Origin of the sequence: Bacteroides timonensis (assembly GCF_000513195.1) — a bacterium.
Classification (GTDB): Bacteria; Bacteroidota; Bacteroidia; order Bacteroidales; family Bacteroidaceae; genus Bacteroides; species Bacteroides timonensis.
On record NZ_CBVI010000015.1, the window covers coordinates 1 to 57,671 of the forward strand.

The 57,671-nt window shown below is 42.6% G+C and carries 45 protein-coding genes and 1 pseudogene; 35 read left to right on the top strand and 11 right to left on the bottom strand.

The window, feature by feature from the left end; genetic code table 11:
- Positions 1–258: 258 nt before the first annotated feature.
- A complete protein-coding gene (locus tag BN161_RS04605; protein ID WP_044263454.1) occupies positions 259–810 on the bottom strand; it encodes a LemA family protein in 552 nt (183 codons plus the stop codon).
- A 203-nt stretch (positions 811–1,013) separates the two neighbouring features.
- Between BN161_RS04605 and tsaB the strand changes: the two genes are divergently transcribed.
- The 7 genes from tsaB (at position 1,014) to rseP (ending at position 7,769) form a co-directional block, all read left to right on the top strand.
- Positions 1,014–1,706: a tRNA (adenosine(37)-N6)-threonylcarbamoyltransferase complex dimerization subunit type 1 TsaB gene (gene tsaB / locus BN161_RS04610; protein WP_044263455.1), complete on the top strand. Its 693-nt coding sequence runs from the start codon at positions 1,014–1,016 to the stop codon at positions 1,704–1,706.
- A gap of 3 nt (positions 1,707–1,709) precedes the next feature.
- Positions 1,710–2,330 carry a DUF4290 domain-containing protein gene (locus BN161_RS04615; protein WP_044263456.1) on the top strand — a complete coding sequence of 207 codons (621 nt, stop codon included), beginning with the start codon at positions 1,710–1,712 and terminating at the stop codon, positions 2,328–2,330.
- 89 nt (positions 2,331–2,419) lie between these two features.
- Positions 2,420–3,724, top strand: a complete 1,305-nt coding sequence (gene murA / locus BN161_RS04620; protein ID WP_044263457.1) for a UDP-N-acetylglucosamine 1-carboxyvinyltransferase — start codon at positions 2,420–2,422, stop codon at positions 3,722–3,724.
- Between the two features lie 42 nt (positions 3,725–3,766).
- Entirely contained in the window at positions 3,767–4,303 is a 537-nt protein-coding gene (gene rimM / locus BN161_RS04625; protein WP_007217312.1) for a ribosome maturation factor RimM, read from the top strand.
- Positions 4,304–4,342: 39 nt separating this feature from the next.
- Positions 4,343–5,203, top strand: coding sequence for a M23 family metallopeptidase (locus tag BN161_RS04630; RefSeq protein WP_007667822.1), 861 nt, complete (start codon positions 4,343–4,345; stop codon positions 5,201–5,203).
- 11 nt (positions 5,204–5,214) lie between these two features.
- Positions 5,215–6,366, top strand: coding sequence for a 1-deoxy-D-xylulose-5-phosphate reductoisomerase (locus BN161_RS04635; RefSeq protein WP_044263458.1), 1,152 nt, complete (start codon positions 5,215–5,217; stop codon positions 6,364–6,366).
- Between the two features lie 68 nt (positions 6,367–6,434).
- Positions 6,435–7,769, top strand: coding sequence for an RIP metalloprotease RseP (rseP, locus tag BN161_RS04640; protein ID WP_044263459.1), 1,335 nt, complete (start codon positions 6,435–6,437; stop codon positions 7,767–7,769).
- A 129-nt stretch (positions 7,770–7,898) separates the two neighbouring features.
- Here the strand turns inward: rseP and BN161_RS04645 are convergent, their stop codons facing one another.
- Positions 7,899–8,798, bottom strand: coding sequence for a diaminopimelate dehydrogenase (locus BN161_RS04645; protein ID WP_044263460.1), 900 nt, complete (start codon positions 8,796–8,798; stop codon positions 7,899–7,901).
- Positions 8,799–9,049: 251 nt separating this feature from the next.
- Here BN161_RS04645 and ruvA point away from each other — a divergent pair, with 251 nt between their 5' ends.
- The 3 genes from ruvA to BN161_RS04660 all read left to right on the top strand — a co-directional run bounded on the left by ruvA (position 9,050) and on the right by BN161_RS04660 (position 18,242).
- Positions 9,050–9,655: a Holliday junction branch migration protein RuvA gene (ruvA, locus tag BN161_RS04650; protein WP_044263461.1), complete on the top strand. Its 606-nt coding sequence runs from the start codon at positions 9,050–9,052 to the stop codon at positions 9,653–9,655.
- Between the two features lie 45 nt (positions 9,656–9,700).
- Positions 9,701–17,173, top strand: coding sequence for a T9SS outer membrane translocon Sov/SprA (gene sov / locus BN161_RS04655; RefSeq protein WP_052356181.1), 7,473 nt, complete (start codon positions 9,701–9,703; stop codon positions 17,171–17,173).
- Between the two features lie 67 nt (positions 17,174–17,240).
- Positions 17,241–18,242 (top strand): DUF3843 family protein, encoded by a 1,002-nt coding sequence (locus BN161_RS04660; RefSeq protein ID WP_044263462.1) that lies wholly within the window; start codon positions 17,241–17,243, stop codon positions 18,240–18,242.
- Positions 18,243–18,318: 76 nt separating this feature from the next.
- On the opposite strand, the gene BN161_RS04665 is transcribed toward BN161_RS04660, so the two are convergent.
- The 3 genes from BN161_RS04665 to BN161_RS04675 form a co-directional block, all read right to left on the bottom strand.
- Entirely contained in the window at positions 18,319–19,479 is a 1,161-nt protein-coding gene (locus BN161_RS04665; RefSeq protein ID WP_044263463.1) for a M24 family metallopeptidase, read from the bottom strand.
- Between the two features lie 210 nt (positions 19,480–19,689).
- On the bottom strand, positions 19,690–21,027 hold the full coding sequence (gdhA, locus tag BN161_RS04670) for an NADP-specific glutamate dehydrogenase (protein ID WP_007217307.1): 1,338 nt from the start codon (positions 21,025–21,027) through the stop codon (positions 19,690–19,692).
- Between the two features lie 229 nt (positions 21,028–21,256).
- On the bottom strand, positions 21,257–23,365 hold the full coding sequence (locus BN161_RS04675; protein ID WP_044263510.1) for a prolyl oligopeptidase family serine peptidase: 2,109 nt from the start codon (positions 23,363–23,365) through the stop codon (positions 21,257–21,259).
- A gap of 449 nt (positions 23,366–23,814) precedes the next feature.
- Between BN161_RS04675 and BN161_RS04680 the strand changes: the two genes are divergently transcribed.
- From BN161_RS04680 to BN161_RS04725, 10 genes and pseudogenes are all read left to right on the top strand, one after another.
- Positions 23,815–26,280 (top strand): glycoside hydrolase family 9 protein, encoded by a 2,466-nt coding sequence (locus BN161_RS04680; protein WP_044263464.1) that lies wholly within the window; start codon positions 23,815–23,817, stop codon positions 26,278–26,280.
- 35 nt (positions 26,281–26,315) lie between these two features.
- A pseudogene (locus BN161_RS04685) lies at positions 26,316–27,128 on the top strand (ThuA domain-containing protein).
- A gap of 106 nt (positions 27,129–27,234) precedes the next feature.
- Complete coding sequence (locus BN161_RS04690; RefSeq protein WP_044263465.1) at positions 27,235–29,283, top strand: hypothetical protein; 2,049 nt, start codon at positions 27,235–27,237, stop codon at positions 29,281–29,283.
- On the top strand, positions 29,261–29,668 hold the full coding sequence (locus tag BN161_RS04695; protein ID WP_074435093.1) for an ROK family protein: 408 nt from the start codon (positions 29,261–29,263) through the stop codon (positions 29,666–29,668). Before BN161_RS04690 ends, BN161_RS04695 begins: the two co-directional genes overlap by 23 nt.
- A 60-nt stretch (positions 29,669–29,728) precedes the next feature.
- Positions 29,729–30,955 (top strand): site-specific integrase, encoded by a 1,227-nt coding sequence (locus BN161_RS04700; RefSeq protein WP_044263466.1) that lies wholly within the window; start codon positions 29,729–29,731, stop codon positions 30,953–30,955.
- Between the two features lie 504 nt (positions 30,956–31,459).
- Positions 31,460–31,996 (top strand): UpxY family transcription antiterminator, encoded by a 537-nt coding sequence (locus BN161_RS04705; protein WP_044263467.1) that lies wholly within the window; start codon positions 31,460–31,462, stop codon positions 31,994–31,996.
- Positions 31,997–32,041: 45 nt separating this feature from the next.
- Positions 32,042–33,145 carry an MraY family glycosyltransferase gene (locus BN161_RS04710; protein ID WP_044263468.1) on the top strand — a complete coding sequence of 368 codons (1,104 nt, stop codon included), beginning with the start codon at positions 32,042–32,044 and terminating at the stop codon, positions 33,143–33,145.
- A 35-nt stretch (positions 33,146–33,180) separates the two neighbouring features.
- Positions 33,181–33,975, top strand: coding sequence for a polysaccharide biosynthesis/export family protein (locus tag BN161_RS04715; protein WP_044263469.1), 795 nt, complete (start codon positions 33,181–33,183; stop codon positions 33,973–33,975).
- A 12-nt stretch (positions 33,976–33,987) separates the two neighbouring features.
- Positions 33,988–36,375 (top strand): GumC family protein, encoded by a 2,388-nt coding sequence (locus BN161_RS04720; RefSeq protein WP_044263470.1) that lies wholly within the window; start codon positions 33,988–33,990, stop codon positions 36,373–36,375.
- A 5-nt stretch (positions 36,376–36,380) separates the two neighbouring features.
- The gene (locus tag BN161_RS04725) at positions 36,381–37,130 is read left to right on the top strand and encodes a tyrosine-protein phosphatase (protein ID WP_044263471.1); all 750 of its coding nucleotides are present in this window, start codon (positions 36,381–36,383) and stop codon (positions 37,128–37,130) included.
- On the opposite strand, the gene BN161_RS28450 is transcribed toward BN161_RS04725, so the two are convergent.
- From BN161_RS28450 to BN161_RS04750, 6 genes are all read right to left on the bottom strand, one after another.
- The gene (locus tag BN161_RS28450) at positions 37,045–37,563 is read right to left on the bottom strand and encodes an N-acetylmuramoyl-L-alanine amidase (RefSeq protein ID WP_074435094.1); all 519 of its coding nucleotides are present in this window, start codon (positions 37,561–37,563) and stop codon (positions 37,045–37,047) included. The genes BN161_RS04725 and BN161_RS28450 overlap by 86 nt on opposite strands.
- Positions 37,560–37,694, bottom strand: a complete 135-nt coding sequence (locus BN161_RS30995) for a smalltalk protein (RefSeq protein ID WP_167332492.1) — start codon at positions 37,692–37,694, stop codon at positions 37,560–37,562. Before BN161_RS30995 ends, BN161_RS28450 begins: the two co-directional genes overlap by 4 nt.
- Before the next feature lie 57 nt (positions 37,695–37,751).
- Positions 37,752–38,255, bottom strand: coding sequence for an HU family DNA-binding protein (locus BN161_RS04735; protein WP_044263473.1), 504 nt, complete (start codon positions 38,253–38,255; stop codon positions 37,752–37,754).
- Positions 38,256–38,397: 142 nt separating this feature from the next.
- On the bottom strand, positions 38,398–38,592 hold the full coding sequence (locus BN161_RS04740) for a DUF4248 domain-containing protein (RefSeq protein ID WP_044263511.1): 195 nt from the start codon (positions 38,590–38,592) through the stop codon (positions 38,398–38,400).
- A 257-nt stretch (positions 38,593–38,849) separates the two neighbouring features.
- Complete coding sequence (locus tag BN161_RS04745; protein ID WP_044263474.1) at positions 38,850–40,658, bottom strand: DUF3987 domain-containing protein; 1,809 nt, start codon at positions 40,656–40,658, stop codon at positions 38,850–38,852.
- Positions 40,659–40,738: 80 nt separating this feature from the next.
- A complete protein-coding gene (locus BN161_RS04750) occupies positions 40,739–41,299 on the bottom strand; it encodes a BT4734/BF3469 family protein (RefSeq protein ID WP_044263475.1) in 561 nt (186 codons plus the stop codon).
- A gap of 202 nt (positions 41,300–41,501) precedes the next feature.
- On the opposite strand from BN161_RS04750, the gene BN161_RS04755 reads away from it, so the two are divergent.
- The 15 genes from BN161_RS04755 (at position 41,502) to BN161_RS04825 (ending at position 57,417) form a co-directional block, all read left to right on the top strand.
- Positions 41,502–41,951, top strand: coding sequence for a hypothetical protein (locus BN161_RS04755; protein ID WP_044263476.1), 450 nt, complete (start codon positions 41,502–41,504; stop codon positions 41,949–41,951).
- A gap of 106 nt (positions 41,952–42,057) precedes the next feature.
- Positions 42,058–42,630 (top strand): dTDP-4-dehydrorhamnose 3,5-epimerase, encoded by a 573-nt coding sequence (gene rfbC, locus BN161_RS04760; protein WP_044263477.1) that lies wholly within the window; start codon positions 42,058–42,060, stop codon positions 42,628–42,630.
- A 273-nt stretch (positions 42,631–42,903) separates the two neighbouring features.
- The gene (locus BN161_RS04765; protein WP_044263478.1) at positions 42,904–44,445 is read left to right on the top strand and encodes an MATE family efflux transporter; all 1,542 of its coding nucleotides are present in this window, start codon (positions 42,904–42,906) and stop codon (positions 44,443–44,445) included.
- Positions 44,402–44,959, top strand: a complete 558-nt coding sequence (locus BN161_RS04770) for an acyltransferase (RefSeq protein WP_044263479.1) — start codon at positions 44,402–44,404, stop codon at positions 44,957–44,959. The genes BN161_RS04765 and BN161_RS04770 overlap by 44 nt, the downstream gene beginning before the upstream one ends.
- Before the next feature lie 2 nt (positions 44,960–44,961).
- A complete protein-coding gene (locus BN161_RS04775; protein ID WP_044263480.1) occupies positions 44,962–46,092 on the top strand; it encodes a polysaccharide pyruvyl transferase family protein in 1,131 nt (376 codons plus the stop codon).
- A complete protein-coding gene (locus BN161_RS04780) occupies positions 46,085–47,059 on the top strand; it encodes a glycosyltransferase family 2 protein (protein ID WP_052356184.1) in 975 nt (324 codons plus the stop codon). The genes BN161_RS04775 and BN161_RS04780 overlap by 8 nt, the downstream gene beginning before the upstream one ends.
- On the top strand, positions 47,046–47,918 hold the full coding sequence (locus tag BN161_RS04785; protein ID WP_125910751.1) for an N-acetylneuraminate synthase family protein: 873 nt from the start codon (positions 47,046–47,048) through the stop codon (positions 47,916–47,918). The genes BN161_RS04780 and BN161_RS04785 overlap by 14 nt, the downstream gene beginning before the upstream one ends.
- Entirely contained in the window at positions 47,918–49,090 is a 1,173-nt protein-coding gene (locus BN161_RS04790; RefSeq protein ID WP_044263482.1) for an N-acylneuraminate cytidylyltransferase, read from the top strand. The genes BN161_RS04785 and BN161_RS04790 overlap by 1 nt, the downstream gene beginning before the upstream one ends.
- A complete protein-coding gene (locus tag BN161_RS04795) occupies positions 49,083–50,249 on the top strand; it encodes a polysialyltransferase family glycosyltransferase (RefSeq protein ID WP_044263483.1) in 1,167 nt (388 codons plus the stop codon). Before BN161_RS04790 ends, BN161_RS04795 begins: the two co-directional genes overlap by 8 nt.
- Positions 50,250–50,322: 73 nt before the next feature.
- Positions 50,323–51,429, top strand: a complete 1,107-nt coding sequence (locus BN161_RS04800; protein WP_044263484.1) for a glycosyltransferase family 4 protein — start codon at positions 50,323–50,325, stop codon at positions 51,427–51,429.
- The gene (locus tag BN161_RS04805) at positions 51,413–52,303 is read left to right on the top strand and encodes a glycosyltransferase family 2 protein (protein ID WP_044263485.1); all 891 of its coding nucleotides are present in this window, start codon (positions 51,413–51,415) and stop codon (positions 52,301–52,303) included. The genes BN161_RS04800 and BN161_RS04805 overlap by 17 nt, the downstream gene beginning before the upstream one ends.
- A 259-nt stretch (positions 52,304–52,562) precedes the next feature.
- On the top strand, positions 52,563–53,528 hold the full coding sequence (locus tag BN161_RS29345; protein WP_209441886.1) for a hypothetical protein: 966 nt from the start codon (positions 52,563–52,565) through the stop codon (positions 53,526–53,528).
- Positions 53,464–54,645 carry a non-hydrolyzing UDP-N-acetylglucosamine 2-epimerase gene (wecB, locus tag BN161_RS04815; RefSeq protein WP_044263513.1) on the top strand — a complete coding sequence of 394 codons (1,182 nt, stop codon included), beginning with the start codon at positions 53,464–53,466 and terminating at the stop codon, positions 54,643–54,645. Before BN161_RS29345 ends, wecB begins: the two co-directional genes overlap by 65 nt.
- A complete protein-coding gene (locus BN161_RS04820) occupies positions 54,620–55,726 on the top strand; it encodes a glycosyltransferase family 4 protein (protein ID WP_044263487.1) in 1,107 nt (368 codons plus the stop codon). The genes wecB and BN161_RS04820 overlap by 26 nt, the downstream gene beginning before the upstream one ends.
- Positions 55,727–56,088: 362 nt before the next feature.
- Positions 56,089–57,417 carry an ATP-binding protein gene (locus BN161_RS04825; RefSeq protein WP_044263488.1) on the top strand — a complete coding sequence of 443 codons (1,329 nt, stop codon included), beginning with the start codon at positions 56,089–56,091 and terminating at the stop codon, positions 57,415–57,417.
- Positions 57,418–57,671: the final 254 nt, after the last annotated feature.

Sequence of the window (57,671 nt, forward strand, 5' to 3'; positions counted from 1 at the left end):
TATTTTCGACTTATTATTGATACAAGTAATAAAAATGATTACAGAAATAACAACAATAACTATCGGACCAAAGATTCCTTCCAATTATAAGTATTAACAAAGTGATCACTCCTACCACCAGAAAAACAGCAGCATAAATCAAACCCTCCGAACGCCCTTTCCTCAGGAGTTCCCTACGTTTATTTTCCAAAACTTGCAATGTGGGGGCCAGCTTCTGCGCCAGAGAGTCAAAATCTACATAATCCATTGCCGGCTATTTTATGAATTGAACAAGTTCTTTACATCCGGAGTTGCACGTTCTGTTTCCGGAATAGTCAGTACCGCTTTTCTTGTAAATCCAAACATACCTGCCAACAGATTTGTAGGGAAAGTCTGGACGGCATTATTGTAATCGGTTACAGAAGCATTGTAAGTGCGGCGGGCGGCAGCCAACTGTTCTTCCGTTTCATTGAGCGAACGCTGCAATTGCAGGAAATTTTCAGAAGCTTTTAGTTCGGGATAGTTCTCCGCCACTGCAAAGAATTGAGTACGCACTTTGGAAAACATTTTATCAAAGCCTGCCTTTTCGCTGTCATTAAGAGAAGTATAAGTCTTGTTGCGCATTTCCGTTATTGCAGCAAATGTATCAGCTTCATGCTTGGCATATTGCTGAACGGTTGCAACCAGATTGGGGATCAAATCGAAGCGACGTTTCAACATGACATCGATAGTGGAAAAAGCATTTTCTATCTGATTTCTCTTTCTCACCAGTGAGTTGTACATCGAAATCAGCACCAAAATAAAAAGTACAATAATAATAGCTACGATCATAATTACAGATACAACGACCTCCTTGTGCCGGTTATTTTATGTTAACGAATTCAGAGTTTATTCCTAAAATCAGATAGCAAAGATAGAAATAATCTAAAAACCTCCCAATAATGCCGTAAGAAAGATACCGAACCCTTTGAGGATTCGCTTGTGTATCTGAAAATAAACCTGTAAATTTGCCACAATTAAACTAACAAAAGACTATGTCGTGTATCTTGCATATTGAAACGTCCACCTCAGCATGCTCCGTTGCTGTGAGTGAAGATGGACAAAATGTATTTAACAAAGAAGACCTGAACGGCCCGTCTCATGCCGCTCTGCTGGGAGTATTTATAGACGAAGCTCTGTCGTTTGCCGACAGTCATGCCATGCCGATTGATGCAGTGGCGGTGAGTTGCGGACCGGGTTCTTACACCGGACTACGTATCGGTGTATCTATGGCGAAAGGAGTTTGTTACGGACGTAATATTCCGCTGATCGGTCTTCCGACATTGAAGGTGCAATGCGTGCCGGTATTGCTTTATCATGATGAATTGCCCGAAGATGCATTGCTATGCCCGATGATCGATGCACGCCGCATGGAGGTATATGCTGCCATCTACGACCGTGCCTTGAAACCTGTGCGCGACATAGCCGCTGACATTGTAGACGAAAACTCTTATACAGAATTTCTGGATCAACATCCCGTCTATTTCTTTGGAGACGGAGCAGCCAAGTGCAAAGATAAAATAACTCATCCCAATGTGCACTTCATTGACGATATTCGTCCGCTGGCAAAAATGATGTTCCCACTTGCTGAAAAAGCAATAGCCGAAAACGACTTTAAGGATGTAGCTTATTTTGAACCATTCTACCTGAAAGAGTTTGTAGCTTCCCAACCGAAAAAACTTTTATAATATATGCAATATAACACTCAACAAAAGCGGATGCCTTTGCCGGAATACGGACGCAGCATCCAAAATATGGTTAGCCATGCGTTGACAATCGAAGACCGTGCTGAACGCCAACGTTGCGCAAACACCATTATCAACATTATGGGTAATATGTTCCCGCATCTGCGTGATGTACCCGATTTTAAACATAAACTATGGGATCATCTGGCTATCATGTCCGACTTCAAACTGGACATTGATTACCCTTATGAAATTATCCGCAAAGATAATTTGAATACCCGTCCGGAAATAATTCCCTATCCCAGTACCAAAATCCGTTACCGCCACTATGGCCGTACACTGGAAGTATTGATAAAGAAAGCAATTGACTTTCCCGAAGGAGATGAAAAGCAGAATCTGATTGCCTTGATCTGCAACCACATGAAGAAAGACTACATGACTTGGAATAAGGATACGGTAGACGACCGCAAGATTGCAGAAGATCTTAATGAATATTCGGGTGGCAAATTGCAAATGACGGATGACATCATCAAACTGATGACTGAACGTATTAACCAGAACTACCGTCCGAAAGTAAACAATCAGAATAACCGGAGAGATAACCGGAATAATAAGAGAAAGTACTAATAGATTTATGATTTCAGATTTATGATTTATAAGCGGCAGATCCGTTCATAAATCATAAATTATAAATCATAAGTCATAAATCCCAATTTATGGCATCATTCGTAATTGAAGGAGGACACAGATTATCCGGCGAGATCCATCCGCAAGGCGCAAAAAACGAGGTATTGCAGATTATCTGCGCCACGCTGTTGACAGCCGAAGAGGTGACCGTACATAACATTCCGGATATACTGGACGTCAACAATCTCATTCAATTGATGCGTGACATGGGCGTTACGGTATCCAGAAAAGGGCTTGATACGTATTGTTTCAAGGCTGAAAAGCTAAATTTGAGTTATCTGGAAAGTGATGAATTCCTGAAGAAATGTTCCAGTCTGCGAGGTTCGGTTATGTTAATCGGCCCGATGGTGGCACGCTTCCATAAAGCGATGATATCAAAACCGGGTGGGGACAAGATAGGACGCAGACGTCTGGATACTCACTTTATCGGTATACAGAACCTGGGTGCAGATTTCTCGTACAACGCAGAACGCGAAGCGTATGAGATTTCAGCTTGCGAACTGAAAGGCACCTACATGTTGCTGGACGAAGCTTCGGTAACCGGAACTGCCAACATCGTGATGGCAGCTGTACTGGCCAAAGGAACAACCACAATTTATAATGCTGCCTGCGAACCGTATCTGCAACAACTTTGCAAGATGCTGAACCGTATGGGCGCCAAGATACAAGGCATTGCCTCTAATCTGTTGACCATTGAAGGAGTGGACGAACTACACGGTACCGAACATACGATACTTCCCGATATGATCGAAGTCGGCAGTTTTATCGGTATGGCAGCCATGACGCAAAGTGAGCTCACCATCAAGAATGTTTCTTATGAAAATCTGGGCATCATCCCTGAAAGTTTCCGCCGTCTGGGCATCAAACTAGAACAACAGGGAGACGATATCTATATTCCTGCACAGGAAACGTATCAGATAGAGTCGTTCATAGATGGTTCCATTATGACTATTGCCGATGCTCCCTGGCCGGGACTGACGCCGGACTTGCTGAGTGTAATGCTCGTAGTTGCCACTCAGGCAAAAGGCAGCGTGCTTATCCATCAGAAGATGTTCGAGAGTCGCCTGTTCTTCGTGGATAAACTGATAGATATGGGAGCACAGATTATTCTTTGCGATCCTCACCGTGCCGTCGTCATTGGCCATAACCATGCCATGCGTCTGCGAGGCGGGAATATGACTTCACCTGATATTCGTGCCGGTATTGCATTGCTGATTGCCGCCATGAGTGCGGAAGGAAGCAGTCGTATCCACAACATTGAACAAATAGACCGGGGGTATCAGGATATTGAAAGACGCCTGAATGCTATCGGAGCAAGAATTACGAGAATATGATATGGGATGGTAGAAGATGATTAAGAATGGTAGGATGATAAGATGATAAAAAGAGAAGATGTATATAAAATAGGAGTATTCAACAAACCGCACGGCATTCATGGTGAGTTGTCATTCACATTCACCGATGACATTTTTGACCGGGTGGAAGCTGAATACCTAATCTGCCTGTTGGATGGTATTTTTGTACCTTTCTTCCTGGAGGAATACCGTTTCCGCTCCGATTCCACTGCATTGGTAAAGCTGGAAGGAGTAGACACGGCAGAACGTGCACGGATGTTCACCAACGTGGAAGTTTATTTTCCTGCCAAACATGCTGAAGATGCCGGACCGGGAGAACTAACCTGGGATTTCTTCGTAGGTTTCCGCGTAGAAGAAGTTAACCACGGAGACTTGGGAGAAGTGACAGAGGTGGATACTGCAACCATCAACACCTTGTTTGTAGTTGATCATCAGGGAGAAGAGTTACTGATTCCTGCACAAGAAGAATTCATCCTGAACATTGACCAAAAGCACAAAGTAATCACAATGGATTTACCCGAAGGATTGCTGGCTTTGGATGAAACAGAGGAAGTGTAAACAAGTGACTAGTGATAGAGTGATAAGTGATTAGCGCGTATGGTGAAAAAGAAACGACATAAAGCATTCTGGAGTAATATCAAATTCAAATATAAGCTGACTATCATCAACGAGAATACACTCGAAGAAGTAGTCGGTCTCCGTGTATCCAAGTTAAACGGCATCTCGGTATTACTTTCTGTGCTGACTGTTTTGTTTCTGGTAGCCTCAGTTATCATTGCTTTCACTCCGTTGCGTAACTACTTGCCGGGATACATGAACAGTGAAATTCGTGCCCAAGTGGTAGAGAATGCTTTACGAGTAGATTCACTTCAACAGTTGGTAGATCGCCAGAATTTGTATATAATGAATATACAGGATATTTTCAGTGGAACCATACGGGTAGATACTGTGCACAATATGGACTCACTGACTACCGTACGCGAAGACTCGTTGATGGAACGTACACAGCGGGAAGCGGAGTTCCGAAAACAATATGAAGAAACAGAAAAGTATAATCTGACAAGCATTACAGCCCGCCCGGACATAGAAGGATTGATATTTTATCGTCCCACGCGAGGGATGATTACAGAAAAATTTGATGCTGACAGAAAACATTACGGTACGGATATCGCCGCCAATCCCGGAGAGAGCGTACTTGCTACGCTGGATGGTACAGTTATCTTGAGTACTTATACGGCCGAAACAGGGTATGTGATAGAAGTACAACATAATCAAGACTTTATATCTGTATATAAGCATTGCAGTTCCTTATTGAAACGTGAAGGAGACACTGTACAGGCCGGAGAAGCTATTGCTTTGGTAGGAAACAGCGGACAACTGACAACCGGTCCTCACCTGCACTTTGAGTTATGGCACAAAGGACGGGCGGTGAATCCTGAACAATATATTGTATTTTAAGTGATAGATAAATGAAAAAACAAATTGCTATACTCGGTTCTACCGGCTCCATAGGTACGCAGGCATTACAGGTGATTGAAGAACAATCCGACCAGTACGAAGCGTATGTGCTGACCGCCAACAACCGTGTAGAAGAACTCATTGCTCAGGCTCGGAAATTCAAGCCTGAAGCGGTAGTTATAGCCAACGAAACGAAATATGCCCAACTGAAAGAAGCCCTCGCCGACCTGCCTATCAAAGTATATGCAGGAACGGATGCTATCTGCCAGATTGTGGAAGACTCGGAAATTGACATCGTACTGACTGCGATGGTAGGTTATGCCGGACTGAAACCAACCATGAATGCTATTCGTGCCCGTAAACCTATCGCTCTTGCCAACAAGGAGACGCTTGTTGTGGCAGGTGAGCTGATTAACGATATGGCACGCCTATCCGGTACACCTATATTACCGGTAGATTCCGAACATTCAGCCGTTTTCCAATGTTTAGCGGGAGAACTAGGCAATCCAATAGAGAAGGTGATCCTTACGGCATCCGGTGGCCCGTTCCGCAATTGCACAATGGAACAACTGGCTACGGTAACCAAAGCCCAAGCCTTGAAACATCCTAATTGGGATATGGGAGCGAAGATCACGATTGATTCCGCTTCAATGATGAACAAAGGGTTCGAGGTGATAGAAGCAAAATGGTTATTCGGTGTACGTCCGGATCAGATTGAAGTGGTAGTACATCCGCAATCTATTATACATTCGATGGTGCAGTTTGAAGACGGTGCAGTAAAGGCACAATTGGGTATGCCGGATATGCGTCTGCCTATTCAGTATGCATTCTCTTATCCGCAACGCCTGAAGGCTTCATTTCCCCGGTTAGATTTCAAGATGTGCACAAACCTGACATTCGAACAACCGGATACCACCCGTTTCCGTAATCTGACTTTGGCTTACGAAGCTTTGCATAAAGGCGGAAATATGCCTTGTATCGTAAATGCAGCCAATGAAGTGGTAGTTGCCGCTTTCCTGCGGGATGAGATTTCATTCCTCGGCATGAGTGACGTGATAGAGAAAGCAATGTCTATCGTATCATTTGTGGCAAAACCGGAATATGAAGACTATGTAGCTACGGATGCGATGACACGCCGTATTGCACAAGAACTTATAAAGTGATAGCGGCATCAATGATAAGCCGCATTTAATATAGTAAATTGTAAATAGTAAAATAGAAAAATTATTAGATGGAAACATTTTTGATTCGTGCCCTGCAACTCATTATGAGCCTTTCGTTGCTCGTTATCGTTCATGAGGGAGGGCACTTCCTCTTCGCCCGTCTTTTCAAGACACGGGTAGAAAAGTTTTGTTTGTTCTTCGACCCTTGGTTTACCCTGTTCAAGTTCAAGCCGAAAAATAGTGATACGGAATATGGTATTGGTTGGCTACCGTTAGGTGGTTATGTAAAGATAGCAGGTATGATAGATGAGTCTATGGATACCGAACAGATGCAACAGCCAATGCAACCGTGGGAGTTCCGGGCCAAACCGGCATGGCAACGGTTGTTAATCATGATAGGTGGTGTATTGTTCAATTTCATATTGGCATTATTCATCTATTCTATGATACTTTTTACTTGGGGAGATGAATATGTACCGGTACAAAAAGCCCCGTTGGGTATGGAATTCAACGAAACGGCAAAAGCTATCGGTTTCCGTGACGGTGACGTACTTATATCTGCTGATGGTGTACCCTTTGAACGTTACGGTGGTGATATGCTGACAAGCGTTGTCGATGCCCGCCAAGTAACAGTACGCCGTGATGGGCAAGAGGTATCCGTTTATATTCCTGAGAATTTTATGGAGCGTCTGCTGGCAGACAGTGTACGTTTTGCCTCATTCCGCTATCCATATGTTATTGATAGTATTTGTGCCAACCGTCCTGCTGCCCTTGCTGGCCTGCAAGCGGGTGACAGTATTATGCAATTGGATGGAAAGAACATTGCTTATTTCGATTTCAAAGAAGAGATGTTACGCCGTCAGAAAGCGGATTCGGCTTCTCATAATATCACATTGACTTATTCACGTGCCGGAGTGATAGATACTATAACTTTTGCTACAGATTCAATCTATGAGATAGGTGCAGTGGTACGTACGGCAACCAATCAGTTACTGCCGGTTGTAAAGAAAGAATATAGTTTTCTAGCCTCTTTCCCCGCTGGTGCAGCATTGGGAGTACAAACTCTGAAAGGCTATGTAGGACAGATGAAATATCTCTTCTCTAAAGAAGGCGCCAAGCAATTGGGTGGCTTCGGAACTATCGGAAGCATCTTCCCTGCTACATGGGATTGGCATCAGTTCTGGTACATGACAGCATTCCTTTCTATTATCCTCGCCTTCATGAATATTTTGCCTATTCCGGCACTGGATGGCGGACATGTACTATTCCTTATTTATGAAATTGTGGCTCGTCGCAAACCAAGTGATAAATTTATGGAGCGTGCGCAAATGGTGGGTATGTTCCTGCTATTCGGATTGCTGCTTTGGGCAAACTTTAATGATATTCTACGGTTCCTGTTCTAACGCAGGATCTACTTTATAAAAACGATGGTCTGTTTATGCAAAACGAACTATCTGTTTTAAAACAAATAGACCATCTATTCGGGGTGAGTAGATGGTCTATTTATTATATGAAATATCTATCCTATTTTCTTACACTAAGTGTCCGATCCACTCTTCACGATCTCCCGGCAAAAGATCAATAACCGGAACCTCTACCATAGTGTAACAACCAGGTTGTTGACGCATGGAAGCGCGAGCTACACAAACCAATACCTGAGCAGTAAGTGCAGGATTATTAATGCGCATATTGAACTCAAACAATTGATTCTGAGTTTTACCGGAAACACCTTTACGAGTGAGGTTTACACCATGTCCCATGTCAAGCAAAGCATCTACGCTGGGAACTAATTTCACATGTGTCTCATCATTCACAAAGTATGGATCTGCTTTGATGGCAGCAGACACTTTATCAAACTCATAACCGTCTTTCAATTCGATATAAACCATGCGACGGTGAATACTTGTTCCGGTAGGAATAGTCATGGAAAGAGCAGCCTTTACACCATCAATAGCTTTTACAGCTACTGTATGTCCCATACTCATTCCCGGACCAAAGTTTGTATAAGTAATTCCTTTCGGAGCAATAGCTTCCAACAGGGTACGTACGGTAGAGTCGCTTCCCGGATCCCAACCTGCAGAAATAATAGAAACTGCATTATGTTCTTTTGCAGAAGCAGACAGTGTGCGACGCAAATCTACAATACCGGTATGAATATCGAAGCTGTCAACCGTATTGATGCCAAGTGCAAGGATTTCTTTAGCATATTTCTCTACACTGCGGGTTGGCGTGCAAAGAATTGCAACATCAACACCTTCCAATTCCTTAATATTCTTTACAACAGGGTATTCACTCAGTTCTGCGGGACGGTTTTCAGCTCCAGTGCGGCGTACTACGCCGGCAATTTCAAAGTCGGGAGCCGCTTGCAACGCTTCGAGCACGTATTGCCCGATATTGCCATAGCCAACAATGGCTGCTCTTACTTTTTTCATTCTTTTATTGAATTTGTTTATCAGTTTTCTATTTTATCGGCACAAAAGTAATCATTTTCATTCAATTTAACCACAAAACGATTCAGTGTTCCACAGAGTTTTTTCTTTATTAAGACTTCTTTCAAACTTATGTACCTTCAATAACTTACCACTCTAAAACAATTTCCAAAGGAAAAAGTTCCCTGAAACTCTTCTGAGTCTGTAATGAAGAAACACAATATTCTTCGCGCGCATGCGTTATAGTAAGTATTATGATAGAATACATTAGAGGCGGACTTGCCGAGCTCAGCCCAGCAACCGCAGTTATCGACTGTAACGGATTGGGATATGCCGTTAATATTTCATTAAATACGTATGCTGCCATCCAAGGCAAAAAAGAGTGTAAACTGTATATCTACGAGGCTATACGTGAGGATGCATACATCCTTTACGGCTTTGCAGATAAACAAGAGCGTGAATTATTCTTGTTACTGATTTCCGTTTCGGGCATTGGCGGTAATACTGCACGAATGATACTTTCAGCACTTTCACCGGCAGAACTGGTGAATGTTATCAGTACTGAAAATGCCAATTTACTGAAGACAGTAAAAGGTATCGGACTAAAAACAGCTCAACGGGTGATTGTAGATTTGAAAGATAAAATCAAGACAGGTGCTGCAACCGCAGGAAGTTCGATAGGAAGTCTTGGCGGAATGCTATCTGCAGCTAATACACAGGTGCAGGAAGAAGCTATTGCAGCATTGACTATGTTGGGATTTGCACAGGCACCATCGCAAAAGGTAGTTTTGGCAATATTGAAAGAAGAGCCGGATGCACCGGTGGAACAGGTTATTAAGTTGGCGTTGAAAAGACTTTAGTAAATGATAATTTGTTAGTGATTATCATTCATCAATTAAACACATATGAAGTCTCCTCGTATACGACATATCATCTGGTTATTGCTGCTGTGGCTCATGCCCGGCAGCTTTGTCGTTATGGGGCAGAATGTAAATGGGGAAAATACACAAGAAACGGAAGCGGAAAACATACAAGATACAATAGCTCCGCGATATTCCGTTCGCAAGACCGTACCGGGTACACTAAAAGACCTTTCTCCCCATCCTGCCGATCTGCAATCACCCATGAACCTGCGAACCGAGGCAGAATATGATGCAAAAACAGACAGATACTACATACGCACAAAATTAGGGAATACCGAAATCGGTGTACCGATGATACTAACCCCTGAAGAATATCTGGATTGGACGTTGAAACAATCCATGCAATCTTATTACCGCCAAAAGAACGGAGAACAAATCGGCAAAGGAAAAGAAGCTTTCGACTTTATGGATATGAAGTTCAACCTTGGACCGGCAGAGAAGTTGTTCGGCCCCGGTGGGGTACAAATACGTACACAAGGTAATGCAGAACTCAGCTTCGGCATGACATACAAAAACGTAAAAAATCCCTCACTTCCGGAAAGTCAACGCAAAACACTCGGTTTTGACTTTGACGAGAAAATTAATATCAACGTCAATGGTAAGGTAGGTGACAAGGTGAATATGAACATGAACTACAACACTGATGCTACCTTTGATTTTGACACCAAACGGCTGAAACTGAAATATGAGGGAAAAGAAGATGAGATCATCAAACTGATTGAAGCCGGTAATGTGAGCATGTCCACCAATAACTCACTAATACGCGGAGCATCCGCACTGTTCGGCATTCGTACAGACCTGCAATTTGGCAAACTAAAGCTACAGGCTGTTATCAGCCAGCAAGAGAGTGAAGCCAAAACAGTGACAAGCCGCGGTGGTGCACAAACCACTACTTTCGACTTCTCCGCAGATAATTACGAAGGAAACCGCCACTTTTTCCTTGCCCATTATTTTCGGGATGTCTATGACAAAAACCTGGCACAGCTTCCGAATATCCTTTCGGGAATCACAATTAACAGGATTGAAGTATGGGTAACCAACAAACGAAATAACTATGATAATCCGCGAAACATCGTAGCACTAACTGATCTTGGAGAAGCCTTTCACATAGGCAACACTACTGCCTGGAGCGGAGTGGGAAACCCGACCAACCCCAGTTCAAACGTCAACGCTCCCGCCAATAGTGCCAATAACCTCTATACGGAAATGATAAGCAGTTATGCAGCCGCACGCGATATCAGCCAGGTAAGTAATATCATGAGTACAATCCCCGGATCCGAACCCGGCATGGATTACGAAAAAATAGAAAGTGCCCGTCTGCTCACTTCCTCAGAATACACACTGAATAGCAAACTCGGTTATATCTCACTGAAGCAAACCCTTCAACCGGACGAAGTACTGGCAGTCGCTTTTGAGTACACACTCGGTGGACGAAGTTATCAAGTAGGTGAGTTTTCTTCAGACATTAAGGAAACCGGACAAAGTTTGTTCGTAAAATTATTGAAGAATACGGCAAATTCCCCGGACGCAGCCTGCTGGGACCTAATGATGAAGAATGTCTACAGTCTCAATGCCTACTCCGTGCAAAAAGAAAAATTCCAGTTGAACATCACTTACCAAAGCGATACAACAGGTGTATATCTACGCTACATCCCGGAAGGAAAGATTGCCAAAACACCCTTGTTGCGTGTCATGAACCTCGACCGCCTCAATAGCCAGAACCAAACAGGTGCGGACGGTTTCTTCGACTTTGTCGAAGGCTATACGGTGACAGCATCAGACGGGCGTATCTACTTTCCTGTAGTAGAACCTTTCGGTAGCCACCTGCGCAAAACCATCGGAAACGATGCGCTGGCAGACAAATATGTGTTTCAAGAACTTTACGACTCCACCCGCACCGTAGCGCAACAAACAGCAGAAAAAAATAAATTCCGGCTAACAGGTGAATACCGTGCTTCCAATGCCAATGAAATACGGTTAGGAGCTATGAATATTCCACAAGGTTCAGTACGGGTGACGGCAGGAGGTATGACACTGGTAGAAAACTCTGACTATACAGTAGACTACACATTGGGAGTAGTTACCATTCTCAACCAAAGCATCATTGATGCCGGTACAGCCATCAGCGTAAATCTGGAGAGCAATACGCTCTACAGTATGCAACGCAAAACGATGATGGGACTAAACTTCACCTACGATTTCTCACAGGACTTCTCTTTCGGAGGAAGCATCATGCACCTCAGCGAAAAACCACTGACAAGCAAAGTTGCAATGGGTGACGAACCACTCTCCAACACGTTGTGGGGAGTGAATGCTTCATGGAAAAAAGAAAGTCAGTGGCTGACAAACATGCTGGACAAACTACCGTTCGTCACCGCAACCACCCCCAGCAGCATCAATCTCGGTGTGGAATTCGCCCATCTCATTCCGGGACATGCCAAAGGACTGCAACAAAACGCTTCGTACATCGACGATTTCGAAAGTACACAAAATGGTATTGACCTTCGTCAGCCCTCATACTGGATGTTGGCAAGCACCCCCTCTCCCCTCTTTCCCGAAGCAACCCGCAGCAATGATATCAGTTACGGAAAGAACCGGGCACTGCTGGCGTGGTACCATATTGACGGACTTTTCACCCGCCGTAACTCTTCATTGACACCTACACACATCAAAAACGACCTCAACCAGCTTAGCAACCACTATGTGCGTGAGGTCTATGAGCAGGAACTGTTTCCAAATAAGGAAACTCCCTACCAGGAATCGGCTTCCATGAACGTACTGAACCTAGCCTATTATCCACAGGAACGGGGGCCGTACAATCTGGATACAGACCTGAATTCTGACGGTACTCTGAAAAATCCGGAGAATCGCTGGGGAGGCATGATGCGTAAACTGGATACCAGTGATTTCGAAGCGGCGAACATTGAATACATCTCTTTCTGGTTACTGGATCCATTCATCTACGAAAAAGGTAGCATTGAGGGAGGAATAACACGAACAGGTTCGGAAAAGGCAACGCAAGCAAATTCTTCCAAAGGTACTCTCTACATAAACCTTGGCGAAGTATCTGAAGACATCCTCAAAGATGGCAAGAAGTTCTTTGAAAACGGTCTGCCCATTGATGGAGATGCAACAAAGACCGAAGAAACAGTTTGGGGGCGTGTTCCCCGCGATCGTAGTGTGGTATATGCCTTTGATAATGCAGCCGGCGCACGCCGTAAGCAAGATGTCGGACTGAACGGGCTCTCTACTGAAGACGAACGTACCTTCTCCACTTATCAGAAATATCTGACAGACATACAAGGCAAAGTGGATGCCTCCACTTACGAGAAATTCTACAACGATCCGGCAGGTGACAATTATCATTATTTCCGTGGCTCGGACTATGACCGGGAAGAGCGTAGCATTCTGGAACGCTACAAATACTATAACAATACCGAGGGGAACTCCACCGCCAGTGAAGATTCTCCGGAACGATACGATATATCTTCAAAGACCGTACCCGATGTAGAGGATATCAATCAGGACAATACACTGAACGAGACTGAGAAATATTTCCAATACTGTATCAACTTGACACCTTCCGACCTGAAAGTAGGACAGAATTACATCACGGATAAACGAACTGCCAGCGTCCGCCTGCGCAACGGACAAACGGAAGAAGTGACCTGGTATCAGTTCAAAGTTCCCGTACGCAGTGGTGAGGCAGTGGGAAGTATCAAAGACTTCAAATCCATCCGCTTCATGCGCATGTTCCTGACCGGATTTGAGAAACCCATCGTGCTACGTTTTGCCACCTTGGAGTTGGTACGCGGCGAATGGCGCACCTATACCGATGCACTGAATAATACACAACAAGGCGCCTCTACCACCAGCTCTGCTGCACTAGACGTTTCTGCCGTCAATATCGAAGAAAATGGAGACCGTACTCCGGTGAACTATGTAATGCCTCCGGGTATCTCCCGTGTCATCGATCCGGGACAACCACAACTTCGCCAGCAGAACGAGCAAGCCATGAGCCTGAAGCTGGAAAAGTTGGCTCCGGGTGATGCCCGTGCCGTCTACAAGAATACGGGTATGGACATGCGGCAATACCGCCGGCTGCAAATGTTTGCTCATGCCGAAGCTCTGCCTGATCTCTCCACAGATCCGCAGAACGGAGAACTTTCCGTATTCATCCGCCTCGGCTCAGATTACCGCAGCAACTATTATGAATACGAAATCCCCCTCACACTCACTCCGCACGGAGAATACAACGGAAGTACCGTTGCCGGTTGCCTTGCCGTCTGGCCCAAAGACAACAATCTGGACATTGACCTCAGTGTGCTTACTAATGTCAAGAAAGCCCGTAATCGCCTAAAGAATATCTCGAACAGTGGTGTCAGCTATGCTAAAGTGTATTCGGAATACGATCCGGATAAACCTTCCAATAAGATAAGCGTGATTGGTAATCCTTCACTGGCAGAGGTCAAGACAATGATGATTGGTGTGAGAAACAACTCACGCACCGTCAAATCGGCAGAAATCTGGGTGAACGAACTGCGCCTGACCGAATTCAACGAAGACGGCGGCTGGGCTGCACAAGGCAATCTCAACTTACAACTTTCCGATATCGGTAGTATCAACCTGGCCGGCCACGTGGAAACAGCCGGTTTCGGCGGACTGGAACAGAGCGTCAGCGAGCGTCGGCTGGACGACTATTATCAGTATAGTTTCACCACCACATTCGACTTGGGACGTTTCTTTCCTAAAAAGGCCAAATTGGCCGCTCCTATTTACTTCTCTTACTCCAAAGAAGCTACTACGCCAAAGTACAATCCCTTGGACAAAGATATGTTGCTGGATGACGCCCTGGATGCCTGTACCACCGATTGGGAACGAGACTCGTTGATGAATATCGCCCGTGAAATTACGACCTACCGCAATTTTAGCCTCAGCAATGCACGACTGGGCATTACAAGTAAAAACCCCATGCCTTATGATCCGGGGAACTTTACTTTCAGCTATTCCCGTTCCCTCCGCCACAACCAGGGTAGCACCACAACTTACGAAAACGAAACGGACTGGCGCGCTGCAATGACTTATAATTATGCTCCTGTCTATCGCCCGTGGGAACCTTTCAAAGCTATGGAAAGTAAATCTCCATGGATGCGCTTCGTCAAAGAGCTCAATCTGAACTGGCTGCCCCAAAGCATCTCGTTCAATACCGACATGACGCGTCACTATTACGAACTTCAACTCCGCGACCTGGAGGCACTGACTGCCGGAAGCAGTACCATCGGTAGCGGGGATATCAGTATCGAAGGCATCCCCATCTCCGTTGCTAAAGAATTCCTTTGGAACCGTGATTTCGCCCTGCGCTGGGACCTGACAAAGAGCCTGAAACTGAACTTTACCTCCGCTACCCACGCCGAGATTGAAGAACCTTACGGTGTAGTAAATAAAGACCTTTATCCAGACGAATACTCAGCCTGGAAAGATACAGTACGCCGTAGCCTGTTCTCGCTCGGCCGTCCTATTGATTTCCAGCAGACATTCAATGCCACTTACAAACTCCCATTCGACAAGTTCCCCGCTACCGACTGGATCAGTGCCGACCTTCGTTTCGCCTCTTCTTACAACTGGGACCGGGGTGTTTCCCTTTCCGATGGCGTAGAAATGGGCAATACTGTCAGCAATCAGCGCAGCATCGACGTAAACTCGCGTTTCAATCTCGAAGCACTCTATAACAAGGTACCTTATTTAAAGAAAGTAAACCGCCGCTTTTCCGCTTCCTATCGCAAACCCTCCTCACCCAAAGAACAAAAGCCCCGTCGCTTCGACAAGGAAATACAATTGCGTGCAGACACTACGGTTACCATTCAACACAATATGAACTCCCGTCGTCCCAAAGTCACCGCTCTCACAGTGGACGGACGTCGTTATCCCGTACGTTATAAAGTTATAAATGCTAATTCACTACGTATTGATACGCAGGACACGGCACGCATAAAACTCACTGTAATCCCCGGTCCTAATCCGGAAGATGGTTGGTGGTATAAATTCGGCCAGCATGCCACCCGCATTGCCATGAGCGTACGCAATTTCAGCTTTACCTACAAAAATACGTATGCCATGACCCTTCCCGGTTTCCGTCCTGAAGTCGGTGACATGTTCGGCCAGAAGAAACACGGAGGCTTCCTTGCTCCGGGAATGGACTTTGCATTCGGTTTCACCGGAGACGGCTATATCGACCGTGCCTTGCAAAACGACTGGCTCATCTGCAACGACTCCGTTGTCAGCCCTGCCAGCAGCAATGCCCTTGAAGATCTTCAATTGCGTATCTCCCTTGAACCGATACGCGACCTCAAAATAGACCTTACCGCCAATCGTACCCGAAACCGCAGCCGCGAAATACAATATATGTTCGAAGGTATGCCAGATACCCGCAGTGGTAACTTCTCCATGAGTATCATTTCTATCGGTAGTGCTTTCGAACGCCCCAGCGCCGGCGACGGTTATCATTCCGGCACATTCGAACGTTTCCGCCGCAACCTTGACGTTATCCGTGACCGTGTGGAATCCCAATTCCTCGGTGCACAGTATCCGCAAGGCAGTGCTCTTGCCGGAAAAATATTCGATCCGGCAAACGGCACAATCAGCAAGCACTCACCGGATGTCATGATCCCTGCCTTCCTCGCCGCCTATACCGGAAGGAGCGCTCGGAACTCCGCCCTTGACTTCTTCCCCAGCCTGTTCTCCATGATGCCGAACTGGCGTATCACCTACACAGGACTTACCAAGATAGCCTGGTTCAAAAAGAACTTCCGCAGTGTCAATCTGAATCATGCCTATCGCAGCACCTACAGCGTCGGCAGCTACAACACTTTCCAGAGTTTCATGAGCTATATGGGTGATATAGGCTTTGTAGAAGATGTGCAATCAGGAAATCCTATCCCTTCATCGCGCTTCGACATCAGCATGGTATCCATTAACGAGCAATTCTCCCCCCTTATTGGTATGGATGCCACCCTCAAAAACGGACTTACCGCCAAAGTGGAATATAAAACCAGCCGTATATTAAATCTCAGTATGAGTGCTTGTCAACTGGTAGAAACCGCTTCCCGCGATTTCGTTATCGGTTTGGGATATAAGATTGTAAACTTCAATTTATTCAGTGGCCGGAATGTAAAAGACAGCAAGAATCGTGTCAGCCATGACCTTGCTCTCCGTGCAGATATTTCATTCCGCAACCAGTCCGCCCTCTGCCGGGACATCCAGCAAGGTTTTGCACAAGCTACCAATGGCAACAAAGCCCTGAAAATATCATGTTCGGCAGACTACACCCTGAGTCGCTTGTTAACCCTGCGCCTCTACTATGACCGCCAGCAGAATACTCCGTTAGTGTCCTCCAGCTCATATCCGGTAGTCAGTGCCGACTTTGGTTTCAGCATGAAATTCTCTCTCACGCGGTAAATATACTCGACGATTAAGGAGCAATTCAAGGGAAAGTTTTATCTTTGTGAGATAAACAACAAGCAACATGAAACAAGCAAGAATTTATATGAAGCATTGGTTAGGAATTAACGAACGCAGTAAACAACTCTCGACCGACACCTGGTATTTGAACTTCGCCAATCAACTGCTATCTTTGATCGATGAATCCCCTTTATACAGTAAAAAGTTTGAAACAGAGAAAGTAGATGCCGCCCTTTCATTGGCTATTTATTTGCAAGATGCCATCGCCCAGTCCGGTGGTTGGAAAGAGTTTTCCAATGCCTATTACGGATTGTACAAGTCCTATCTTCCTTTCTATACGCTGACCGACGAGTATCTTCCCGACGAAATCAATGTAGAGGATATCTCATTCATTCAGTGGACGCTCCTTTCCCGCTATGCCATCTTCGAAGAGGACGAAGTTATTATCCAGAATCCTCATGATCCTGACCTGATAGAATTCAGCCAAAAGGTATATAATGTGATGGATACCGCCTTTGAAGAAGCTCCCATCTGCGACGAGCCGTCTTCTCCCATTTGGGTGATGGGACTTGATTTACTGGAAATGCCATTAGTGCCACTTCCCGAAATCACTCCCGGAATGACACTTAAAAAAGACGTGGAGAACTGCCTGTCATACAGCAAAGGAGAACCGCTACTTTATTTTACCACCTACGATGAATTACACCGTTTCTTTGTGGAAGAACTAAAATGGGAAGATAAAAATGAAAGTCTGTTGCCGGAATTAAGAGATGAAAGAAACCTTGTGATCTATGCCAATGCCAAAGGTATGCTGATAGCCTCTAATGTTTCTTATTGTTTCTGCGATCCACGCAATCCAACTTATAATACAGAAAAGGCAGCTGCCAAAGGATACAAATTATTCACTTATCCGGGTATCTGCCCCTTTGATCTCCTGAAGTATGGTATGGCAAAAGGCCTGCTTCCTGATATGCAACTTCCCTTCCCTGGTGGAAAAGAAGTATTGCACGATAATTGGGACTTCATTGCACGATACTTCTTGTGTGAGTATTACGAAGGAGAGTGAAAATAAGTGATTAGTTGTTAGTGATTAATGTTATGTTTACAACTAATCACTTATCACTAACAACTAATCATTATTTCTACATTTCTATTATCTCTTCCTTGCACAGTGTCAACTTCTCTACCCCGTCTGCCGTCACTACCCATGAGTTTTCAATACCCAAGGGGCCGACACCCGGCAATACGATTTTGGGTTCGAGGGCAAATACCATACCCGGTTCTAATTCCTGCTTCATACGCGGAGCCAGTACAGGAGCTTCGTTGATTTCCAAGCCAATGCCATGACCGATAAATTTCGCCTTCTGTCCTACTCCCATAAAGTAATCGGCAAATCCGGCTTTCGTTACGATATCAATAGCTGTATTATAGAGATCTTCGCAAACAGCACCCGGTTTTGCCTTTTCAATCACAGCTGCCTGTACATCCAGACATGTTTGATGTGCAGCATAAGCCTTCTCCGGTAACTTACCGATAGAGAATACTCGACTCATATCACCCATGTATCCATAGAAGTTTCCACCCATATCAACCATAAAACTCTGACCGGGTTGCAACAATGCACCGTTTGCACCGATGGGTATAGACGGATCAAGTCCTTCACCACCTAAAGCAAAGTCATAAGGTGCAGGAGCAGTGGCATTATCTCCCGCCAGCAAGCTACCCATAAATATCTCCATACTCTGACCAAATGTACGGAAAATACCCAGACAACCTTCCAAACGCATCAGGCGTTCTATTTCAATAGACAACTGACGATCTGTCATTCCCGGTCGATACACAGAAGGAATCTGTTCATAAGCCTTCGTATGGGCAATACCCGAACGACGGAACATTTCAATTTCAATATTTGTCTTTACACTACGCGCCTTACGAATCAGGGGAGTACCATTCACAACAGTAGCTTCAGGAAAGCAGGCTGCCAGACGGGTATACTCCGTATAAGAGAGTTCATCTCCCTCCAACATCAATTTCGCAGGCAAGGGTAGACCGCACTCTTTCAATAAATCGGGCAATTGTTCCGGCTTACGGATAGAATGTATATGTTCTCCTTCAATATTATTAGGACGTTTAATAAATAAGCGTGCCGGAGCATTCAACGGTAAATACAGATAGCCGCTGACAACGCGTCCGTACGTATAAATCAAATTTACATTGCAAGTGATAAGAGCGGCATCAATCTCTTGTTGAGCCATCAAGACACGTATCTTATCGCGTCTTAACTTTAGTTCCGGTTGTAACATCTCTTTGTTATTTAATGATTTTCCGGGTGCAAAGGTAATAATTTCAGGTATTAAGTACGAGGTATTAAGTATTAAGTTTGACTGAAAGTGGCGCTGTAGAAGCGAATATACCTAATTGTTGGTATGCCTATAAAAAAAGTACTGCCCTACACCTTCACAGGCAGGACAGCACAAACCACAAATACAAATACAACTAAACAAAGTTTTCCTTTAAATAATTCCCTGACCCATCATTGCGTGAGCCACCTTCATGAAGCCTGCAATATTGGCTCCCTTCACGTAGTTGATGTAACCGTCAGGTTCTGTCCCATATTTTACGCATTGTGCATGAATGCCGTGCATAATAGCGTGCAGTTTCTCGTCCACTTCTGCAGCACACCAACTGAGGTGCATTGCATTCTGTGACATTTCCAATCCGGAAGTAGCAACACCACCGGCATTGACTGCCTTACCCGGAGCATACATCACCTTATGTTCGATGAACAGGTCGATAGCTTCCGGCGTACAGCCCATATTAGATATTTCACCCACACACATCACTTTATTTTCAATCAACTGACGGGCATCATCACCATTCAGTTCATTTTGCGTAGCACAAGGCAATGCAATATCAGCTTTCACTTCCCATGGACGCTTGCCGGCAACAAATGTAGAACCGGGGAATTCGTCTGCATACGGAGCCACTATATCATTGCCCGATGAACGGAGTTCAAGCATATAATCTATCTTTTCGCCACTGATACCATTCGGATCATAAATATATCCGTCCGGCCCGGAGATAGTAACCACCTTGGCACCCAACTCGGTTGCTTTGGTAGCGGCACCCCAAGCTACATTTCCAAAACCGGAAACAGCAACGGTCTTACCTTTGATATCAATGCCTTTAGTTTCTAACATCTGGTTCACGAAGTACAATCCACCGAAACCTGTAGCTTCAGGACGAATCAGAGAACCGCCGAATTCTAAACCCTTTCCGGTAAATGTGCCGGTAAATTCACGGGTTAGCTTCTTATACATACCGAACATATAGCCCACTTCACGACCGCCTACACCGATATCACCGGCTGGTACATCCATATCCGGACCAAGGTGACGCCACAGCTCCAACATGAATGCCTGACAGAAGCGCATGATTTCACCATCGCTCTTACCGCGCGGAGAGAAGTCGGAACCACCTTTACCACCACCCATAGGCAGAGTAGTCAGTGCATTCTTAAACGTCTGTTCGAAACCTAAGAATTTAAGGATGGAAAGATTTACAGAAGCATGGAAACGAATACCGCCTTTGTACGGGCCAATGGCATTGTTGAATTGCACACGGTAACCAAGGTTGGTTTGTACATCACCTTTGTCGTCCACCCAAGTAACACGGAACGTAAAGATACGGTCGGGTTCAACCAAGCGTTCTATGATTTTAGCTTTCTCGAACTCTGGATGCTGGTTATAGATATCTTCGATGGAAAGAAGTACTTCCTTTACGGCTTGAAGATATTCAGACTCGCCGGGATGCTTTGCCTCTAAAGAGGACATAATTCGTTCGATATTCATAATATTACGTTTTAAAGGTTTATTCCTTCGTGACTTTAAGGCTATTCGAACAAAATGTCAACGAATAACACTGCAAATATAGGTATTCTTTTGAATTAACCTACATTTTTCAGCATTATTTTGATTAAATAATGATAAAACGTCAAATAAGTTGAGAATTGAGAATTGAGAGTTACTATGCAGCATGACAGCGCAGCCAACTCTCAACTCTCAATTCTCAACTCTCAACTTATTTAAGTTCCATTCCGAGATTATACATGATAAAGGCATAAGTGTCAGCCTGTTCTTCAAGAACCTTAGTCATAGGTTTGCCTGCACCATGTCCGGCTTTACTTTCGATGCGGATGATAGTGGGATTCGTACCGTCATTACATTCTTGCAGGGTAGCGGCAAACTTGAATGAGTGTGCGGGAACTACACGATCGTCATGATCGGCAGTAATCACCATAGTTGCAGGATATTTGGTGCCGGGCTTCAGGTTGTGCAACGGAGAGTAGCCTTTCAGGTACTCGAACATTTCCTTGCTGTCCTCGCTCGTACCGTAATCGCTTGCCCAGTTCCAACCGATAGTGAACTTATGATAGCGGAGCATATCCATTACACCTACCTGCGGAATGGCTACGCGAAACAAATCGGGACGTTGTGTCATACAGGCACCTACCAGCAAACCACCATTAGAGCCACCTACGATAGCTATTTTATCTTTGTTAGTATACTTATCATTAATAAGGTATTCGGCAGCTGCGATGAAATCGTCAAATACATTCTGTTTCTGCATCTTCGTACCGGCTATGTGCCAGTCTTCACCATACTCGCCACCACCACGCAGATTAACCTGCGCATAGATACCTCCATTTTCCAGGAACGGAATACGTGATGTAGAGAAACCCGGATTAAGGCTGATATTGAAACCACCGTAACCATAGAGATACACCGGATTCTTACCGTCTTTCTTAAGATCTTTCTTATAAGTCAGGAACATCGGTATCTTTGTACCGTCCTTGCTGGGGTAGAATACCTGCTCCGTTATAAATTCATCGGAGTTGAAGTCAACCTTCGGAGCACGGAAGAGCTCATAGGTATTCGCATCCATATCATATTTATACATAGCACCGGGGATGGTGAACGAAGTAAAACCGAAGAAACATTCTTTGTCATCCTTGTCGCCACTGAAACCTACGGAACCGAGCGAAGGCAACTTAATTTCCTGTACCTCCTTACCGTCCAGGTCATATACATACGCATGATTGGCAGCATCTTTATCATACGTCAGGAATAACTTCTCACCTATCACACCGACATCCGAAAGTACATTCTCACTTTCCGGAACCAGCTCCGTCCAGTCTTTCAAGGCAGGTTTATTGATATCCGCCGTCATAAGGCGATATTTCGGCGCATTGTAGTTCGTAAACATATAGATTTTGTCACCGATCACCTCTATAGGAGCATAAGTGTAATCCATATCCGTAGCCATTGCAACGAACGGTGCATTCGGTTTACGCAGATCTTTCATATACAAGGCATTGCCACGTCCGTCGCCACTCTCATACAGGAACAGGATGGTTTCATCCTCATTCACACTGGCAGTATAGAAACGCTTGGGATATGCCTGATTCTGGTAAACCAGCTTATCCTGCGATTGCGGTGTACCCATCTTATGATAGTAAATCTTATGATTCTCGTTCACGTTAGAGAACTCCTTCCCTTTCACCGGAGCATCGTAAGCGCTGTAGTAAAATCCATCGCCCTGCCAGGTAGCTCCTGTAAACTTTGCCCATTCAATATGATCATCCAGCAACTTGCCGGTTTCGGTATCCATTACATAGATTTCCTGCCAGTCTGAACCACTACGCGCAATGGTATAGCCGGTATATTTTCCATTATTCGAAAAATAAATGCCTGTCAAAGCTACCGTACCGTCATCCGAGAGTTTGTTAGGATCAAGGAATACGCGCGGTTCACTGTCCAATGCATCCTCCACATACAGTACGCTCTGATTCTGCAAGCCGTCGTTTTTATAGAAATAATACTTACCATGCTTTTTGAATGGCGTACCAATCTTTTCATAATTAGCCACATCCGTCAACCGCTTCAACAGGGCATCACGGAAGGGAATTTTAGACAAGTAATCGTTTGTCACCTTGTTCTGGGCTTCCACCCATGCGGCAGTTGCAGCAGAAGTATCATTCTCCAACCACCGATATGGGTCGGGAACTTCTGTTCCAAAATAAACATCTACAGTATCCACCTTCGCGGTTTCAGGATACGTAATCTTCTGTTGTTGTTGAGCACATGACATCATGATGATACCGATTGCGAATAAAGTTACTTTTTTCATATTATACATAAATAGGAGATGATTGTTCATTCTTTTTTGAGAATTGTCGTGAAAACGTCTCACCAAATTCAGGCGTTAAAAATACAAAAACAACCAATAGGAAACAAGGGTTTATCCTATAATTATATTTTAAATTGCATTTAATGCAGAGGGAAAGGAAAACCAGTAGCCAAGAAGAAGGGCAAAGTGAATGAAGATAATATTCAGAAAGTAGCGAATCTGCTAAGAGAAAACATCCAATATATTACGGAAGAGAAAAGAACGTAGACAAAGGAAGAGGGAATCAAGAAGAAGAGAAGGATACCTTAGTTTAAATATTATCACAAGAAGTCGAGATTCTATCATTTTCCTTCTTTTTGATAGTTTTTAAAGGTTTTATGGCAGTTATTAAACCTTCTTTTGCTAAATAATAGCTAACCTTGCATTAGAAACAAAAGGTTAACATAATCATGAGAAAAAAATCATTCGTATTACTCTTGTTGTTCATCGGCCATTTTTCTCTTTTCAGCCAAAATCTTCTGACGGGGGATGCCCAACTGGAAAAGCAAGTTTATGAAACAGGATTGATTCATGCTCCGCTACCTTTGAACACCGCCCGGTCTTTCGAAGAAAAAGCCCTGAAAAAAGAAATCCTGTCCAGCCAACCGCTTACGGTATCCGGCGGAACGGATGGATGGCTCCACTCCGGACAAGGGGAAATGTCTTTTTCTAAAGAGAAGTCCATATCGGGTAAAGGAAGCATCCGTCTGTCCTTCCCTACATCTACAGGAGAAAGGGCTACCGGTTCCCCCTCCGACCCCGATTATGCAACCTATGGAAACAGCCGCGTCACCTATCACGTCAATGGAAAAAACTGGGAAGGATACAATAGGATTTTCTTCTCCATCTATCCCGACTGTGACGGAGCCCGCGTGGTCAATATGAACCTGACATTTACAAACGACAGTTCCACCCCCAAAGCTGGATATAACCCTCCCAGCGGTTCGCATCTCATCAATCTCGTAAACAAGACGTGGAACCATTGTTTCCTCGATATAGATGAATATCAACGAGATAAAGTAATGTCAATCAGCTTTGATACGGCCCTGAAAGGGAAAGACCGGACTACGGGTGATTCTGCCGTTTATTATATCGATAACCTCCAACTGCAACAAATCAGGAACCCTGAGCAGGTAAGCGGATGGAGTCCAGCAGAGCATACAATTGCTTATTCCACCACAGGATATGAAACAGGTGACCGGAAAACAGCCATCGTCAACACCGGATTGTGTGGTCAATGGAAACATTTCCAACTGATTAATGCTGCTAACGACCAGGTTGCCTACGAAGGTTCACTGGAGCGGCAGCAAACAACTATCGGAGAATTCGGAGTTATCGACTTTACCGATTTCAATCAGCCGGGAGATTATCAACTGAAAGTAGGCGACATCATGACGCCCCCGTTCCGGATAGGTGAAAACGTATGGGATAACTCCCTTTGGAGAGTGCTGAACTTCCTGTTTTGCCAACGATGCGGCCATCCCGTTCCCGGCAAACACGCCGCCTGTCACACGGATTTATTTTCCCGACATGACGGAAAAAGTATCTCTTACTCGGGCGGATGGCACGATGCAGGCGACTTGTCGCAACAGACATTACAAACCGGAGATGTGACTTTCTCCTTATTGGAAGCCTACAACCGCCTCAAAGAAACCAATGCCCCACTGGCTGCACGCTTACTGGAGGAAGCCGAATGGGGAGTTGAGTTTATCTTGAAGAACCGCTACGGGGATGGTTACCGTGCCAGCAGCATGGGATTACTTATCTGGCAGGATGGCGTTCTAAATACATTGGATGATATTCATTCGGTACGTGTTCAGAACATGGCATTCGACAACTTCCTGTATGCAGGCTACGAGGCTTATGCCGCCATGACCATAGATCGGGACCCGATGCTGCAAGAACATCTGCGGAAAGTGGCGGAAGAGGATTTCTCATTTGCTACAGAGAAGTTCAAAAAAGATGGTTTCGACCAGTTCAAGCAGATGTACGAACATAGCTACAATACCTCTCACAGCCAATATATGGCAACCATCTCTTGGTCCGCCAGCATGCTCTACAAACTGACGGGGAAATCCTGCTATGCGGAAACTGCTGCGGAAGCCATCCGGTACGTACTCGATTGCCAACGCACCGAACCGTTGAAAGACAAAAGTAGGACATGCGGATTCTTCTATCGGGATAAGTCACGGAAATCCATCGTGCACTATATCCATCAGTCGCGCGAGCAGGTTTACATGCAAGCCATGACCTTACTCTGCGAAACGCAGAAAGAGCACCCTGATTATCAGAAATGGTCGAACTCCATACAACTGTACGGAAACTATCTGAAAGGCCTGATGAAATATACCCAACCTTACGGAATGGTTCCGAGCGGAGTATATCATGCGGAGGAATATAAAGATTCCGCCAGCTTCTATTCCCTCCATCTTTTTCCACCTGCCAATGCACAGCAACTGTACACGGAACAGATAACGCGGGGAGTCAAGCTCGACAAAGAACATTATCTGAAACGTTTCCCCGTATGGTTCAGCATCTTCAACGGCAACACAGCCATCCATCTTTCCACCGGAAAATCCGCTGCCATCTGCGGAAACTTCCTCAAAGATGAAGAGCTGCTGAACATCGGACGGGAACAACTTTACTGGACCGTCGGGAAGAATCCTTTCGGGCAATCGCTGATATACGGTGAAGGGTACAATTATCCTCAGATGAACACTTTTTCTTCCGGTGAGATGACCGGCGAAATGCCCGTCGGTATCCGTACGCTGGGCAATGATGACATCCCCTACTGGCCGCAAACCAACAATGCCTGTTACAAGGAAGTGTGGGTGACCTCGGCCGGAAAATGGTTATCGCTTATCGCTGAGTATTAAGAAAGAAATTATTAATCATATAAAATACACATGTTATGAAAACAATCAAATTCTATCTGACTCTATTGTTTACTGTCTGCACATTTCTGGTAAATGCGCAAACACCCCAAGGTTATCCGGCCAATTATGCCAATGCACCGCGTTTCAAAGCACTGGTTTATTATACGCAACATGCGGAAGAAGCACACTATCAATTCTCCCTGCAGGCAGTAGAGTTTTTCAAGAAACTGAACTATGGTGACGGCTTTGTACTGGACTTCACCATGGATCTCTCCCCATACACCTACGAAAAGCTGAAAGACTATAGCGTAGTGGTAATGCTCGACGGTTATCCCAATACAAAAGCCGAACGTGACGCTTTTGAGAAATATATGGAAAACGGAGGAGGCTGGGTAGGCTTCCACGTTGCCGCCTATAATGACAAAAACACAAATTGGCCTTGGTTTGTAGATTTTCTTGGTGGCGGGGTTTTCTATTGCAATAACTGGCCCCCTCAACCTGTACTGGTTGAAGTTGACAATGAGAATCACCCCGTCACCAAGAATTTACCCGCTTCCTTTGTGGCTCCGTCCAGCGAATGGTATCAGTGGAATCCCAGCCCGAGAGCCAACAAAGACGTAGAAGTTCTGCTCACTCTCTCTCCCTAGAACTATCCGTTAGGAATCAAAGACGTGGTCAATTTTGGCGACTTCCCTCTTGTATGGACCAATACCAAGTACAGAATGATATACCTGAACATGGGACATGGCGATGAAGAATTCATCGACGCTACACAAAATCTCTTATTTGTAAATGCTTTCCGTTGGGTGGTTAGTACTGATAAGAAAGGAGATCCGTTTAAGAAATAAAAGTCAGCAAATAACCGATACTGAATGAAAAACTCAACATTACAACGTGTAGCGGCCGCGGATGTGTTTATTAAACTGAAAATATAATCCGAAGATTTACAGAAATATGAAAATAAATCTACTTCTCAAGATAGTATTCATTGCGGTTTGCCTCCAGTTAACTGGTCTGCAAACCAATGCCAAAAACATCGAAGTGCGGAATGGGAATATTATCCTGGATTTCAGCACCATGATTTCACCGCAAGCCTCTGCCGGCAAGTACACCATAAAAAGAGCTACCGGAAAATTCAGCGAATACAAAGCGATCGGCAGTACCTCTTCAATGACATTTGTCGATAAAAAGCCGAAAGGAAATCCCCATGATTATTACTATCAGATTATGGATAGTAAAGGCGAATTGGTGGCTTCTATTTCTATGGATGCCGAGTTATTCGGCGACTATGTATACATATATAGCAATACGGACCGGAAAGAAGACGTGGGACATGAAATCAATGCCATTCACGACCAGATGTTCGGCAAGGAATTCAGTCCCAACCGTTATGCCCTCTTGTTCAAGGCGGGAGATTACAAGGAAGCCGGACTGCTGAAAGTCCCGTTCTATGTACATCTGGCAGGGTTGGGCAAAACACCGTTTGACGTGGAAGTTTCCAATATACACACCCCACCCCATCTAAGTAACGGAAACGGCACATGTACCTTCTGGCGCTCTACAGAAAACCTGTCCGTCATAGGACCGGAAACCTACGACGAAGAAGAAACTTTCAAATGGGCCGTATCGCAGGCAGCACCTATTCGTCGTATCTACTCACAGCGCGTTGTACGTAATCAGTGGGAAAACGGATGGGTAAGCGGCGGATTCACCGCAGACTGCTATTTTGAAGCTGCCGCAGGTTCTAAAAACCAACAACAATGGTACACCCGCAATTCCTTCCTGAATAAAGGACGTGGGGAGTTCGAAGAAATCAAATACAACTACTGTTTCCAAGGCGTTGAACTGGGTCCGGAAGTAGATACAAATACCTATCAGAACAACTGGGACAAAGGAGGAAACATCACTTTCATCCCCACCACCCCAGTCATACGCGAAAAGCCGTTCTTGTTTATCGGTGACGACGGAAGATACAAAGTATTCCGTCCGGCACTGAAACACGAACACAAAGGAGTCTCCTACAGCCGCACTGATATGGGCGAAGGTGAAAGTCTGGATTTATTAAATGAATTCTATGTAGTGAAACCGGATGCCTCGGCCGAATACATGAATAAACAACTCGCATCGGGCAAACATCTGCTTATAACTCCCGGCATGTACGAGCTTTCAGAACCACTCCACGTCACCCACCCCAACACCATTATATTGGGAATCGGATGGGCGACTCTGATTCCAGGAGAAAAAAATTCCGATACGGCGATTCTGGTAGAAGATGTAGACGGGGTAACGATTGCCTCTCTGATGTTTGATGCACATTACACTTCCAATACCCTGATTCAGGTCGGTACGGAGAAAACATCTCAAAGACATATACAAAATCCGATTCTGCTCACCGACCTGTTCTTCCGGATAGGCGGATTCCGTCCGGCAAAGGTACATGTAGACCGTGCAGTCGAATTAAACAGTAATGACGTGATTGGCGACCATTTCTGGATATGGAGGGCAGATCATGGTGTTCGCGGCAGTGTAGGCTGGGAAATCAATACCACCAGAAACGGTCTGATAGTAAACGGCGACTATGTCACCATTTACGGCTTATTCAACGAGCACTTCCAGGAATATCAGACTTACTGGACAGGAGAACATGGACGAACTTACTTCTATCAATGCGAAACGCCCTATGATGCTCCCTCACAGGAATACTATATGAGCGAAAACAGCACACGTGCCGGATATGCCGCATATAAAGTAGCTGATAACGTGAATACTCATGAAGCTTTTGCCTTCGGCATTTATGATGTGCTACATAACGAAATAATGATTGAAAATTCAATAGAAGTGCCCGATAAAGCCGGTATAAGAATGTATCACATGTGCAACAACACCCTTTCGGGAGGAGGTGCCAAAGGTTTCAACTATATATTGAACGGAATAGGGAAAAGTACCTATAATACACACCACGATTACAGGGCATATATAGATGAATTCAGAGGAAAACGATAACAGAACAACAAGAATAGGAGTGATGTTTTCCACGGGCATTGCTGCCAGCATCATCGTGAGGGGCCGTCAGATACGTGGCTGCCACTTCAATGCTGGTGAAGTTGGGCACATGCGAGTGGGAGTGTCGGTAGGGGTAAGCTGCGCACGTCTACTGTGCAACCAGTATGACATGCGTCTGCTGATACCGGGTGATGATGAGTGTGTGTCGGTGGAGGAAGTGTTCCGGCTGAGTCGTGAGGGTGACCCGTTGTGTGTGAAGCTGGTAGAGAACGCTGTGGCGGCATGTAGTTATTACCAAGCTCAACCCGAGATTCATTTGCCTGCTGGGTGCTGGAGCTTTGGCTATCGACGGCATGGAGGAGTTGATGAGCGAGAAATAGTTTGAACAGATTACTTTCTTTTTTGTCGTACATAGTATATATTTCTATAAATTGATAATAAAACTATGGCGACTGTAAAAGTAAAATTCAGAAAATCATCGGTGGAGGGAAAAGCCGGTACTATCTATTACCAGCTATGCCACAAGCAAAGCAACAGGCAGATAACCACCCGAATGCGTGTACTTCCCCATTGGTGGGATGCAGAAAAAGAAACATTCATAGCCGAAGCGGACAACAATGGGTTGTCGGCCCGCTACCAACCGCAAATAGAGAAAGACTTGCTATGCATCCGTCAGATTCTATGCGAATGGGACGGAGAAGGAAGAGACTACACTTTAGCGGATGTCATTGACCGCTTTCGTACTTTGAATGAAAACGGAGACACAGTGCTGTCTTGTTTGGCAACCCTGGTCGGTAAGCTTAAAAACGATGACCGGTGGGGAAATGCCCGCAATCTCCAACGGGCATCGAACAGCTTCTCCGACTTCCTGGGAGGCTTAGACATACCACTCAAGCAGGTAGACGAAAAACTTGTCATGGAGTATGAGCAATGGCTCCGGACACGAAAAGTGAGCAAAAACAGCAGTTCTTTTTATATGCGGACTTTGCGCTCTGCTTATAATAAGGTGATAAGCCAGAATCAAATGGAACAAACATTTCCTTTTCGGAATGTTTATACCGGTGTGGAGCGCACCCGCAAACGTGCCGTACCCGAAGATATCATGGTTCGTTTACAAAAACTGGACCTGACACATTCTGCTCCGCTTGCCTTTTCTCGCGACATGTTTATTTTCAGTTATTGCACCCGTGGAATGGCTTTTGTAGACATTGCCTATCTGAAAAAGGAAGATGTAAGTGGAGGAATACTTAGTTATGTCCGCCATAAGACGGGACAACGCCTCACTGTTCGCATAGAGCCTCTTATTGAAGAGATTATCGAGCGCTACGAGCCATTTGTTCACAACAGTCCCTACCTTTTTCCAATTATTACGTCCAATGATCCGGAAGAGGCTTTCCGACAATATCAGACGGCGCTGGGCTATCATAACCGGAAATTGAAGAAACTGGGGAAGTTGACAGGAGAAAATCTACATCTCTCCTCCTATACCGCAAGGCATAGCTGGGCGACGGTTGCACGCAAACACAACGTCCCGTTGTCCGTCATAAGTGCAGGTATGGGACACACTTCAGAGAAGACTACGCTCATATACTTGGATTCTGTAGAAAATTCACTGATAGACAAGGCTAATGAAGAGATTTTAGAGGCGTTATGTCGTACCGTTTCTAAGTAAGAAACCTTAAAATTACGGCGCAAAGATATAACAAATAAAAGAATAAAACAACATAATACTATAAATATTTGTTTATATTTTACTCTCAAAAAAAATATAAAATATTGATTTTTAAGACAATAAACAATTGCTTATACAAAAAAGAAATGAATAGATATTTAAAACAGATGCTAATATAGAACTCGATAGATATATTCTAAAAAAATTATCCATACATCGTACCGAATCTACAAAACCTATAAAAATAGGATAAAAAGAGACTCTTTATCCTACAGGACTTCAATGCCTTAAAACGTTGTGCCGTTTCTTACTTAGAAACGGTACAATTACAGGGTTACGGATACCTTCTCCTGGGTCAGGAGAAGTCCCGAGTTCCAAAAATCGACATACAAAACGAAGAATTGGATTAACCTTGCTTGCTGCGCATCAGAGTTGTTTTAAAGATCAAAAATACTCAGATACGCAGGAATGGAAGGAACATCTTTTAGGTGAGATACGACAAATATGGAAGAGGCATCTTCAATAATGCATTGGTATGCATTCAAAGTCTTTTACAACAAAGTATTTGAGATAGAAGACACGCTGAATAAAGACAAAATCGAGAGCTATATTCCTTGTGAAACAATCCTTATGGAGCGTGGCGGAGTGAAAAAACACATGCGTAAGCCGATCATTTCCTCCCTTATGTTCTTCCATTCCACAGAGCAACAAGCATTGGCCTTACAGCAGAAGCTGGCAGACCGAGTTCTACTATATACCCGTCTTGTCAATTGGCAAAAGCTGCCGATAGCTATTCCCGAACGGGAAATGAAAATTTTCATGCTTGTCACTTCCTCCGGAGAGAAAGGGCTGGACTATTTCGGCGACGTCCCCATGAAGTACAGCACCGGTGAACGGGTGCTTGTTACGGACGGTCCATTCAAGGGAGCAGAAGGCTGTATACACCGCATCAAAGGAAATCGTCGCCTGATAGTGGCAATACAAGGTGTGTGTGCGGTGGCAACCGCCTATATTCCCCAATGCTTTCTCAGGAAGATATAAATCAATACATTTAAACAAGCTCTCACCTAATCAAACCCTTCAGAAATGACAACCTGCTATTTTGAAACTTTGGCGGCATTCGCCGTCAGCTGCCTGCTCAGTGCAATGATTATTCCCAAGATATCGCTGATAGCTTTCAGGCGGCGACTTTTCGATCCGTTGGATGACCGAAAATTGCATACTACACACATTCCCCGTCTGGGGGGAGTCGCCTTTTTTCCGTGCATCGCTGTAGCCATTTCGCTCGTCATCGCCTGCCATAATCTTTGCACGGACAGCAACTTGCTCTGTTGGGAACAGTCCACCTGCCTGCTTACCCTGTTCAGCAGCCTCTTCATCCTTTACCTGATGGGAATGAAAGACGATCTGATAGGCATGCGCTACCGCGCTAAGTTTGTCATCCAAACACTTTGCAGCCTTTTATTGGTGGTCTCCGGCTTTTGTTTCGACAATCTCTACGGATTGTTTGGCATACACGAGTTACCCCATTACGTAGGCATACTGTTCACAGTCTTTATCATTGTCTATATAATGAATGCGATTAATCTTATAGACGGCATCGATGGCCTGGCTTCCGGATTGAGCATGATAGCCTTCTTCGCATTCGGTTCCATGTTCGTCTGTCTGTACCAGTGGTTATATGCCTTTATCTCCTTTGCGGCTTTGGGGACACTGATACCGTTCTTCTATTATAATATGTTCGGGCAGCCTCGTCGCGGTCGGAAAGTGTTCATGGGAGATACCGGCTCATTGACTATCGGTCTGTTGCTGGCTGTAATGGCCATTCATCTCAGCATGTCCGATCCCGCCAAGGAAGAACTCTTTCCCGGTGCTATTGTGACGGCTTTCTCCTTCCTGCTGGTGCCGATGCTGGACGTAGTTCGGGTAGTGCTTCACCGCCTGCGCAACCATCAACCTCCGTTTCTCCCCGACAAAAATCATATCCACCATAAATTCATCGCCCTGGGCATGTCTCAACATCAGGCACTCTGCTTCATCCTGAGTATCGCCTGGCTTTTTATTATTGCCAATACACTCTTAGCCTCTTACCTGTCCGTCACCGTACTGTTCCTGCTGGACGTAGCGGTATGGACAGCGATGCACTTCTACATCACAGCAAAAATTACAAAAAAACACCCAAGAAATTAATACTTCATATTTCTATTTTATATTAAAATTAAAACATGAAAAATCATCTTTTATACTTGCTATTGTCGTTGGTATTGCTCTCATCGTGCAACACATCGAAAGAGATAATCTATTTTCAGGACGTGGAGGTAAACAGCCCCGAAGCGGTAACCCCACCCCAGGACATCACCGTTCAACCCAAGGATCAGATATCCATCGTAGTGTCGAGCAAGGACCCCGAACTGGCGGCTTTGTTCAACCTAACCCGCGTGCAGCAGAGAGTTGGCTCCACAGGACTGAACAACAGTAACAACAACGGAGAAATTTCCGGATATACGCTTGACGACAAAGGCGCCATCGACTTTCCCGTATTGGGAAGCCTCACCATAGCGGGTATGACCCGGAGCCAGATTGCCGCATTGGTAAAACAAAGACTGAAGGAAGAGAACCTGGTAAACGACCCGGTGGTCACCGTGGAGTTTATGAACCTCAGCTTCTCCGTCCTGGGCGAAGTGAAGACTCCCGGGAAATACAGTATCTCGAAAGACTATATAACCTTGCTGGAAGCTATCAGCATGGCCGGTGACCTTACCATCTACGGCAAGCGGGATGCCATCTTCGTGATCCGTGAAGAAAAAGGAGAACGGGTGACGCACTGGGTGGATCTCCGTTCCTGCGATTTATTCAAATCTCCCGTTTATTACCTGAAACAAAACGACGTGGTGTATGTGCAGCCCAACAAGGTACGCGCCGGACAATCCACACTGAATGAAAACAGCGTGAAGAGCGTAGGATTATGGATTAGCATAGGATCATTCCTCACCTCTCTGGGTGTATTACTGTTTAAATAATTACTTATTGTTATGATTGAAAAGAAAACACTTGCCGGCAAACCCACTGATGATTTTATACGGATACAGGATCTGTGGAGCATGTTTGTTCCCAAGTGGTACTGGTTCGCTATCTCCCTATTCATTACCCTGACTATAGCGGTGTTGTACCTGCTGAGTACTCCTCCTATTTACACCCGTACCGCTGCCATTCTCGTCAAGGACAACTCGAAAAGCAGTTCTTCTACCGGCGTGACGAGCGATTTTTCCGATTTGGGTATCTTCAAGTCCAATACCAACATCAACAACGAGTTGCTGACATTAAAATCGCCCACACTGATGACGGAGGTGGTCAACCGGTTGGGATTGAATGAAACCTTCACCATCCGCAAAGGATTAAAGAACGTAGATTTGTACAAGGTATCCCCTGTCACCATTACCTTCTGCGACAAGGTAGAAACTCCATTAAGCTTCAACATCAAGTTCCTTTCAAAAGAAGCGTTTGCCATTTCCGAACTTGAAATATCGGGAGAAGACACAGGGGAAACACTCTCCGCCCAAATGGGCGACTCCATACAGACCCCTGCCGGAATCATGATCATATCCCCTACACAAGAGTTTACCGACGCTTTTATAGGCACATCTATCCGGTACGTCCGGGGAAGCGTGCGCGCTGCCGTCGATACCTATGCAAATGCATTGGTCGCTGAATTGGGTAACGAAGATGCCACTATCATCAACCTCAGCATCAATGACACTTCCATCCGGAAAGCGGAAGACATCCTGAATACCCTGATCGAGGTTTATAATGAGAACTGGATTCGGGACAAAAACCAGATTGCCGTCAGCACCTCGCAGTTCATTAGCGACCGCCTGGGCGTGATAGAGAGCGAATTGGGCCATGTAGACGAAAATATCTCCAGCTACAAAAGCGAGCACTTGCTACCCGACGTACAGGCGGCATCCAGTCTCTACATGGCGCAGTCCGCTGAGAACAAGAAAGAACTGTCAACGCTGAACAACCAGCTCTCCACCGCCCAATATATCCGCAGAGAACTGAACACAAAACAGTTGGACCAAACGCTGTCCGCCAATTCAGGCATCGTCAGCGCCAATATAGAAACGCAGATCAGTGAATATAACAATCTGGTGCTGGATCGCAACCGATTGATAGCCAACAGTAGCGAAAAAAATCCGTTGGTAAAAAACATGGCCAGTTCCCTACAGAGTATGCAACGAACCATCATCCAGTCGGTCGATAATCTGATTGTTTCACTGAATACCCAAATACGTAGTCTCCGCCGTCAGGAAGAGGCTACCACTAACCGGCTGGCATCCAACCCGAACCAGGCAAAGTATTTACTGTCAGTAGAACGCCAGCAGAAAGTAAAGGAAGAACTTTATCTCTATCTGCTACAAAAGCGTGAAGAAAACGAACTCTCACAAGCATTTACCGCCTACAACACCCGCCTGATTACCGCTCCGCGCGGCAGTATGTTTCCTACCGCTCCCCGCAAGATGAATATCCTGTTGGTGGCATTTGCCGTAGGATTACTGGTTCCGGCAGTAGGCATCTTCATGAAGGAGAACATGAATACCAAAGTACGCGGTCGGAAGGATCTGGAAAATCTGAGCATCCCATTCATAGGCGAGATTCCCCAATACTCCGGCACAAAGAAAAAATGGTGGGAATTCAAGCACCGGAAGCGGCAGGACATGAAAACCATAGTGGTGAATGAGGGCAATCGCAACATCATCAACGAGGCATTCCGTGTGTTACGTTCCAACATGGATTTCATGGCAAACAAAGACAACAACCAACATGTTTTCGTATTGACCTCATTCAATCCCGGCAGTGGAAAAAGTTTCCTGGCCATAAACATCGCCATAAGCTTCGCTATCAAAAAGAAGAAAATCCTAGTCATTGACGGAGACCTCCGGCACAGAACCGTCTCTTCTTATGTTGATTCTCCGAACAAGGGATTAAGCGACTACCTGAACAATCAGATTGAAGACTGGAAGGAAATCATAGTTTCCTACAAGGGATACACGAACCTGCACATCCTGCCCATCGGAACAGTACCTCCCAATCCAACGGAACTACTGGAAGACAGCAAGTTGGCTATGCTGATAGAGGCATTAAGACCGGAATATGATTATATCTTCATAGACTGTCCTCCTGTTGACATCGTAGCCGACGCACAAATTATTGAAAAATGGGCGGATCGCACCATTTTCGTAGTCCGCTCCGGCTTGCTGGACCGGTCCATGCTTTCCGAACTGGAAAATATGTATACCGGAAAACGATTTAAAAACCTCTCCATGATACTGAACGGAACTGAAAGTATCGGAGGACGTTACGGCTATCGCTACAGATACCATTACGGTTATGCTTCCTATTATGGCAGTAAAGATAAATAAAACTCATGTGGCCATTTTCTAAATCCCAGCCCGTCGCGGCAAGCGGCATCCTTTGCGAAATGAACGACTACCACTCCCACATATTGCCCGGGGTGGACGATGGCGTGAAGACAATGAACGAGTCACTTCAGATTCTTGCGGAGATGAAACACCAAGGAGTCCGCAAAGTGTGGTTTACTCCCCATATCATGGAAGATATACCCAATACCAATGCCGGGCTGAGAGAACGATTTCAAGAATTGAAAGAAAAATTCCGGAAGCCGGAAGATACCTATCTCGGCACGGTGGAACTGAATCTGGCCGCTGAATACATGATGGACAGCCTCTTCGCGGAGCGTCTTGAGGCCGACGACCTGCTTCCGATCTACGAAGGCGGTTGCCGGTATCTGCTGGTTGAAACCACCGGTTTCACTCCGCCGATGAACCTGCTGCCTGTCCTGAAACGCATTCAGACGAAGGGCTACCGGCCTTTACTGGCACACCCCGAACGCTATCTGTATATGGGTACGTCCTACTACTGTATGTTGAAGCAAGAACAGGTTGCTTTCCAGTTGAACCTTCCGTCACTGACGGGAGCATACGGCACGTATATACAAAAAAAGGCCGTATCCCTGCTGAAAGCAGGGATGTACGACCTGACAGGAACCGATATGCATTCTTCAAAACATTTCAAAGAATGGCTCGGAACACGGATTGACAGTCGAGACAGGGACATGCTTTGGGCACACTTCCCGGCATGTCGCGATGGCCTCTGAGCTGCGCCTTCGGGAAGAGTTTCAGCAACTTTGTCAGAAGCTGTTCCAAGTGCTCGAACTGCTCCGGGGTAAGCGTGTCAGCGGGATGTCCTTCCGAGTCCAGTCCGCCTTCATAGCATACACCGATGGAGCACCGGTTGAAGGGACGGCAGTGGGCACCCACTTCGAGCAACCGGCGGTGTCGGCTGACGGTGCCGTCACGACGGACATAAAAGTGATAACCGATAGTACGAAACCCACGGGCACGATGGTCGCGCAAGAGTCGCTCCACGGAATAGTCGCAGTTACAACGGGTAGCGGAACAATGCAGAATGATGTAGCGTACCGAATCGGTAGAATCCATCATCAGCCCGCTCTCCACCCCGGTGAGGAGTTCGCGCTCGTTAAGCACTTCATCCCCGCCTACGGTCATGGGAAATGTTTCCTGTATCATGGCAGTATACATTCTACGATGGTTGAACAACTGGTCACGCCCAGTGCCGTGAGAGCTGCGATGGCTGCCTGAATGATGGCATTGAGCAGGGATACCCAGGTGATTTTATTCTTTTTTACAGAGTCAGACATGTGAATTATGAATTACAAATTACGAATTTTTAATCTCCAACGCTTCCGGCGTTAGATTCACCCCAGCGGGTTTTCATCCAATCCTCCACCTCCGGGATTGTCGCTTCCGCCTTCATCATCCACGTCACCCGGGTCGGAGGAATTCACCTGCTTGATGACGTTTCCTTCCTTGTCGTAGCAGGTAATGTTGATGGAGGCTCCCTTCAGTTCCTGCTTGATGGTGGTACTGGGGGTGAAGATAACCTTGCGGGTGGTGATGAGTCCCGAACTCACATCCTCCACTTTGGCCACCGCCGCGGCTTGCAGGCCGAAGCGCATGGTACCCAGTCCGGGCACAGCGACAGAGTGCCCCTCGGTGGCCCATGCCTTGATGACTTCGCCAATAGCTTGCCAGGAGGCGTTAAGGGTTCCCTTCGGAATCCCCGACCGGATGGAGGCTTCGGATACTACTTTTTCCTGCTTCAGCGTGCTGTAGATTTCAGCCTGCATGATGAAGCGATATTCCCCCTTTGAGGGGCCTACCGCCAGTTTGGTCTGACGGGCTTTTACTTTGATTCCCATAATCTCAATAAAATTTAGTTAATAATGATGAGTGGTAAAGTAGTATGTACGTACTACTTTACTAACTCAAGAAGCTGTGGGCAAAGATATGACAGGGTGAAACCCGGCTTATGGGTTTCGGTGGGTTTTGCAAGTTTCCTCTTTACGGGTCGCCCAGGTGGCGTACAATTAGTGACACTTGCCGGGAGGTGAGCAACTTCTGCGAGCGATGGTAGCCAGCGGCTTCCAGCTCCTCCATCAGGAGAGGACAGCCGTGAATCCAGCGCATCAGACGGTTAGTAGCCACCGCAGGTATTGAATCGGGAAAATACAGCAGAGCCAATTCACTCTTCTTCATGGAAATGGGATGGAAAAACATTGTAAGAAAATTAAAAATTAAAATTGAAAAAAGAAGGTCCGCAGGGTGCTCTATTTGGAACTTTTTTTTCCCTAACTGGAGAAAAATATTTTCCTAACTGGAGAAAAAACGGGCTTGTGAAACTAGTGCAAGTTTGCAAACTTACAAAACTTGCAAACTTGCAAAACTTGCAGGGCCTCCTTGCCCCCCCACACACGTATGCATATACACACGCATGCGAGGGCGGCTCCGGGCACTCACTTAAATTTGTACTCTCCACGGCAGGCGTGACCCAGCCGGCCTTTGTCTGCCATGCGTTTCAGCATGGAGTCTATCGTGCCGGGAGCCATTCCACACCGTTCGCCCTCCAGCAGGGCCTGAGCACGGGTGAAGCTGAGAGGAAGCCTGTCAAAGAACGACTCCTGCGACGCTTTCGGCTGCGACACGACATCCGCGGACGGAAGGAACGAAAGTATATGGCACGAATGAAAGTACAGAGGTTCCGCAAGTGCGAGCGCCGCATGGAAATCATCATCACTTACGCTGAGCTCAAACCGCGGCACCACTCCGTCCTGCACGTTCTCTTGTGGAATATGGGGTGCGGGAGACAATCCCGGACATGACATCAGCATCCGCACGATGTTGTCCGGCACCATTTCGGCCTCCGTCAGCAAGGCATCGAGCGAACGCAGCAACGCCACGACGCTGATGATTCGACAGATATTGATGGCAATGCGCACCACAGCGCTTCGCATGGAGTCGCCATGAACCGCGCCCGCACGGCCGAACACGCACGAAAGGTGAGCGTTGAACTCCTCCTTCTGCCTCCCGGTGAGCTTCAGGCTTATGCCGCTAACGGCTGCCTTCAGTGCATCGAGCCACAGTTTCCAACGCTCGCCCCAGGCGGTGAACATGCGGTCGTAGTCCGTTTCGGAGTGACCGAACTGATCCATCCACTCATCTACGGCAGGCATGTAGTAGAACACCTGGCGCGAGAAGAGCCCGTTCTCTACCGATGGAATAAGCGGCTTTACCTGCGCGGGGGTTCCGCTGAGCAGTACACTGAGGTATGATTTGGGGCATTCACGATATTCATGATTGGTGCGGCGATTGTAGGCCAGCCTCTCATGGTCAAAGCTTTTGCGGAGCGTGTCGCTCCAATGGCCGTAGTCGGCGCCTATGGCCGCGCTCACGGTGTCAGCCTCGGTTTCGCATATCAGCCCGGCACCTTCGGCATCCATCAGGTTTTCCATCATACCTGCTCCGGAATTGTCTCCCGCAATGAGAAACATCTTCATGAGAGGTGGTTCGGGTTCAGGGATGTTAGCCTTCTCCTTGCCCATCGCGTCCCATTTCGCTTTTTCCAAGCGATAGGCTTTCGTCTTTGTGTAGTAGGCTTGCATCAGCGAGTCGTGCATAGGCTCTACCAAGCGGCGTACCCACGTCAGCGCTCCTTTTCCGGAAGCGGCGGGGGCAATGACAAAAGTTTGCAGGCACGGATATTTGCTTTTTCGCCCGTAGGTGAAGCTCAACAGCCTGTTAATGGAAGCACCGAATACGGTCACCGCTCCCAGCAGCAGGATGTCCCTTTGTGCGGACGTATCTCCACAGTCTATGACCTGTTGGAGGAATCCGGGCCACCGGTAGTCCGGAAAACAAGGCAGAGAGACGAATATGGGTTCAGCGGACAGCTTCTTCGTTTGTTCCGTTTGCTTCTGCTCACGCACGCACGTGTGTGTGGGGGCGAGGGGAGCCTGCAAGTTTTGCAAGTTTGCAAGTTTCTTGTCGAGGCGCACCCCTGCCAGTTGCGCCAGATGCAATACTGTTCCCAGGGAATTACCTCCCCGTCCGTGCTGCAAGGCATGGCTGTAGAGCTTGTCCGCTTCATCCTGCCGGTACTTGTCGGACAAGCGGCAAAGGCGGTGGAAAAAGCCGCGTCCCGCTTCACCGCAACTGTTGCCCACGGCAAAGGCCAATGGCATGTATTCCTGATAAGTGGGGGCAAGATTGACTCCTGCCTGTTCTACGGCAATGGTCAGTTGTTCTATTATGTCAAGATCGTTCATGAAAACATTTATGATTTATGATTTATGGGCTGAGGGAACTTTAGTAATACTAATTTGTAATTCGTAATTTGTAATTCGCCCTAAATTTTGCACTTCGCTTCTTCATCGTATGCCAGGAAACACGCTCTCGACATATCAGCGTTGGCGGTATCGGCTTTCAAGCCGTGCTTCCATTCCAGATAGTCCCAGGCGGTGTGCACCGCATTGTCAAACGACTGTTCAAGCGTATCCGTAAGATTCAGTCGGTAGGGTACAAAGAGTTTCACTCCTTTAGCACCGGGGCTTACGAAGACAAGGTCGGGTTGCAGCACTTCGTCGGCAAAGAGGCAGTCACGCCACATTGCAGCTTCTTCGGTAGAAGCAAGATGATCGATATCTATCACGAATAGTCCGGAGGGTACCATGATACACTGCTCCCGACAGTACGAAAAGATTCCGGCAGGCGTGACGTAAGGCAATAACGTCTGCTTTTTTCCACGGAATGCCTTATCATTTTCCATATCGGCCCTTACTCTTTTTGTCAGTTCCTTCAGACAGGAATCGGAAGAGATATAGGCATGAAGTCCTGCTACGCCGCACACCCCCGCAGGTATCTTGTTGGTGATGGGAGCGTTGAAAAAAGACATGATATATTCTTTCATGGCATTGATTCTGATTTAATTAAAACTATACTTTATATTTATTCGATTTATATCAACAAAGATAGAGAGCATTTTCTATTTGAACGAATTCCGGTGCAGTCGTTTACAAAGCATTTATACGCATTGAATGTTCATTGATAGTTTATTGAAGACAATTGACAATTACTGCACGAATTAATTTTGATTGAGTATATAGAAAAAAATGGAGAGAGAAAATATAAATATGAACGGCAAACCGGAAATAGAGATAAAAATATTCGGCGGTACGAACATGATAGTCCCCACGGGAACTACCGCCGTTCAGAACTTTTACGGCGATCAGTTTGCCGAGGTCGCCATCCGTCCCGAAGCAACCGAGGGCATTGAAAGTCTGAGCGATGCCGAGTGCCACCTCTTCACCTACGTGCCCGATGTGAAAAAGGTGCGTGAGTATACCCGGCTTCTGGGCGAATGCATCACCGCCCACGATCTGGCCGGCGTGGTAAGCATCATGCTCGACGAACCCCGTGTGAATAAGGATACGGTGGTGAAAGCCGTTTTCATCGAGGTTCTTCTTCCTTTCGCCTCCCGACTGACGTCGGGGGCAAAGGTGGATAATGTGAGGCAACAGATCAATAATATGCTGATGACGAGAGGGAGAGGAGGAAAATGAGGGCGGATAATGTCATCCGCCATTCATGAGCATCAGGATTTTCAATCCGAAGGTTTCTATACCCCGTTATATCTTTAAATATTAAACCTTTCATCTTTTAAAAACAGTGTTTATACAAAAGACAAACGTAGAGGGTTTGGCCATCATTAAGCCACGCCTTCTCAAAGACGCACGCGGTTACTTCTTCGAGTCTTTCTCCCAACGGGAATTCGAAGAGAAAGTGCGCAAGGTGAATTTCGTGCAGGACAATGAGAGTATGTCATCTTACGGAGTGATGCGTGGACTTCATTTTCAGAAGCCGCCTTTTGCACAAAGTAAACTGGTGCGTTGCGTAAAAGGCAGCGTGCTTGATGTGGCGGTAGACATTCGTAAAGGTTCGCCTACATACGGTGAATATGTAGCCATAGAACTGTCGGAAGACAATCATCTTCAGTTCTTTATTCCCAGAGGTTTTGCACACGGTTTTGCCGTACTGAGCGAGGTGGCTGTATTTCAATACAAATGTGATAACTATTATGCTCCGCAAGCTGACGGTGGAATCAGTATCTTGGATGAAGGTATAGGGATAGACTGGAAAATACCGGTTGATAAAGCGATACTTAGCGAGAAAGACATGAAGCATCCGTTGCTGATGGATTTTGAGAGTCCGTTTGAGTATGGGGTGGGGCTTTATGAGTGATGAATGTGGTTACAACAGGTTTCCACGAATAATTAAAATACAATGGAGCAAAACAGGAACTCCGCATTAGACATTGCAAAGGCTATTTGTATCGCTTCATCTATATATTCCACATACCTTGCTTTTTCCTTATAAGTGATTATTAAATCCCTTAGATAGAATATTAAAATAATCTCTTAGTTCATTTATAGTTCTTCAAATCTTACTAAATGCGAAGCGGTAATAGCTTTGAATTTATAAAATTTAGATATGACACAAATTGAAAAATAATATATGACTTCTACCAATAATAAGCGAATAGCGAAAAACACCATATATCTTTACATAAGAACAATTATAACATTATTGATATCACTGTATACTTCACGAATTTTTTTAGAAGTTTTAGGAGTTATAGATTTAGGTATATATAATGTTGTAGGAGGTATTGTAGTTATGCTATCATTTTTAAATACAATGATGGCAGCTGGTACACAACGTTTCTTATCCTATGAGTTAGGAGGGAATAATGATCCCAAACAATTGAAAAAGCTATTTTCGATACTTTTTTTTATCCATGTTTTGGTCGCCATAGTTTTGTTCATTCTGGCTGAAACAATAGGATTATGGCTTTTCTATAATAAACTTATTATTCCACAAGAAAGACTTACTGCTGCAATGTGGGTATTTCAATTTTCTGTTTTATCTGCTATAGTCACAATAACTCAAGTCCCTTATAATGCCTCTATAATTGCCCATGAGAAGATGAATGTCTTTGCTTATATTACAATAGTCCAAACTTTTGCAAAACTACTTGTTGTATATGCAATAATGTTGATAGATTATGATAAACTAAAGCTTATTGCTATTCTTAATTTCTCAATCATACTCACTACAACATTTGTTTATCGCTCATATTGTGAAAGAAAATTCCAAGAGTGCATATTGAAATTTCATTGGGATACATCATTGTTTAAATCATTAATCAGCTATTCAAGTTGGAATTTGTTCGGTGCTTTTTCAAATGTTGTAGCCGATCAAGGAATCAATGTATTATCTAACTTATTCTTTGGACCAACGGTAAATGCTTCTCGTGCCATATCGTTTCAGATTAAATCTGCACTAACTTCATTTGTTTCTAATTTTCAAACAGCAGTCAATCCTCAAATAATAAAGTCATATGCAAGTAAAGATTACGAATACATGAAAACACTTATTATGGGAACGGCGAAATACTCATTTTTATTACTATTATTCTTTGCTTTTCCTATAATATTAGAAACAAAATATATATTAAAATTATGGTTAGGTACTATACCTGAATATTCTGTTACCTTTTGCAAATTAATATTAATTAGCGCCTGCATAGATTGCCTATCTGGTCCTTTGGTAACAGCAGTACAAGCAACCGGCAGAATAAAAATTTATCAAATAACTGTTGGAGTAGTACTAATGCTAACATTTCCTATTTCCTATGTAATATTGTTATTAATACAAGTTCCCGAAAGTCCTTTTTATGTAAGCATATTTATTTCATTTTTATTGATAGTAATAAGAATCGTATTATTAGAAAGAGTCATAAGACTATCATTACTTACATGCTATAAGCAAATTGGCAGCCGTTTGTTACTTGTATTGATTCCACCTTTACTATGTTCAATGGCTGTTTTTCTTCTGATAGATGAAGGTTTTAATCGTTTTTTGGTAAATATATTCGTTTCAGCAATTAGCATACTGCCCTCAGCGTATTTCATCGGATTAACTAAAATTGAGAGAAAATGTATCAAAGATTATGTGGTTAAGAAACTGGTTAATAAAAAGAAAACAAAAGTATAATGATTTATGCTTTATCAAACAATTAAAAGATAAAAATATATATCTAATTTATCCATTTGTTATCTCAAAACGAGAAAATTTAGTAATATCAGATAATGTTTATATCGGACCAAACGCATGGATAATACTTAGAGCAAATGGAAAACTACGTATTGATGAAGGGTGCATTATTGGACCAAGATTAAAATGCCTTGTTGCCAATCACAATTATGAAGATAATATGTTACCGTATTCCTCAGAATATATAGTTAAAGATATATGGATAGAAAAAAATGTATGGATTGGAACTGATGTGACAATTTTACCTGGAGTCCATATAGGTGAGGGCGCAATTATTGGTGCTTGCGCTGTTGTTACAAATAATATTCCCCCTTGCGCTATAGCCGCCGGAAATCCTTGTCAAGTAATCAAATATCGAGACAAACAAAAATACTTAGAGTGTAAGGATAGTGGGAAAATATATATGAAAACAAAAAACAGTGGTCATTCCTATAAACATATTATCAAATATTAGATATGAAAAATATCCTTGTAACGGCATACACTTCTTTTAATGTAGGTGATGATTTATTTCTCAAAATTTTATTTGAAAGATACCCTGATCATCAATTTATATTATTCACTTCTGAAACTCGATACATTTCACATTTGAAGCAATATAAAAATGTAAAAGTAGAATATTTTTCCAAATATGAAAATCTTTTTTTTAGAATTGCTAAAAAAGAAATTTCAGCACAATGTAAGTTATTGGCATTTATTTATAAAATATTAATTAAACGGAAATATGGAAATAAATGTGATGCATACTTAGAAATAGGTGGATCTATTTTCATACAAAAGAATAAAAAGTTGTCCTTTAAAGAGTATAAAAACAAATATATAGTTTCTATATTTAAACATAAACCATTATTTATTATTGGTGCTAATTGGGGACCATACAAAACACAAGAATTTAAAGATTTCTACACAAATTGGTTTAACAACTTTACAGATATTTGTTTTAGAGACAAAACATCATACAATCTCTTTTCAAATCTACTCAACGTACGGAACGAATGCGATATTGTATTTCAATTAAATCTGCCTAAAGTACAAAAGGAAAGGGAAAGCATAGGATTCTCCGTCATTAACTTAACAGGAAGGAATGACTTGTCCAAATATGAACCGATTTATATTAAAACTATCAGTTCTTTGATTTCCACATCACTTTTTCGAGGTAAGAGTGTGTATTTGATTTCATTCTGCCGTTCTGAAGGGGATGAATTAATGATAGAAAAAATTAAATCTTGTTTGTCTAATTATGATAAGAGTAGAATAAGCACCTTACTATACAAGGGTGATTTAGAATCATTTTTAATTGAATACACTCGTATAGAATCAATTGTTGCAACTCGTTTTCACGCAATGATTTTAAGCTTAATTTCGAAACAAAAACTATTCCCTTTGATCTATAGTCAAAAGATGTTTAATGTAATTCAAGATATACAATTTAAGGGATACTATTGCCAGATTAAAGAACTTAGTCAAAATTCATCAGATGATATATTTAACCAAATAGAAGAAAACAAAGTCTTTTTATTAAACAATGAAAAAAAATCTGCAGAAAAACAATTTTTAAACTTAGATAAGTTTCTAAATCATGGCTGATAATAACATACAAATATCAATAGTAGTACCTGTATATAATAAGGCGAAGTACCTGTCTAAATGTATTGATAGTATAATCAATCAAGTCTGCAAATACTTTGAGATAGTCCTTGTTGATGATGGTAGTACGGACAATTCAGGTAAAATTTGCGATGCATATTCAGATAAACATCCGAATATCAAGGTTTTTCATAAAGAAAATAACGGGGTAAGTGCAGCAAGAAACTATGGAATTGAAAGAGCGACCTATGATTACATAGCCTTTCTAGATTCAGATGATTATTGGGATCAAGGTTTCCTGTCAGAAATAGTGATGCTCATCTCTAAGTATCCAGATTGCGGTATGTTCTCTACTGGTTTTTATTATGTACGTAAAGATAAAACCATAAGTAACGATAACACCCTGATCGGTGATTGTATAGTTGACAACTATTTTAAATATTCACTGGAACACACATTTGTCAACTCTTCAAACGTTGCTATAAAAAGGGAGATTCTCAAACAAATCGGCATGTTTCCAGTAGGAATGATAGATGCTGAAGATCTTTATACTTGGGCAAAAGTTGCATCAGTTTGTAAGTGTGCATATAGTAATAAAAAACTATCTTATTACAATTTAGTTTCAGAGGGTTGGCGTATGCGCAAAAACAGAAAGGATATTGACGGATATTCATTCACACAACTTATAGATAAAGACCCTTACAAGAAAAAATATCTATCATTGCTTGCATATAGAAAATCCATTTATTATTTAATAAATGGATTTAGGAGTGAAGCCGACAAACAAATAGCCCCTTTCCTAAAAGGAAACATATTTAATTCTAATATGATTAGATATCGCATATTTAGGCTATTCCCTCAAAGATATATCTATACCGTTGTTCAAATAGATGTCTCCATTACTAGACGTATTAAGAGATTAAAAGATCTATTCACCCACCCAGAAAAAAATAATTATGGTACCTAAAATTATTGCTGAGATTGGCTGTAATCACAAGGGTGATATGGCAATCGCAAAAGAATTGATAATGACTGCTGCTACCTATTGCAAAATTGACGTGGTCAAGTTCCAGAAACGTTGTAACAAAGAATTACTAACTCCTAAAGAATATAACACCCCGCATCCCCATCCCGAGAATTCATACGGAGTAACATACGGTGAACATCGGGAATTCCTAGAGTTTACACTTGATCAACATCGTCAATTACAGGAATGGTGTAATGAATTTGGAGTGGAGTATTCCACTTCTGTATGGGATTTGACTTCGGCAAAGGAGATAACATCCCTTAATCCGAAGCTTATTAAAATCCCATCTGCATGTAACCTTAACAAACCGTTATTACAATATCTATGTGATAATTTTGGTGGTGAGATGCACCTTTCCTTCGGGATGACAACAAAGGAAGAGGAAGAAGATATTGTAAAACTCTTCGAAAACAATGGAAGGGCCAAAGACGTGGTTCTTTATAACTGTACAAGTGGTTATCCTGTGCCATTCGACGATATTTGTCTTCTTGAGTTGACACGCATGCGCAAAGAATACGCAGACAGAGTGAAAGCCATAGGCTTTTCCGGTCATCATCTCGGTATAGCTGTAGATAGTGCCGCAGTTGCCCTTGGCGCAGAATGGATAGAACGTCACTATACACTGGACCGCACTTGGAAAGGCACAGACCATGCTGCCAGTCTTGAACCTGACGGTGTTCGTAAGCTTGCACGAGATTGCCGTGCTGTGGCCAAATCTTTGACGTATAAACAAAAAGATGTGCTTGACATCGAGATGGTACAGCGTAATAAGTTGAAGAAAAATCAAATAAAGTGGTGATGAAAACAATCGCATTTATACCTGTTAGAGGAGGAAGTAAATCTATTCCTCTCAAAAACATCAAATTACTTTGTGGTAAACCACTTGTTTGCTGGAGCATTGAGGCTTTGGAAAATTGTCCAAAGGTGGACGAGATTGTCATCGCAACAGACTCTGATGAAATTTGGAGTACAGTAGAGTCGTACAACTATAAAAAAGTTACACTCTATCGCCGTTCTGCAGAGAACGCTTGTGATACGGCAAGTACTGAAAGCGTCATATTAGAGTATATTTACAATGTTAAGATGGAAAACGATACTATTTTTATGCTAGTACAAGCCACTTCTCCCTTAACCGGGGCCACACATTTTACGGAAGCATTGAGAATATATTCTAAAAACAAGTATGACAGTATTATCACTTGTGTACGCAATTATCGTTTCTTTTGGAACGAAGACGGAACATCTATAAACTATGATTATATGAACCGTCCTCGTAGACAGAACTTCAAAGGAATATTGATGGAAAATGGAGCATTCTATATCAATACAGTTAAAAACATTCTTAATAATGGCAACCGATTGAGCGGCAATATAGGAATTTACGAAATGCCTGAATACACTGCAACGGAAATTGACGAACCTGATGATTGGATTATTCTTGAAAACATGATGCGAAGACATGTCCTCTCCCATCAATTGCCTACCTCCAAACCGCAGATAAAACTTTTTCTCTCTGATATTGATGGTGTTCTTACAGATGGAGGGATGTATTATAGTGAAAGTAGCGATGAACTAAAGAAGTTCAATACACGTGATGGAATGGGATTTCAACTACTTCGCGAAAAAGGTATAAAAACAGGGATCATTACATCTGAAGATACTATTATCGTAAAAAACAGGGCTAAGAAACTAAAAATAGACTACCTATATCAAAGTAAAAGAAATGGAGGTAAATTAGCTGCTGCATTGGATATCTGCGAAAAAGAGAATATTTCAATAAATGAAGTTGCTTATATTGGAGACGATATAAACTGTCTCGAACTTTTATCCGCCGTTGGGCTCTCAGCTTGCCCATTAGATGCAATGAAATCAGTCAAAGAAATAGATGGTATATATATCACCAAGGCAAAAGGAGGGGAAGGTTGTGTGAGAGAATTCATCGAAAATGTAATACTTGGTAATAATGATTGAACGTTTAAAGTACGAGGAACTTTCGGAGTTCATACAAAAGAATAATATTAACTTTGTGGCCTCTGCAGTCACCCCGTGGCATGCAAGTGGAGTTGATGTATCCATCAAGTCTCTTGAAGATAAAGGAGTCGTTATCAACGGGTTAGTCTTGATTGAGATTGCTTCATTAGATAGTATGCCGATAATAAACAACACTCATTTTCAGAATAAATTATGTAAATATTATTATCTAGACTACCCTCTTTTCACAACATCACATATAGTAAAAAATATATGTACAAATATTTATTCTGCACTAACGGTAGAGAAAAAAGCATGCTTAGATAATGCCATTTATATCTGTTCTCCATGGTCGATTAATATCAATGTGTACTCCGCAATTTGTCGGAAGATAAAAAATAAAAAGTTTCATTTCATGCTCTATGAAGAGGGATTAGCCACATATTTTCAATGTAACAAATTTTCATATTTTAAATTTTCAAAAAATCATAATAGGCCTAATTATATTCTAAAAGAACTATTATCCTATGGAGTCAAAGCAATCAATAATTGGGTCTATACTATATTCACAAAAGGATTGTATTACTCCAATTACAACTTATTTTACGAGGGTGACCAGTTGCGTCCCAACTCCGTTGCTATAGAGTATTACAAAAAAATCTTACATTCAAAAATTACAGATTTATATAATGAAGCGTATAATATTGAGCCATTAAGGGAATCTGTAATTATCTGTACCCAAGCATATAAGCGTGATAAAATCTATAAAAATACAGATATATCGACCTTAAAGCAACTCATCGACAGCCTAAATGCCAAAGGTTTTAAGGTGATACTGAAACCACACCCTTACGAAAAAGATGCAGCTACATATTATAGCCATTTGAATTGTGAAATATTCACCAATAATAATATTTCGTTTGAGTACATTGTTACGTATTTAAAGGGAGACATAAAAGCATTAATTAGCTTCTCATCTACAGTATTAGTAACAGCAAAACTATTCTATAATGTCAACGCGATAGCATTAACCAATATTGTAGAGATAGAGAACTACGGCCAATATATACAAGGGGAACTAATGTCATTTAGAGATACTTTCTCGTGGTTAGTACCATCACCTTCAAGTATTAAGGAGTTAATCAATATCATAAAATAAGGCTACATTCTAAAATATCCATATCTTAGGGATACAACAGATAGCCAAATGATTTTTCATTAAATATAAAAACATGATAAAAAATATTACTTTTTTATTTCCAGGATATAGTAACAAACCTATTGGAGGATACAAGATTGTTTATGAATACACTAATAGGCTGATCGCAGATGGTTATGTGGTCAATATTGTTTTCCCAATACGGCTTTTATGGTATAGTTATGGTTTTTTGCATAAAACTAGGTTGATTATTCTTTTCTTGATATCCAAAGTTTATAAATGTTGTGGCATTGGTAAATGGTTTGATCTAGATAGTAGGGCAAAATTAAAATTAACTTGGAACTTATCTGAACTGGAAGTTCCCATAAGCGATATATATATTGCCACTTCAATAGAAACAGCTATGGAGTTGGCCAAATTCAACAATATAAATAGCAACAATAAATTTTATTTTATACAAGGATTTGAAAACTGGGGTAAGTTTAACGAGGATAAGGTTTTTCAAAGCTATCGTCTACCTATGAAAAAGATAGTTATTTCGGAAAATTTGCTCGATATTGTCAAAAGTGCTGGAGGTATAGCAGAGTTAATTCATAATGGTTTTGATAGTAATAAATTCTACATCTCACTACCAATTAAGGAGAAAAATAAACATAGTGTAACTATGCTATATCATACATCATTATTAAAAGGTTGTAAGGATGGAATAGATGCACTCAATATTGTCAAGAAGCAATTTCCCCAACTGAAAGCAATCTTCTTTGGTAAAGATTCACCAAGTGAGAATCTACCACCCTGGATAATATTTTACAAAAATCCATCTCCCCAAAAACTTAATGAGATATATAATAACTCTGCGATATATATAGGTACTAGCCACTCGGAGGGAATGAGCTTAGTTATTGGTGAAGCTATGTTGTGCGGAGCTGCAATTGCATGTACTGATATCGGAGGATATAAAACATTGGCTAAGAATATGGAAACGGCACTATTATCTCCCATTAAGGATCCGCAAAAACTCGCAGTTAATATAATAAAACTCATAGAAGACGACGAATTGAGATTTAATTTGGCAACAAATGGAAATATTTATATGAAAAACTTCTCTTGGGATATAGCTTATAATAAAATGAAACATATTCTTTTATCAGATTCGTGCAATAATGGGGAAGGTAGATAATAAGATAGGTATTGTCATCTTAAATTACAACACCTACGAAGATACAATAAGATTGGTTCGAGAGTTGCAAGATCAAACTATTGCAGCTCATCAAAAGGTTGTAATAGTTGATAATTGCTCTCCTAATGCCTCATTCAAAAATCTAAAACCGTTAGAGAATGAGTTTCCCAATGTAGTTGTTTTGCAAACAGATGAAAATTTAGGTTATGCCAAAGGCAATAACTTTGGTTTGAACTATTTAGAAGAAAATATTAAGCCTCATTATATAGCAATTCTTAATAATGATATAATACTAAATGATAATTGCTTTGAAATATTAGTTAAACATTATACAGAACTCAACAATCCTGCCATCATAGCACCTTTGATGAAAACTCCTGATGGGAAAATACGATTACCTAATCGTTTGAATAATTTTGCAGAAGATTGTTTGTCTATGTTCATCTGCCTAAATAAATTTTATAAAGGCAATAAATATTCTGAAATTGTTGGTGAAGGTAATAGAGCCATGCAAGTAGACCTCATACCAGGTAGCTTTATGTTTTCCTCGGCAGATGTCTTCAAATCAATTGGATATTTTAATCCTGGAACATTTTTATATGGAGAAGAAGCTTTTATTGCTTATAAAGTAAAAGAAGCAAATTTAAATAATTATATTCTTTTAGACATTGACTATATTCATGCTCACAGGTCACCTACCATAAGTAATTCGTACAATACTGCTAGTAAGTACAAATTACTTTTTGATAGTATGCTACTTTATACTAAGTTATATAGAAAACATACTATATTCAAATGTGTATGTTTTTATTTCATAAAGCCTTTTTGTTTACTAGAAAAATACATATATGATTTTTTTTGCAAGATTAAGTAACTCATTTGCGACAAAAGCTATACTAATAATAATATCTATTTCAATATCCTATCTACTTGGAGGAGAAAACAGAAACTTATTATTAATCGGAATGATGTCGTTATCACCTATTACAATTATAAGATATCCATATATATACAAAATAGATATAATACTTATACTATTACTAACAACCATGATAATCTCCTCAGTGGTCTTTAACCCAATTTCATTAAGATGGAGTACAATCTTATATTCTATAATGTTTTGCTTAACCTTCATGGGATATGTTCGTGTTTTAAGTAAAAGTTTACTTGAAATATTGGATTATTTAAAAGTAATCAAGTTCTTAATATATGCCTACTGTATTGTATTAATAATTCAACAATACTGTGTCCTCTTTCATCTACCCATACTTAATGTTTCTAATTATAATATTTTTAATCCTTGGAAACTTAACACTTTAAGTCCCGAGCCTTCTCATAGTGCTGTTTATCTAGGCATATTAATGTATTGTTATTTAACAATTAAAGAATATATTTTTAAAAGGAAGTATAACTTACAATATGATTTTCGTAATGACTGGTGGATATGGGGATGTTTCTTATGGTCTATGATAACAATGATAAGTGGAACTGCAATATTATATCTTAGTATAATCTGTCTAAAACTATGCAACAAGAAATATATTGCTATTATCCTATTATCAGCATTTATTGTATCTCCTTTATTACTAAATTCTAATTTCAAGCCGTTAAAACGCACAGCGTCTACAATAAAGGGTACTTTAACGTTAAATGAAAAAGAAATAATAAAAGCAGATTTAAGTGCTGCCTTTCGAATAGTTCCAAGCGTAATAGCAATAAAGAATGCAGATATAACAAATGCTAAAACTTGGACTGGAAAAGGTATTGATTATATGAAAAATGATCTTATAAATCAAATGCCGGCGGTTAATAAAAACACAAAGTCTATTTCAACAGCATTCACATTAGGAGTGGACTATGGAATATTATTTTTTCTAATTTGGAGTATTTTTACATTTCTTGTATGTACAGAACGTACAGCTCCAATAAGCTACATATTATGGCTTTTTAGTGTTATGCTAAATGGTATTAATGTGCAATTAGTCTGGTTTGCTATCATATTTCTATATACTAATAAATATTTTACCGCAAATGATTATAAAAATTATGCTTGTTTTCGGGACACGTCCGGAAGCTATCAAGATGGCGCCTCTTGTTAAGGAATTTCAAAAGCAATCTAAGAAATTTGAAACAATAGTCTGTGTCACAGGACAACATCGTGAAATGTTGGATCAAGTTTTGGATATTTTTGATATCATACCAAATTTTGATTTGAATATCATGAAACAAGGGCAGGATTTATATGATGTAACATCCAGAGTCTTGACCGGTATGCGAGATGTACTAAAGACTGCACAACCAGACTTAGTATTTGTTCATGGTGACACAACCACTTCAATGGCAACAGCTCTTGCCGCTTTTTATCAACAAATTCCCGTAGGGCACATTGAAGCAGGGTTAAGAACACATAATGTATATAGCCCGTGGCCTGAAGAAATGAATCGACAGATTACGGGACGTATTGCCACTTATCATTTCTCGCCTACTATGTTGAGCAAACAAAACTTATTGGATGAAGGAGTAAAAGCAGCTCGGATTGTTGTAACAGGAAATACTGTTATAGATGCACTGCACATGGTAGTAAAGAAAATAAAAGACAGTAAAACATTACAATTAAAATTAGCAAAAGTGATTAACCAGGTAGGTTACAATACTACACGACTTGAAAATGGACGAAAATTAATTCTTATCACAGGACATCGGCGTGAAAACTTTGGTAATGGTTTTATCAGTATGTGCATAGCCATAAAGGATTTGACAAAGAAATATCCAAATGTAGACTTTGTGTATCCCATGCATCTAAATCCCAATGTGCGTAAACCTATACATGAAGTGTTCGGAAAAGATTTGAGTAATCTTGGTAATATGTTTTTCATTGAGCCACTCGAATATGTCTCATTCGTATATCTTATGGAAAAATCAACCCTTGTTCTTACTGATAGTGGCGGCATACAGGAAGAGGCTCCGGGATTAGGTAAGCCCGTACTTGTGATGAGAGATACGACAGAACGTCCAGAAGCTGTAACAGCTGGAACCGTAAAATTGGTAGGCACTGATTACAACGAAATAATAAAGGAAGTATCTGCTTTATTGGACAATGATGTTCACTACAAGAAGATGAGTATGGCGATCAATCCTTATGGGGACGGACAAGCTTGTGCCAGAATTGTAACTTTTTTAAATCAAAAAAATGAAAGTATTATTCCAGTCTCGTAAGACCCTTTATAGTGTTCCTGGTGGTGACACTACACAGATATTGAAAACCAAAGAATATTTAGAAAAATTAGGTGTAAAAGTTGAAGTGTCTTTGGATTTAACTCCCGACTTATCTGATTATGATATCGTACATGTCTTTAATCTAATGCGTCCACAGGAATTATACCTACAAGTGAAAAATGCAAAGAAACAGGGAAAAAAAGTTGCGCTCTCTACGATATATGGACCGTATGAAGAATACGAGAAAAAAGCGCGTGGCGGTATATTACAGTTATTGAACAATTTGCTTTCTATTACTCAAATAGAGTATTTAAAGGTCATAGCAAGAGCTATTCTGAATTTTGAGTTTAACAAGGGAACAGCTATTTATTTACTAAATGGCCATAAAAGACTGCAAAAGAAAATCATAAAAATGATTGATGTGTTTTTGCCTAACTCTGATTCGGAAATGCTGCGAGTGGTTAATGATTTCAATTTAAAAGAGTACAACTATGTGTCAGTAGCTAATGCAGTAGACGTGAATAAGTTTAATTACGATAAGATTCAAGTATCTCCTGAACTTGAAAAATATAGAGATTGTGTACTTTGTGTTTCTCGTATCGAAGGAAGAAAGAATCAGTTGAACATTATCCGAGCTTGTAAAGAACTCCCTTATAAATTCATTTTTATTGGTAAAGCTGGAGCTAACTTTAAAAAGTACTTTGAAAAATGTAAAAAAGAGGCAAACGAAAATACTTTTTTTTGGGGGCAAATAGAGCATGAAAAGTTACCTCAATTTTACAAGTTGGCCAAGGTTCATATTTTAGCTTCGTGGATGGAAACACCAGGGTTATCTTCTTTGGAAGCTGGTATTATGCACACTAACGTGGTTGTAACAAAAAAAGGAGATACAGAAGATTACTTTAAAGATTTTGCATTCTATTGTGAACCGAATGATTTGTCTTCTATTAAAAACGCTGTAGAAGCTGCTTATAAATCTCCTTTTGATAAAAAACTTCAGGACAGAATTAAAAATAAATACAAGTGGGAAAATACAGCAAGACAAACATTGGAAGGATATAATTCTACGATATCGATATAAGGACTTGTTATCGAAGCTGACAACCATTTAACCGGAACTATAAATCTTATTTCAGAACTTTATTGGATTAAGGCGGATTATCATATCCATCTTTTCTCCGGAGAAGAACGAATAGAAGGATAACACAATGCTCACTTTCAATTTTAAGTGAGATTTGGAGAGGTTTAAGCCTATATTAATAAGACGCGCAATCATACTCCAACTATTCTTCAAGATTATTCATTATACGGCAATCTCGATTTGGATTTTCTGGACTTATCACTTGTTTTTGATTTGGATTTTCTGGACTTGTTCATCCATTTCGGGTTGGATTTTCCGGAATATAGTGTATCTTTGTACTGAAACTGAAAGGAATAAATCGTATGGCACAATATTTTAAGAGACATATAGATGCATATCTAGAAGAATGGAAAGATAGTCCGAACAGGAAACCTTTATTGGTGAGAGGAGCCAGGCAGGTAGGAAAATCATCTGCTATACGGCATTTGGGAGAGCACTTTAAATATTTTGTTGAGATCAACCTTGAACGCCAGAAGAATATAAAGCCACTGTTCGGAGAGAATCTGGATGTGAGAAAATTGTGCAGCCAACTTAGCGCCATTTATAACACGCCGATTATTCCCGGAGAAACCCTACTGTTTATAGATGAAATACAGGAATCGCAACGCGCCATATCATCACTGCGCTATTTCTATGAAGATTATCCCGAACTGCACGTTACGGCAGCCGGTTCTCTGCTGGAATTTACGTTGAACGAATTGCCGTCATTCGGCGTAGGAAGGATACGTTCCATGTATATGTACCCCTTCTCTTTTGACGAATTTCTGGAAGCTCAAGGGCTTGGTTTGCAAACTGATTATAAACAGAATGAAGCAGACTGCGAACATCCGCTTCCTGCACCTCTACATCAGGAAATGATATCTCAACTGCGCTCTTACTATTTGGTGGGCGGTATGCCCGAAGCTGTGAGAATATGGGTGGAAACTGCCGATTATAATGAATGTTTCGTTGTACATAATGATATATTAGACACCTATCAGGATGATTTCAAGAAATATAAGACGAGGATTTCACCTTTACTGCTTTCGCAAACATTAAAGTCGGTAGCTCTGCAAGCCGGACAGAAGTTTGTCTATGCACGGGTGAGCGATGGTATTGACGGAACAGCAGTAAAAGAAGCACTATCTTTGCTGTCACTCGCCGGGCTGGTTACTCCTGTGACGCATACCGCTGCCAATGGCATCCCATTAGGAGCAGAAATCAATGAGAAATTCAGAAAATTCCTCTTCCTGGACGTCGGGCTTATGCAGTCTTTATTAGGTATTCAACCTATGGATATTCTCATTACCAATGAGACTGATTTTGTAAACAAAGGAGGAATGTCGGAGGTTTTTGCCGGATTGGAGTTGATGAAGTATGCCAGTTATCTAAAGAAAGCCGACTTGTATTATTGGCAACGCACAGAACGGAATGCACAAGCTGAAGTAGATTATGTAATCAGCATAAAGGGCAAGATATATCCCATAGAGGTAAAAGCCAATAATTCTGGCAGTATGCAAAGCATGTATAAGTTCATGGAATTAAAAGGTTCCGATTATGGGATAAGAACAAGTCTTGAACCCTTCTCTTCTTACGAAAAAGTAAAAGTAGTGCCCCTGTATGCACTATCAAACAAAGTGTTGCAAGAATAAACAAAACCGAAACAGAAACTTAGCACAAGATTTATGACTCTGCTCAACGAATATTTCCGCACTAAAACTCTCAGCTACGGTGTGGAGCGGATGGAACTTTTTGGTTCTGTTTCTCGTAACGAACAAAATAACGAAAGCGATATATTAGTTTTTGTTTAAATCTTCCTCCTATACTCTTTTAATAGCTTGCTCAAAAAGATTCTGCAAGCAAAAATAATAGCAGCTTACGATTTGCGCAAGAACTTCCTGCGTAA

Bases quoted from the DNA above. Each gene is read 5' to 3' on its own strand.
- BN161_RS04605 (WP_044263454.1), bottom strand. From the start codon at position 810: ATGATCGTAGCTATTATTATTGTACTTTTTATTTTGGTGCTGATTTCG.
- tsaB (WP_044263455.1), top strand. From the start codon at position 1,014: ATGTCGTGTATCTTGCATATTGAAACGTCCACCTCAGCATGCTCCGTT.
- BN161_RS04615 (WP_044263456.1), top strand. From the start codon at position 1,710: ATGCAATATAACACTCAACAAAAGCGGATGCCTTTGCCGGAATACGGA.
- murA (WP_044263457.1), top strand. From the start codon at position 2,420: ATGGCATCATTCGTAATTGAAGGAGGACACAGATTATCCGGCGAGATC.
- rimM (WP_007217312.1), top strand. From the start codon at position 3,767: ATGATAAAAAGAGAAGATGTATATAAAATAGGAGTATTCAACAAACCG.
- BN161_RS04630 (WP_007667822.1), top strand. From the start codon at position 4,343: ATGGTGAAAAAGAAACGACATAAAGCATTCTGGAGTAATATCAAATTC.
- BN161_RS04635 (WP_044263458.1), top strand. From the start codon at position 5,215: ATGAAAAAACAAATTGCTATACTCGGTTCTACCGGCTCCATAGGTACG.
- rseP (WP_044263459.1), top strand. From the start codon at position 6,435: ATGGAAACATTTTTGATTCGTGCCCTGCAACTCATTATGAGCCTTTCG.
- BN161_RS04645 (WP_044263460.1), bottom strand. From the start codon at position 8,798: ATGAAAAAAGTAAGAGCAGCCATTGTTGGCTATGGCAATATCGGGCAA.
- ruvA (WP_044263461.1), top strand. From the start codon at position 9,050: ATGATAGAATACATTAGAGGCGGACTTGCCGAGCTCAGCCCAGCAACC.
- sov (WP_052356181.1), top strand. From the start codon at position 9,701: ATGAAGTCTCCTCGTATACGACATATCATCTGGTTATTGCTGCTGTGG.
- BN161_RS04660 (WP_044263462.1), top strand. From the start codon at position 17,241: ATGAAACAAGCAAGAATTTATATGAAGCATTGGTTAGGAATTAACGAA.
- BN161_RS04665 (WP_044263463.1), bottom strand. From the start codon at position 19,479: ATGTTACAACCGGAACTAAAGTTAAGACGCGATAAGATACGTGTCTTG.
- gdhA (WP_007217307.1), bottom strand. From the start codon at position 21,027: ATGAATATCGAACGAATTATGTCCTCTTTAGAGGCAAAGCATCCCGGC.
- BN161_RS04675 (WP_044263510.1), bottom strand. From the start codon at position 23,365: ATGAAAAAAGTAACTTTATTCGCAATCGGTATCATCATGATGTCATGT.
- BN161_RS04680 (WP_044263464.1), top strand. From the start codon at position 23,815: ATGAGAAAAAAATCATTCGTATTACTCTTGTTGTTCATCGGCCATTTT.
- BN161_RS04690 (WP_044263465.1), top strand. From the start codon at position 27,235: ATGAAAATAAATCTACTTCTCAAGATAGTATTCATTGCGGTTTGCCTC.
- BN161_RS04695 (WP_074435093.1), top strand. From the start codon at position 29,261: ATGAATTCAGAGGAAAACGATAACAGAACAACAAGAATAGGAGTGATG.
- BN161_RS04700 (WP_044263466.1), top strand. From the start codon at position 29,729: ATGGCGACTGTAAAAGTAAAATTCAGAAAATCATCGGTGGAGGGAAAA.
- BN161_RS04705 (WP_044263467.1), top strand. From the start codon at position 31,460: ATGGAAGAGGCATCTTCAATAATGCATTGGTATGCATTCAAAGTCTTT.
- BN161_RS04710 (WP_044263468.1), top strand. From the start codon at position 32,042: ATGACAACCTGCTATTTTGAAACTTTGGCGGCATTCGCCGTCAGCTGC.
- BN161_RS04715 (WP_044263469.1), top strand. From the start codon at position 33,181: ATGAAAAATCATCTTTTATACTTGCTATTGTCGTTGGTATTGCTCTCA.
- BN161_RS04720 (WP_044263470.1), top strand. From the start codon at position 33,988: ATGATTGAAAAGAAAACACTTGCCGGCAAACCCACTGATGATTTTATA.
- BN161_RS04725 (WP_044263471.1), top strand. From the start codon at position 36,381: ATGTGGCCATTTTCTAAATCCCAGCCCGTCGCGGCAAGCGGCATCCTT.
- BN161_RS28450 (WP_074435094.1), bottom strand. From the start codon at position 37,563: ATGATACAGGAAACATTTCCCATGACCGTAGGCGGGGATGAAGTGCTT.
- BN161_RS30995 (WP_167332492.1), bottom strand. From the start codon at position 37,694: ATGTCTGACTCTGTAAAAAAGAATAAAATCACCTGGGTATCCCTGCTC.
- BN161_RS04735 (WP_044263473.1), bottom strand. From the start codon at position 38,255: ATGGGAATCAAAGTAAAAGCCCGTCAGACCAAACTGGCGGTAGGCCCC.
- BN161_RS04740 (WP_044263511.1), bottom strand. From the start codon at position 38,592: ATGAAGAAGAGTGAATTGGCTCTGCTGTATTTTCCCGATTCAATACCT.
- BN161_RS04745 (WP_044263474.1), bottom strand. From the start codon at position 40,658: ATGAACGATCTTGACATAATAGAACAACTGACCATTGCCGTAGAACAG.
- BN161_RS04750 (WP_044263475.1), bottom strand. From the start codon at position 41,299: ATGAAAGAATATATCATGTCTTTTTTCAACGCTCCCATCACCAACAAG.
- BN161_RS04755 (WP_044263476.1), top strand. From the start codon at position 41,502: ATGGAGAGAGAAAATATAAATATGAACGGCAAACCGGAAATAGAGATA.
- BN161_RS04765 (WP_044263478.1), top strand. From the start codon at position 42,904: ATGACTTCTACCAATAATAAGCGAATAGCGAAAAACACCATATATCTT.
- BN161_RS04770 (WP_044263479.1), top strand. From the start codon at position 44,402: ATGTGGTTAAGAAACTGGTTAATAAAAAGAAAACAAAAGTATAATGAT.
- BN161_RS04775 (WP_044263480.1), top strand. From the start codon at position 44,962: ATGAAAAATATCCTTGTAACGGCATACACTTCTTTTAATGTAGGTGAT.
- BN161_RS04780 (WP_052356184.1), top strand. From the start codon at position 46,085: ATGGCTGATAATAACATACAAATATCAATAGTAGTACCTGTATATAAT.
- BN161_RS04790 (WP_044263482.1), top strand. From the start codon at position 47,918: ATGAAAACAATCGCATTTATACCTGTTAGAGGAGGAAGTAAATCTATT.
- BN161_RS04795 (WP_044263483.1), top strand. From the start codon at position 49,083: ATGATTGAACGTTTAAAGTACGAGGAACTTTCGGAGTTCATACAAAAG.
- BN161_RS04800 (WP_044263484.1), top strand. From the start codon at position 50,323: ATGATAAAAAATATTACTTTTTTATTTCCAGGATATAGTAACAAACCT.
- BN161_RS04805 (WP_044263485.1), top strand. From the start codon at position 51,413: ATGGGGAAGGTAGATAATAAGATAGGTATTGTCATCTTAAATTACAAC.
- BN161_RS29345 (WP_209441886.1), top strand. From the start codon at position 52,563: ATGGGATATGTTCGTGTTTTAAGTAAAAGTTTACTTGAAATATTGGAT.
- BN161_RS04820 (WP_044263487.1), top strand. From the start codon at position 54,620: ATGAAAGTATTATTCCAGTCTCGTAAGACCCTTTATAGTGTTCCTGGT.
- BN161_RS04825 (WP_044263488.1), top strand. From the start codon at position 56,089: ATGGCACAATATTTTAAGAGACATATAGATGCATATCTAGAAGAATGG.